The 57,671-nt window shown below is 66.3% G+C and carries 47 protein-coding genes and 1 riboswitch (2 of these 48 cut by a window edge); of the genes, 21 read left to right on the forward strand and 26 right to left on the reverse strand.

Going from position 1 to position 57,671, the window contains the following annotated elements:
- The 10 genes from AB4061_RS13850 to AB4061_RS13895 all read left to right on the forward strand — a co-directional run.
- On the forward strand, positions 1-1,811 hold the 3' end of the coding sequence (locus AB4061_RS13850; RefSeq protein ID WP_441634604.1) for a DUF4132 domain-containing protein. The gene continues 2,119 nt to the left of window position 1, outside the view; the window shows 1,811 of its 3,930 coding nt (coding positions 2,120-3,930); its start codon lies off the left edge, out of view; its stop codon occupies positions 1,809-1,811.
- A gap of 117 nt (positions 1,812-1,928) precedes the next feature.
- Complete coding sequence (locus tag AB4061_RS13855; RefSeq protein WP_183035408.1) at positions 1,929-3,038, forward strand: ATP-binding protein; 1,110 nt, start codon at positions 1,929-1,931, stop codon at positions 3,036-3,038.
- Positions 3,039-3,060: 22 nt separating this feature from the next.
- Positions 3,061-5,541, forward strand: a complete 2,481-nt coding sequence (locus AB4061_RS13860; protein ID WP_441634606.1) for a DUF5682 family protein — start codon at positions 3,061-3,063, stop codon at positions 5,539-5,541.
- The gene (locus tag AB4061_RS13865; RefSeq protein WP_441634608.1) at positions 5,538-6,698 is read left to right on the forward strand and encodes a VWA domain-containing protein; all 1,161 of its coding nucleotides are present in this window, start codon (positions 5,538-5,540) and stop codon (positions 6,696-6,698) included. The genes AB4061_RS13860 and AB4061_RS13865 overlap by 4 nt, the downstream gene beginning before the upstream one ends.
- Positions 6,695-8,899 (forward strand): SWIM zinc finger family protein, encoded by a 2,205-nt coding sequence (locus AB4061_RS13870; RefSeq protein WP_441634610.1) that lies wholly within the window; start codon positions 6,695-6,697, stop codon positions 8,897-8,899. The genes AB4061_RS13865 and AB4061_RS13870 overlap by 4 nt, the downstream gene beginning before the upstream one ends.
- Positions 8,900-9,088: 189 nt before the next feature.
- A complete protein-coding gene (locus tag AB4061_RS13875) occupies positions 9,089-9,553 on the forward strand; it encodes a cobalt-zinc-cadmium resistance protein (protein ID WP_441634612.1) in 465 nt (154 codons plus the stop codon).
- 193 nt (positions 9,554-9,746) lie between these two features.
- Complete coding sequence (locus AB4061_RS13880; protein ID WP_441634781.1) at positions 9,747-11,045, forward strand: TolC family protein; 1,299 nt, start codon at positions 9,747-9,749, stop codon at positions 11,043-11,045.
- A gap of 2 nt (positions 11,046-11,047) precedes the next feature.
- Positions 11,048-12,208 (forward strand): efflux RND transporter periplasmic adaptor subunit, encoded by a 1,161-nt coding sequence (locus tag AB4061_RS13885; protein WP_441634614.1) that lies wholly within the window; start codon positions 11,048-11,050, stop codon positions 12,206-12,208.
- A 6-nt stretch (positions 12,209-12,214) separates the two neighbouring features.
- Positions 12,215-15,334, forward strand: a complete 3,120-nt coding sequence (locus tag AB4061_RS13890) for an efflux RND transporter permease subunit (RefSeq protein ID WP_441634616.1) — start codon at positions 12,215-12,217, stop codon at positions 15,332-15,334.
- Between the two features lie 252 nt (positions 15,335-15,586).
- On the forward strand, positions 15,587-16,693 hold the full coding sequence (locus AB4061_RS13895) for a helix-turn-helix domain-containing protein (RefSeq protein WP_441634618.1): 1,107 nt from the start codon (positions 15,587-15,589) through the stop codon (positions 16,691-16,693).
- A 147-nt stretch (positions 16,694-16,840) separates the two neighbouring features.
- On the opposite strand, the gene AB4061_RS13900 is transcribed toward AB4061_RS13895, so the two are convergent.
- Both AB4061_RS13900 and AB4061_RS13905 read right to left on the reverse strand, forming a co-directional pair.
- On the reverse strand, positions 16,841-17,329 hold the full coding sequence (locus AB4061_RS13900) for a hypothetical protein (RefSeq protein WP_441634620.1): 489 nt from the start codon (positions 17,327-17,329) through the stop codon (positions 16,841-16,843).
- Between the two features lie 19 nt (positions 17,330-17,348).
- Positions 17,349-19,136, reverse strand: a complete 1,788-nt coding sequence (locus AB4061_RS13905; RefSeq protein ID WP_441634622.1) for a S8 family peptidase — start codon at positions 19,134-19,136, stop codon at positions 17,349-17,351.
- 526 nt (positions 19,137-19,662) lie between these two features.
- Between AB4061_RS13905 and AB4061_RS13910 the strand changes: the two genes are divergently transcribed.
- Positions 19,663-20,355 carry an alpha/beta fold hydrolase gene (locus AB4061_RS13910; RefSeq protein WP_441634624.1) on the forward strand — a complete coding sequence of 231 codons (693 nt, stop codon included), beginning with the start codon at positions 19,663-19,665 and terminating at the stop codon, positions 20,353-20,355.
- A gap of 60 nt (positions 20,356-20,415) precedes the next feature.
- On the opposite strand, the gene AB4061_RS13915 is transcribed toward AB4061_RS13910, so the two are convergent.
- The 4 genes from AB4061_RS13915 to AB4061_RS13930 form a co-directional block, all read right to left on the reverse strand.
- Positions 20,416-22,137, reverse strand: coding sequence for a dipeptidase (locus tag AB4061_RS13915; RefSeq protein WP_441634626.1), 1,722 nt, complete (start codon positions 22,135-22,137; stop codon positions 20,416-20,418).
- A 215-nt stretch (positions 22,138-22,352) separates the two neighbouring features.
- A complete protein-coding gene (locus tag AB4061_RS13920) occupies positions 22,353-23,087 on the reverse strand; it encodes an XpsR family transcriptional regulator (protein ID WP_441634628.1) in 735 nt (244 codons plus the stop codon).
- 876 nt (positions 23,088-23,963) lie between these two features.
- Positions 23,964-24,959, reverse strand: coding sequence for a Bug family tripartite tricarboxylate transporter substrate binding protein (locus tag AB4061_RS13925; RefSeq protein WP_441634630.1), 996 nt, complete (start codon positions 24,957-24,959; stop codon positions 23,964-23,966).
- Between the two features lie 41 nt (positions 24,960-25,000).
- On the reverse strand, positions 25,001-27,376 hold the full coding sequence (locus tag AB4061_RS13930; RefSeq protein WP_441634632.1) for an acyl-CoA dehydrogenase family protein: 2,376 nt from the start codon (positions 27,374-27,376) through the stop codon (positions 25,001-25,003).
- Between the two features lie 696 nt (positions 27,377-28,072).
- On the opposite strand from AB4061_RS13930, the gene AB4061_RS13935 reads away from it, so the two are divergent.
- Positions 28,073-29,149 carry an MBL fold metallo-hydrolase gene (locus tag AB4061_RS13935; RefSeq protein WP_441634634.1) on the forward strand — a complete coding sequence of 359 codons (1,077 nt, stop codon included), beginning with the start codon at positions 28,073-28,075 and terminating at the stop codon, positions 29,147-29,149.
- A gap of 40 nt (positions 29,150-29,189) precedes the next feature.
- Here AB4061_RS13935 and AB4061_RS13940 read toward each other — a convergent pair whose 3' ends face one another.
- The 4 genes from AB4061_RS13940 to AB4061_RS13955 all read right to left on the reverse strand — a co-directional run bounded on the left by AB4061_RS13940 (position 29,190) and on the right by AB4061_RS13955 (position 31,955).
- On the reverse strand, positions 29,190-29,594 hold the full coding sequence (locus AB4061_RS13940) for a cupin domain-containing protein (RefSeq protein ID WP_441634636.1): 405 nt from the start codon (positions 29,592-29,594) through the stop codon (positions 29,190-29,192).
- A 93-nt stretch (positions 29,595-29,687) separates the two neighbouring features.
- Positions 29,688-30,503 (reverse strand): AraC family transcriptional regulator, encoded by an 816-nt coding sequence (locus AB4061_RS13945; RefSeq protein WP_441634638.1) that lies wholly within the window; start codon positions 30,501-30,503, stop codon positions 29,688-29,690.
- 2 nt (positions 30,504-30,505) lie between these two features.
- Entirely contained in the window at positions 30,506-31,132 is a 627-nt protein-coding gene (locus AB4061_RS13950) for a trimeric intracellular cation channel family protein (protein ID WP_441634640.1), read from the reverse strand.
- Between the two features lie 238 nt (positions 31,133-31,370).
- Positions 31,371-31,955 (reverse strand): TMEM165/GDT1 family protein, encoded by a 585-nt coding sequence (locus AB4061_RS13955; RefSeq protein ID WP_174426415.1) that lies wholly within the window; start codon positions 31,953-31,955, stop codon positions 31,371-31,373.
- A 9-nt stretch (positions 31,956-31,964) separates the two neighbouring features.
- A riboswitch (yybP-ykoY riboswitch) is annotated at positions 31,965-32,153 on the reverse strand.
- A 174-nt stretch (positions 32,154-32,327) separates the two neighbouring features.
- Between AB4061_RS13955 and AB4061_RS13960 the strand changes: the two genes are divergently transcribed.
- A complete protein-coding gene (locus tag AB4061_RS13960) occupies positions 32,328-32,900 on the forward strand; it encodes an NADAR family protein (RefSeq protein ID WP_441634643.1) in 573 nt (190 codons plus the stop codon).
- A 53-nt stretch (positions 32,901-32,953) separates the two neighbouring features.
- Here the strand turns inward: AB4061_RS13960 and AB4061_RS13965 are convergent, their stop codons facing one another.
- A complete protein-coding gene (locus AB4061_RS13965; protein ID WP_441634645.1) occupies positions 32,954-33,958 on the reverse strand; it encodes a Bug family tripartite tricarboxylate transporter substrate binding protein in 1,005 nt (334 codons plus the stop codon).
- A 63-nt stretch (positions 33,959-34,021) separates the two neighbouring features.
- The gene (locus AB4061_RS13970) at positions 34,022-35,446 is read right to left on the reverse strand and encodes an amidase (RefSeq protein ID WP_441634647.1); all 1,425 of its coding nucleotides are present in this window, start codon (positions 35,444-35,446) and stop codon (positions 34,022-34,024) included.
- Between the two features lie 237 nt (positions 35,447-35,683).
- Here AB4061_RS13970 and AB4061_RS13975 point away from each other — a divergent pair, with 237 nt between their 5' ends.
- Positions 35,684-36,379: a GntR family transcriptional regulator gene (locus AB4061_RS13975; RefSeq protein ID WP_441634649.1), complete on the forward strand. Its 696-nt coding sequence runs from the start codon at positions 35,684-35,686 to the stop codon at positions 36,377-36,379.
- Positions 36,380-36,407: 28 nt separating this feature from the next.
- Here AB4061_RS13975 and AB4061_RS13980 read toward each other — a convergent pair whose 3' ends face one another.
- From AB4061_RS13980 to araD, 7 genes are all read right to left on the reverse strand, one after another.
- The gene (locus AB4061_RS13980; RefSeq protein WP_441634651.1) at positions 36,408-36,545 is read right to left on the reverse strand and encodes a hypothetical protein; all 138 of its coding nucleotides are present in this window, start codon (positions 36,543-36,545) and stop codon (positions 36,408-36,410) included.
- 176 nt (positions 36,546-36,721) lie between these two features.
- Positions 36,722-37,660 carry a 2-hydroxyacid dehydrogenase gene (locus tag AB4061_RS13985; protein WP_441634653.1) on the reverse strand — a complete coding sequence of 313 codons (939 nt, stop codon included), beginning with the start codon at positions 37,658-37,660 and terminating at the stop codon, positions 36,722-36,724.
- A 69-nt stretch (positions 37,661-37,729) separates the two neighbouring features.
- Positions 37,730-38,734 carry a Bug family tripartite tricarboxylate transporter substrate binding protein gene (locus AB4061_RS13990; RefSeq protein ID WP_441634655.1) on the reverse strand — a complete coding sequence of 335 codons (1,005 nt, stop codon included), beginning with the start codon at positions 38,732-38,734 and terminating at the stop codon, positions 37,730-37,732.
- An 80-nt stretch (positions 38,735-38,814) separates the two neighbouring features.
- Entirely contained in the window at positions 38,815-39,804 is a 990-nt protein-coding gene (locus AB4061_RS13995; protein ID WP_441634657.1) for a tripartite tricarboxylate transporter substrate binding protein, read from the reverse strand.
- 175 nt (positions 39,805-39,979) lie between these two features.
- Complete coding sequence (locus AB4061_RS14000; protein WP_441634658.1) at positions 39,980-40,984, reverse strand: Bug family tripartite tricarboxylate transporter substrate binding protein; 1,005 nt, start codon at positions 40,982-40,984, stop codon at positions 39,980-39,982.
- Between the two features lie 124 nt (positions 40,985-41,108).
- Positions 41,109-41,846: a ribonuclease activity regulator RraA gene (locus tag AB4061_RS14005; protein WP_441634660.1), complete on the reverse strand. Its 738-nt coding sequence runs from the start codon at positions 41,844-41,846 to the stop codon at positions 41,109-41,111.
- Between the two features lie 46 nt (positions 41,847-41,892).
- Positions 41,893-43,632, reverse strand: a complete 1,740-nt coding sequence (araD, locus tag AB4061_RS14010; RefSeq protein ID WP_441634662.1) for an L-arabinonate dehydratase — start codon at positions 43,630-43,632, stop codon at positions 41,893-41,895.
- Between the two features lie 213 nt (positions 43,633-43,845).
- On the opposite strand from araD, the gene AB4061_RS14015 reads away from it, so the two are divergent.
- Together AB4061_RS14015 and AB4061_RS14020 are read left to right on the forward strand one after the other, a co-directional pair.
- On the forward strand, positions 43,846-44,556 hold the full coding sequence (locus tag AB4061_RS14015; RefSeq protein ID WP_441634664.1) for a GntR family transcriptional regulator: 711 nt from the start codon (positions 43,846-43,848) through the stop codon (positions 44,554-44,556).
- Positions 44,557-44,807: 251 nt separating this feature from the next.
- On the forward strand, positions 44,808-45,527 hold the full coding sequence (locus AB4061_RS14020; RefSeq protein WP_441634666.1) for a CoA transferase: 720 nt from the start codon (positions 44,808-44,810) through the stop codon (positions 45,525-45,527).
- Positions 45,528-45,634: 107 nt separating this feature from the next.
- Here AB4061_RS14020 and AB4061_RS14025 read toward each other — a convergent pair whose 3' ends face one another.
- Together AB4061_RS14025 and AB4061_RS14030 are read right to left on the reverse strand one after the other, a co-directional pair.
- Positions 45,635-46,096 carry a GNAT family N-acetyltransferase gene (locus AB4061_RS14025; protein ID WP_441634668.1) on the reverse strand — a complete coding sequence of 154 codons (462 nt, stop codon included), beginning with the start codon at positions 46,094-46,096 and terminating at the stop codon, positions 45,635-45,637.
- 72 nt (positions 46,097-46,168) lie between these two features.
- Complete coding sequence (locus tag AB4061_RS14030) at positions 46,169-48,145, reverse strand: diguanylate cyclase domain-containing protein (RefSeq protein ID WP_441634670.1); 1,977 nt, start codon at positions 48,143-48,145, stop codon at positions 46,169-46,171.
- Positions 48,146-48,454: 309 nt separating this feature from the next.
- On the opposite strand from AB4061_RS14030, the gene AB4061_RS14035 reads away from it, so the two are divergent.
- Positions 48,455-48,916, forward strand: a complete 462-nt coding sequence (locus AB4061_RS14035; RefSeq protein WP_441634672.1) for a CopD family protein — start codon at positions 48,455-48,457, stop codon at positions 48,914-48,916.
- Between the two features lie 46 nt (positions 48,917-48,962).
- Here the strand turns inward: AB4061_RS14035 and AB4061_RS14040 are convergent, their stop codons facing one another.
- From AB4061_RS14040 to AB4061_RS14050, 3 genes are all read right to left on the reverse strand, one after another.
- Positions 48,963-50,123 (reverse strand): diguanylate cyclase, encoded by a 1,161-nt coding sequence (locus AB4061_RS14040; protein ID WP_441634674.1) that lies wholly within the window; start codon positions 50,121-50,123, stop codon positions 48,963-48,965.
- Positions 50,124-50,324: 201 nt separating this feature from the next.
- The gene (locus AB4061_RS14045; RefSeq protein WP_441634676.1) at positions 50,325-50,816 is read right to left on the reverse strand and encodes a DUF2269 family protein; all 492 of its coding nucleotides are present in this window, start codon (positions 50,814-50,816) and stop codon (positions 50,325-50,327) included.
- Positions 50,813-52,135 (reverse strand): SDR family oxidoreductase, encoded by a 1,323-nt coding sequence (locus AB4061_RS14050; RefSeq protein ID WP_441634678.1) that lies wholly within the window; start codon positions 52,133-52,135, stop codon positions 50,813-50,815. The genes AB4061_RS14045 and AB4061_RS14050 overlap by 4 nt, the downstream gene beginning before the upstream one ends.
- A gap of 470 nt (positions 52,136-52,605) precedes the next feature.
- Between AB4061_RS14050 and AB4061_RS14055 the strand changes: the two genes are divergently transcribed.
- Complete coding sequence (locus tag AB4061_RS14055) at positions 52,606-52,896, forward strand: hypothetical protein (RefSeq protein WP_441634680.1); 291 nt, start codon at positions 52,606-52,608, stop codon at positions 52,894-52,896.
- Between the two features lie 65 nt (positions 52,897-52,961).
- Here the strand turns inward: AB4061_RS14055 and AB4061_RS14060 are convergent, their stop codons facing one another.
- Together AB4061_RS14060 and AB4061_RS14065 are read right to left on the reverse strand one after the other, a co-directional pair.
- Positions 52,962-53,447: a hypothetical protein gene (locus AB4061_RS14060; RefSeq protein WP_441634682.1), complete on the reverse strand. Its 486-nt coding sequence runs from the start codon at positions 53,445-53,447 to the stop codon at positions 52,962-52,964.
- A gap of 388 nt (positions 53,448-53,835) precedes the next feature.
- Positions 53,836-54,177 (reverse strand): hypothetical protein, encoded by a 342-nt coding sequence (locus tag AB4061_RS14065; RefSeq protein WP_441634684.1) that lies wholly within the window; start codon positions 54,175-54,177, stop codon positions 53,836-53,838.
- 1,282 nt (positions 54,178-55,459) lie between these two features.
- On the opposite strand from AB4061_RS14065, the gene AB4061_RS14070 reads away from it, so the two are divergent.
- The 3 genes in view from AB4061_RS14070 to AB4061_RS14080 are tightly spaced (at most 19 nt apart) and all read left to right on the forward strand, a layout consistent with a single transcriptional unit that may run on beyond the window.
- Positions 55,460-56,599, forward strand: coding sequence for a polysaccharide biosynthesis/export family protein (locus tag AB4061_RS14070; protein WP_441634783.1), 1,140 nt, complete (start codon positions 55,460-55,462; stop codon positions 56,597-56,599).
- Positions 56,596-57,033 (forward strand): low molecular weight protein-tyrosine-phosphatase, encoded by a 438-nt coding sequence (locus AB4061_RS14075; RefSeq protein WP_441634686.1) that lies wholly within the window; start codon positions 56,596-56,598, stop codon positions 57,031-57,033. Before AB4061_RS14070 ends, AB4061_RS14075 begins: the two co-directional genes overlap by 4 nt.
- A gap of 19 nt (positions 57,034-57,052) precedes the next feature.
- Positions 57,053-57,671 carry the start of a polysaccharide biosynthesis tyrosine autokinase gene (locus AB4061_RS14080; RefSeq protein ID WP_441634688.1) on the forward strand. The gene runs 1,637 nt beyond the window's last position, so only the first 619 of its 2,256 coding nucleotides appear in the window; the start codon lies at positions 57,053-57,055; its stop codon lies beyond the right edge, outside the window.

Raw genomic sequence — 57,671 nt, forward strand, 5'->3', positions numbered from 1 at the left:
CGCTGGCGATGCCGTTTGGCGCGGTCGAGCTGGCGGCGCCGGCGGCGCGCGCGCTGGCCAGGCTCAAGTCGCTGCGCGAAGTGGGCCGGGCCTGGCTGCTGCGCCATCCGGAGCATGCTGTAGCCGGCCTGATCCCGGCCGCGGTGGGCCGCATTGGCGAGGCGCGCGACAACGCCGCCACGGCGCTGCGCATGCTGGCCGGCGAGGGGCACGAGGCGCTGGTGATGGAAGTGGCGCAGCGCTTCGCCCAGCGCGACGCCGCCCCCGCCATCGTGGCCGCCGTACGCGGGGTGCTGGATGAAGATCCGCTGCAGCGCTTCCCGGCCAAGCTGCCCAAGCTGCCCGAGTTCTACCAGCCCGGCAGTTTCCGCCGCCCCGTGCTTGCCACCGGCAAGGGGGCCGGCAAACCGCTGCCGGATTCCGCCTTGCAGCACCTGGGCACCATGCTGGCGTTTCCCTCGGCGCAAGGGCGCTATCCCGGCCTGGACATGGTCAAGGCGGCCTGCACGCCCGAGTCGCTGGCGGACTTTGCCTGGGACAATTTCGCGGCGTGGCTGCTGGTCAATGCGCCTGCCAAGGAGAGCTGGGCGCTGAGCGCGCTGGGCGTGCTCGGCAACGACGACACCGCGCGCCGGCTCACGCCGTATGTCCGCGCCTGGCCCGGCGAGGCCGCGCACGCGCGCGCCGTGGCCGGGCTGGATGTGCTCGCCATGATCGGTAGCGACGTGGCGCTGATGCACCTCAACGGCATTGCGCAGAAGGTCAAGTTCAAGGGCTTGCAGGACCGTGCCCGCGAGAAGATCGACGAAGTGGCCGAGGCGCGCGGGCTCTCGCTCGAAGAGCTCGAAGACCGCCTCGCGCCCGACCTCGGGCTGGACGCGCACGGCACCTTGCTGCTGGATTTCGGGCCGCGCCAGTTCCGCGTGGGCTTCGACGAGGCCCTCAAGCCCTTCGTGCGCGACACCGACGGCGCACGCCTGGCCGACCTGCCCAAGCCCAAGAAAACCGACGACGCCGCGCTGTCCAAGGAAGCCGTGGAGCGTTTCAAGGCGCTCAAGAAAGAYGCCCGCACCATTGCCAGCCAACAGGTGCTGCGCCTGGAGCTGGCCATGTGCGCGCGCCGGCGCTGGAGCGCCGCGGTGTTCGAGCCCTTCCTGGCGCAGCATCCGCTGGTGCGCCACCTGGTGCAGCGGCTGGCGTGGGGCGTGTACCGCGTGGCGCACGGCAGCGACAGCGGCGGCGAGCTGCTGGCGTGCTTTCGCGTGGCCGAGGACGGCAGCTACACCACGGCCGACGACGATGCCTACGCGCTGCCGCAAGGCGAGGATATCCGCGTGGGCATTCCCCACGCGCTGGAATTGCCGGCCGAAGATGCAGCCGCCTTCGGCCAGCTGTTCGCCGACTACGAGCTGCTGCAGCCCTTCGCGCAGATCGGCCGCGACACCTACGCGCTGACCGAGGCCGAGCGGCAGGCCATCGACCTGGATCGCTGGAAGGGCGTGGTCATCCCCACCGGCAAGCTGTTCGGCCTGGCCAACCGCGGCTGGCGGCGCGGCGCGGCGCAGGACGGCGGCGGCATCTGGTACTACACCAAGCAGGTCGAGGGCGGACGGGCGATCGAACTGACGTTCGATCCCGGCATGATCGTGGGCATGCCCGACGAATATCCGGAGCAGACCTTGCAAAGCCTGCAGTTCGGCGTGGATGCGCACGGCTGGGGCATCGCCCGCAACGGCGGCAAGAAGTTCGCCGGGCTCGACCCGATCGCCGCCAGCGAACTGATCCGCGACATGGAGAGCCTGCGCGCATGAACGCCCGCGTCGATGCATCCCTTATTCCGCTGCCCCTCATTCCGCGGCCCCCTATCGCGCGGCTCCTTATCCAGCGGCCCCAGATGGCGCCGCTGACCGCACCAATGGAAAGCCACCATGGTTGACAAGACAAGCCCCACGCTCCAGCGCCCGCCCGCCGAGCTGCTCTACGCGGACGAACTGGCGCGCCTGGCCGCTACCGACGATGCGCCACGCCCGCCAGGCTGGGCGCTGTCGCTGACTGCCGCGCGCCGCTTTATCCTGGGCGATGCCGGCAGCGATATCGCCGCCAAGCTGGTGGCCCCGGCGGCCATGATCGAGCGGGCGCTGGTCACGCTGGCCACCGGGCGGGGGCTCATGCTGGTGGGCGAGCCCGGCACCGCCAAGTCGCTGCTCTCGGAGTTGCTGGCGGCGGCCGTCAGCGGCACCTCCACGCTGACCATCCAGGGCGGGGCCTCGGTCACCGAGGACCAGATCAAGTACGGCTGGAACTACGCGCTGCTGATCAACGAGGGCCCGAGCCAGCGCGCGCTGGTGCCCGCGCCGCTGTACCTCGGCATGCAGCAGGGCCGCATCGTGCGTTTCGAGGAAATCACCCGCACGCCGCTGGAGGTGCAGGACTGCCTGCTGGCCATGCTGTCGGACCGCGTGATGGCGGTGCCGGAGCTCGAAGGCGCCGCCGGCATGCTGTACGCGCGAGAAGGCTTCAACATCATCGCCACCGCCAACACGCGCGACCGCGGCGTCAACGAGATGAGCGCGGCGCTCAAGCGCCGCTTCGATTTCGAGACGGTGTTCCCGATCCTGGATTTCCAGCGCGAGCTGGAACTGGTGGAGCAGGCCTCGGCACGCTTGCTGGCGCGCAGCGGCATTCCCCGGCGCGTGCCGGAGCCGGTGCTGGAGTTGCTGGTCACCACCTTCCGCGACTTGCGCGGGCAGGGCACGCAGCCGCGCCGCAACGCGGACGAAGGCGGCGCCGAGCGCATGAGCGCGGTCATGTCCACCGCCGAGGCCGTGAACGTGGCGCATGCGGTGGGCGTGCGCGCCTGGTTCCTCGAGCAACGCGATGGCAGCCCCGCTGACCTGGTCGACTGCATCGGCGGCACCGTGGTCAAGGACAACGCCGACGACCGCGCCAAGCTGCGCCGTTACTTCGAACAAAAGGTCTCGCGCCGCGCCGGCTCGCACTGGCAGGCCTATTTCGCCGCGCGCGACCGCCTGCCTTGATGCGCCACGCAGCCCCAGGCCGATGACAGCGCCGACCCCCGTGCCGCACGCGGAGCCGTATGTGATCGGCGTGCGCCACCACAGCCCCGCCTGCGCGCGCCTGGTGGCCGAGCGCATCGACACGCTGCGCCCGTGCTTCGTCCTGATCGAAGGGCCGGCGGATTTCAACGCACGGCTGGCGGAGCTGCACTTGCCGCACCGTTTGCCGGTGGCGATTTTCAGCTACCTGTCGGGCCCCGGCGCGCAGCGCGGCTCGTGGACGCCGTTTTGCGAATACTCGCCGGAATGGGTGGCGTTGCAGGGCGCCGGGCGCATCGGCGCGCAGGCCCGCTTTATCGACCTGCCGGCCTGGCACGATGCATTGTCCGGGCGCACCAACCGCTACGCCGACGCTGACGATGATCATCATGCCGAGCGCGCCGCCGGCTACGAGGCGGCGCTGTGCGCCGCGCTGTGCATCGACGGCCGCGACGCGCTGTGGGAGCACTTGTTCGAGAGCGAGATGCCGCTGCCGGCGCTGGCCGCAGCGCTGGATACGCACTTTGGCCAGTTGCGCGGCGACGATCCCGGCTCCCCCGCCAATGCCGAGCGCGAGGCCATGATGGCGCGCTGGATCGCATGGGCCATGGGCCAGGCGCAGGGCGCACCGGTATTGGTCGTTTGCGGCGGCTATCACGCGCCCGCACTGCGCGCGCTATGGCGCGGGCATGCCGAGGCGGCCGGCAGCGAGCCCCCTGCCGTGCCGCAGCCAGAGGTCGCCGCCGGCGTTGAAGACGGCGCAGCGCCCGTGCGCAGCGGCAGCTACCTCGTGCCCTACACCAGCAAGCGGCTCGACGCCTTCGCCGGCTATGCCTCCGGCATGCCGTCGCCGATGTACCAAATCTGGGTGTGGCAGCACGGCAGCGCCGAAGCCGGCAAGCTGGCCCTCGCCCGGACCGTGCACCGCCTGCGCGAGAAGAAGCTCCCCGCATCCACCGCCGATCTCAAGGCCTTGCACGCGCATGCCCACGGCCTGGCGATGCTGCGCGGCCATGCCCAGCCCTTGCGCTGCGACTGGCTCGACGCCAGCGCCGCCACCCTGATCAAGGACGCCCTCGACGCGCCGCTGCCGTGGACCTATCGCGGCCCGCTGCTGCGCGGCACCGATCCCGTGCTGGTCGAACTGATGGACGTGCTGGCCGGCGACCAGGTTGGCGTGCTGGCGGCCGGCACGCCGCAGCCGCCGCTGGTCGATGCCGTCGACGCCGAGCTGGCCGCGCACGGTATCGTGCTGCAGCCGGGCCGTGCGCTGCAGCTCAAGCTGGACTTGCTGCAGACCGCCGACCGCGAGCGCAGCCGCAGCCTGCACCGGCTGCGCATCCTGGCGTTGCCGGGGATCCAGCGCGAGCGGGGCCCGTCGCTGGCGCTGTCCGCCGAGCGCGAGGAGCACTGGCGGCTGCTTGGATCGCTGGAGCAGCGCGCCGCGCTGATCGAGGCCGGCGCCTATGGCGCCACGCTGCACGACGCCGCGCGCGCCCGGCTGGAAGAAGCGCTGCGCGGCGCGGCGGGCAAGCTGGCGGCGCTGGCTGCGCTGCTTAACGATGCCGCGTTCGCCGGGCTGCCGGAAGCCGGCGCCGCCTCGCTCGCCGAACTGGGCCGGGCGGTTGGCGCAGCCTCTCGCTTCGAGGCGCTGGGCGAGGCGCTGGGGCTGCTCCATGCCTTGCTGCGCCACGGCCAGGTACTCGGCATGGCCGGCGCGCCGGTGTTGCACACGGTGGTGGCGGCCGCGGTCGAGCGCGCCCTGTGGCTGCTCGACCTGCCGGGCCAGGTGGCCAGCGCCGAGCAGCAGGCACACCTGCTGACTTTCCGTGCGGTGCGCGATGTGGTGCGCGACGTGCGCAACGGCGCGTTCGGCGATGGCCAGCCGCTGCCCGCGCTCGATCCGCAGCGTGCCCTGGCCGTGTGGCGCCGCAAGGCGCGCGACCCGCAGGCGGCGGCTGCCAGCCGTGGCGCGGCGCTGGGCGCGCTGGCGAGCCTGGACGAACCGGCTGCGCCACAAGACGGCGACGGCGGCGGCGGCGACGACGACGACGACAGCATCGCGGGCGCACTGCGCCTGCTGGCGGGCTTGCCGCCGGCCACCATCGGCGATGCGCTGGCCGGCCTGCTGGCGCTGGCACGCGATGTCTTGACCGATGCCCGCGGGTTTGCCGGCGGGCTCGACGGCCTGTTGCAGCAGCTCGACGACGAGGCCTTCGTGCAGGCGCTGCCCGCCATGCGCATGGCCTTTGCCTGGCTGCCGCCGGCGGAGCGCGGCGCGCTGGCGCGCCAGGTGCTGGCTCTGCGTGGCGGCGAAGCCTATGGCGAGCGCTCGCTCACCGCGCCGCTGGGCGCGCATGACCCCGTGGACATTGCCGCCGCGCGCTTGCTGGAAGCCGCCGTGACGGTGCGCCTGCGCTACTGGGGCGTGCCCGTCGGCGCGGCCCCCGATCCCAACCCGAACTCGAAGCCCACCGCGCCATGAGCCTGCACCTGCCTGATCCCTTGCAACGCTGGCGCCTGCTGTTGGGCGAAGCCGCGCAACCCGCGCTGGGCGAGCTCGATGCCGATGCCGCCGCGGCCGACGCCGCCCTCGACTGGCTCTATGGCCGCGACCCCGAGCGCGCGCGGCGCGGCGAGCGTACCGGCAGCGGCGGCGCCTCGCAACTGACCACGCCGGACTGGATCAACGAGATCCACCGCCTCTTCCCGCGCGAAGTGATCGAGCGGCTGGAGCAGGACGCCGTGGAGCGCTACGGCATCGACGAAGTGGTCACCAACCTCGAAGTGCTGGAGCGCATCGAGCCGTCCGAAGCGCTGCTGCGCGCGGTGCTCCACACCAAGCACCTGATGAACCCCGAGGTGCTGGCCGCCGCGCGCAAGCTGGTGGCCGAGGTGGTCCGGCGCATCATGGAAAAGCTCGCCACCGAAGTGCGCCAGGCTTTCGCCGGCACGCGCGACCGGCGGCGGCGCTCGCGCGTGCGCATCGCCCGCAACTTCGATTTTCGCCGCACCTTGCGCGAGAACCTGCATCGCTGGGACCCGCAGCGCGGCAAGCTGTTCGTGCAGGCGCCGGCATTTTTCAGCCGCGTGCGCAGCCATGCGCAATCGTGGGACATCATCCTGCTGGTGGACCAGAGCGGCTCGATGGTGGACTCGGTGATCCATGCCGCGGTGATGGCCGCCTGCCTGTGGCAATTGCCGGGCATGCGCACGCGGCTGGTGGCGTTCGATACCGCGGTGGTGGACCTCACCGCCGACGTGGCCGATCCGGTCGAGTTGCTGATGCGCGTGCAACTTGGCGGAGGCACCGATATCGCGCGGGCCGTGGCCTATGCCCAGGCGCAGATCGGCACGCCGACACGCAGCATCGTGGTGCTCGTCAGCGATTTCTACGAAGGCGGCAGCGACTATGAACTGGTCCGCCGCGTCAAGACGCTGGTCGGCGCCGGCGTGACCGTGCTCGGCCTGGCCGCGCTGGATGCGCGCGCCGAGCCGGTCTATCACCGCGAACTGGCAGCCCGCCTGGTGCGCGAAGGCGCCCACGTGGCCGCAATGACGCCCGGCGAGCTGGCCGCCTGGCTGGCCGAGAAAGTCTCCGGCAAGGCCGGCGGGCAAGTGCCCGGAGGGCTGGTCGCATGAGGGCAGACCGTGCCGATCTCCTGGAGCTGACGCCCGAAGCGCTGGTGGCGCTGGCCAACGCCGGCTTCGTCAAGCGTGCGCAGAAGGAAATGGCCGAGGGCAAGGCGCCCGAGCTTGCGCAAGATGCCGATGGCACCTTGCATGCCGCGTACGCCGACGGCACCCGCACCAGCCTTGCCGCAGGCCGCGCGCTGCGCGATGCGGTCTGTAGCTGCATTGCTTCTGGCCTCTGCCGTCACCGCATCCTGCTGGTGCTGGCTTACCAGCAGGCCTGCCGGGATGTGGCCAGCGCGGACCAGCCGTCGGGCGAGGGCACGCAGGCCAGCGTGGAAGAGGGTAGTGCCCATATGCCCGTCACCCCGCCCGTCACCCCGCCCGTCACCCCGCCCGTCACCACGCCCGTCACCACGCCCGAAGGGCTAGCCGGCGGCCCATGGTCCCCGGCGGATTTCGACGACGCCGCGTTGCACGCCGCGTTGCGCCCGGCCACGCTGCGCCAGGCCGCCGAGCTGGCACGCGCGCGGCCGGTGGCGCGGCTGGCCGGCTGGCGCGTGGAAGCGCCGGTGCCCACCGCGCACCTGCCGATGTGCACGGTGCGGTTTTTCTCGCGCCACAGCCTTGGCCACGCGCGTTGCGATTGCCAGGAGGGCAGCAGTTGCGCCCACGTGGCGCTGGCGGCCTGGGCCTTTCGCGCTGCGGCCGGTCGCCATCGCGGCCAGGTCGATGCCACGGTGGAGATCGCGCCGCCGGAGCCGGATGACGCCGATGCCGATGCCGATGCCCGTCAGGCTGATGTCGACATGCTGCGCGCCCTTGCCGCCGCGGCCGATGCGCTGGCGCGGCAACTGTGGGCGGAAGGCACGGCCCAGGCGCCGCTGGCGCTGGCCCCGCGCCTGGGCCTGATGCGCAGCCTGGCCGCCGATTTCGGCGCGGCCTGGGTCAGCGCCGACGTCGACGCGCTGGCGGCGCAGCTCGATGACCAGCACAACCGCAGTGCCCGCTATGACCCGCGCCGCCTGCTGGATGCGCTGGCGTGCCTGCAAGGCCGGCTGGCCGCCGCGCTATCGGCCAGCATCGCCAGCACCGCCGGGCAGCCCGGGGCGCTGTTGCCGGCGCGCCAGATCCTCGGCCTTGGCGTCAAGGGCGAAGTCGCGCTCGACCACCTCAAGCTGGTTTCGCTGGGCGCCGTCATGTGGGACGACGGCGACCACCCCGATGCGGCCTGCGGGGTCTCCATCGCCTTCGCGGACCCCGACACCATGGGCGTTGTCGCGCTCGAGCGCAGCTGGCCCCGGTCGGAGGGCGCCGCGCCGCCGGTGCCGCTGGTGCAGCGGCGCGTGGCGGGCAATCCGATGGGCCGCCTGGCCGCCAGCCAGGTGGTCACGCGCGCGGCGCGCCGCCGCGCCAACGGCTTGCTGGAGATTGGCAGCGCCGCGCGCCAGACCAATGTGCTGCCGCTCTCCGCCCAAGCCTGGAACGACCTGCGGCCGCCGCTGGCCTTCGCCACGGTGGCGGCATTGCGCCAGCACCTCACGCAAGCCGCGCCCGCCTGCCTGCTGCCGCGCCAGGCCATCGGGCACCTGCACGTGCTGGACGTGATGGCCGTGGCGCAGTGGGGCTGGGACGCCGCCGCGCAGACCTTGCTCGCCAGCCTGCTCGACACCGATGGCCAGCGCTGCCTGCTGCGCTACCGCCACGGCAGCGGCGCGCCCGGCGCCGTTGACGCGCTGGCAAGCGTGTTGCGCATCGCCGAGGCGGGAGGCGACGCCATCCAGCGCGTGGCGGGCACGGTGCGCGTGATTGGCGGCGCCCTGGAAATGGAGCCGCTGGCCCTGATGACCCAGGCCCGCGCCGTGGTGCTGGCGACCGAGCCCGCCAGCCCCGGCCCCATGCCGGCCTGCGTCGCGCCGGCACCGGTGCCGCATGCCGCCCTGGCCGGCGCCGCGCTGGCGCTGCTGGCGCAGTGGCTGCGCCAGGGCTTGCGCAACCAGCGTCCGGCCGCGCTTGAGCGAGCTCGCGAACTAGCCACGGCGTTGTCGCGCGCCGGGCTGGYGGAGACGGCGCTGCGCCTCGAGGCGGCGCTGGAGGGCTTTGGCGGCGGGCCGGATGAGAACACCGCCTCGCGCTGGTGGGAACTGGTCCTGTGGCTGGCGGAGATCGAGCGCGCGGCGCTGCGGCCCCCGGTGGCAGCGCCCGCATAGCGGGGCCGCCGGCCCGGCCCAGCCCGGCCTGCACGCAAGCAACTTTTGTCACGCTTGACCGGAACGCCCCGGCCCTTTGCCGGTCTATGACTTACATCCGCGTTACAATGCTGTGGTGCACCATCGGCGCCGGATGGCTGATTTATCACCATCCGCGCCGGTTTGGCCCTAGTCGTTCTACCCCGATTCATGCGATCCCTGCTGCTCCTGATCACCGTTCTGTGCTTGTCTGCGCTGTCCTTCGGGGCCGCGGCGAACACGCACGCCGGTATGCCGGGGCCTGCATTTGATCCTGTTCGCGCCGAATTCCTGATTGCCGAACCGGCGTTCTCCCGCACCCTCGACGAACTGGACGCTAGTGCCGGCCTGGAGCGCGTCGTGGCGCCGGGCGACGATGGCCTGGCGGGCGAAGCGATGGCGGCAGCGGTGGTGGCGGCGGTGGTGGAGGCCGATCCTCCCGGCTACTGCGAGATCTGGTCCGCCGACTTGCTCGACCCCCTCGACATGCTCGACGAGATCGAAGAATCCAGCGCGCTCTTCGCGCTGCACACCGTGCGTGTTTCGTTGCCCCCCAACGAGATAGCGCAAGAGCTGCCCGCACGCCCGGATCCTTTGCCCGCGGCGTTCTTCAAGCCCCCCATCTCCCTGATCTGACAGCCCTGGCAACCCCGGCGCGCACCTTGCGCGCCCGGGCTGCGTTCCTATTGCCTGGGCGCCTTGGCCCGATCGCGTCCGCGATCGCTGGCTGACCGTTGGCGCGCGCTTTTTGCGCGCGCCGGCGGCGGGCGCGCAGCCGTTTCGCCTGCCCCCATTTGTCATGCAGATCAAACAGATCACTATGTTTTCCATGGTGGCGTTGCTGTCGCTCGGAGCCTTGCCGGCTCTCGCGGCGGAAACGTTCACCTTGCCGCAACTGCTGTCCCTTTCGCAGTCCACCAACAAAGGCGTGGAGGCGGCGCAGGCCGGCGTGGATGCCGCCAGCGCCGCTGTGACCAGCGCGCGTGCCTATCCCAATCCGCAGGTTGAGGTGATGTACGGGCGCCTGTCGCCGCGCACTGCCGGTGTGGCCGGTGGCGCCGCGCCGACCATGGCCATCACCCAGAAGCTGGATTATCCGCAGCAGCGCAAGCTGCGCGCCGAAATCGCCGGACGCAGCCTGGAGGCCACCGAAGCCGGCCGCCAGGCGTTCCGCGCGGACCTGGCGGCGCGGGTCAAGACGTCGTACTTCGATGTGCTGCGGCGCGAGATGGAGCTGGCCGCGGCCAAGGAAGACCTGGCCATGATGCGGCAGATCCAGGACCGCGCCCGGCTGCGGGTGGAGGTGGGCGAAGCGCCGCGCTATGAGCTGATCAAGGCCGAGACCGAGCTGCTGAGCGCGCAGAAGACGCTGCAGAGCGCGCAGCTGCGCGTCAACCAGGCCAAGGCGGCGCTGCGCCAGCAAGTGGGCGGCGCCATGCCGGCGGCCTATTCGCTGTCCGGCAGCCTGAGCCAGCCCGCCGCGCTGCCGGCCCTGCCGATGCTGCGCGACACCTTGACCGGCGCCAACGCCGAGCTGACCCAGCGCCGCCTGGAAGCGGACCGCGCCAGCCTGGCCGTGGACTACCAGCGCTCGCTGCGCCTGCCCGAACTGGCGGTGCGCGCCAGCGCCGAGCGCCAGCCGGACAACACGGTCTCGCAGGTTGGCCTGGTCCTCACCATCCCGCTGTGGGACCGCCGCAGCGGGCCGGTGGGCGAGGCGACCGCGCAGGCGATCCAGGCCCGCACCGCGCTGGAAGCCCGCGAGTTCGAGCTCACGCAGGAGCTGGAATCGGCTTACCGCCAATACGAGATCACGCAGTCGCAGGTGAGCGCGCTGGAAGGCGGCATCGTGCGCCAGGCCGAATCCGCGCTGGCGGTGGCCGAGTCGGCGTATCGCTTCGGCGAGCGCGGCATCCTGGACTACCTCGATGCGCAGCGCGTGCTGCGCGGCGCGCGCAGCGACCTGATTGCCGCCCAGTTCGAGCAGCAGGCAGCCACCATCCAGATCGAGAAGCTGCTGTCGAGCGTGCCCGGGCAGACCGCCGCACCCACGGCCCCCACGGCCCCGTCCGCACCTTCAGCACCTTCCGCACCCGCGGCTCTCCCGGCATCTACGGAAACCAAATAAGCATGCGCCCCCATTTTCTACTTTCCCTGACGGCAACCGCAGCCCTGCTGTTTTCCCTGACTGGCTGCTCCGACGAACCAGCTCCCGCCGCCGAGCCGCCTAAGCAGCCGCCCGGCGTGGTCAAGCCGGAAGAGACGCTGCAGAAAACCCTGAAGGTGGCCGCGGTGGCTGCCAGCCCGTTCAGCGAAGTGCTGCGCGTGTCCGGACGCATTGATTTCGATGAGCAGCGCATGGCGCGCATCGGCGCCAGCGTGACCGGCCGCGTGACGGATCTCTTCGGCATCCTGGGCCAGGAGGTCAAGGCGGGCCAGGTGCTCGCCCGCCTGCATAGCAGCGAGCTGGGCGCGGCCCAGATGGCCTTCCTCAAGGCCGAGGCGCAGACCGAGCTGCAGGCCCGCAACGCCGAGCGTGCGCGCCAGCTGTTCGCCGCCGACGTGATCGGCCGTGGCGAGCTGCAACGCCGCGAGAGCGAGCTGGCCATTTCCTCGGCCGAGATGCGCGCCTATCGCGACCAGCTGCGCGTGCTGGGCATGTCGGCCGCCGCGGTGGCGCAACTGGCCAAGAGCGGCAGCATCGATTCCTACTCGCCGGTGTTTTCCAGCATCAGCGGCACCGTGGTGGAGCGCAACGTCGCGCAAGGCCAGGTGGTGCAGCCGGCCGATGCGCTCTACACCGTGGCCGACCTGTCGCGCGTGTGGGTGGTGGCGGAAGTGCCCGAGCAGCAGGCCGCGCTGGTGGCCGAGGGCCAGAGCGTGGACATCGAGGTGCCGTCCCTTGGCAACGGCGCGGGCCAGAAGCAGATCACCGGCAAGCTCATCTACGTGGGCCGCACCGTGAATCCGCAAACGCGTACCGTGCTGGTCCGCACCGAGCTGGATAACCGCGAAGGGCGCCTGAAGCCGGCCATGCTGGCCAGCATGCTGATTGCCAGCGTGCCGTCCGAGCAACTGGTGATTCCGGAATCCGCCATCGTGCGCGACGGCAACGACGAACTGGTCTACGTGGAGCAGGCCGGCGGCCTGTACCGCCAGGTCAAGGTCAAGCTGGGTGCCGAGAGCGACGGCATGCGCGTGGTGCAAAGCGGGGTGAAGGCGGGCGACCGCATCGTGGTGGATGGTGCCTTCCACCTCGACAACGAGCGCAAGCGCCTGGAACAGGGTTAATCGATCATGCTGAAATCCCTTGTGGAAGCCGCCATCAAACAGCGGCTGGTGGTTTGCGTGCTGGCGGTGGTGCTGTTCTTCTTCGGCCTGCGCGCGGCAACCAAACTGTCGGTGGATGCCTTCCCCGACGTCACCAACGTGCAGGTGCAGATCGCCACCGAAGCCACCGGCCGCTCGCCGGAGGAAGTGGAGCGCTTTGTCACGGTGCCGGTGGAAATGGCCATGACCGGGCTGCCCGGCTTGGAAGAAATGCGTTCGCTCAACAAGGCGGGCCTGTCGCTGATCACGCTGGTGTTTACCGATGCGACGGACGTCTACTTTGCGCGGCAACTGGTGATGGAGCGCCTGATCGAGGTGGCCGGGCGCATGCCCGAGGGCGTGACGCCGGTGCTCGGCCCGGTCTCCACCGGCCTGGGCGAGGTCTACCAGTACACGCTGGACCGCGTCGATGACGGCAACCGCGCGCTCACGACCGAGGAACTCTCCGAGCGCCGCATCGCGCAGGACTGGGTGGTGCGCCCGCTGTTGCGCTCGATCCCGGGTGTGGCGGAAATCAACTCGCAGGGCGGCTTTGTCCGGCAATACCAGGTGCTGGTCAACCCGGACCGCATGCGGCATTACCAGGTCACGCTGCAGCAGGTCTACCAGTCGCTCGCGCGCAACAACGCCAACTCCGGCGGCGGCGTGCTGCCGCACTATGCCGAGCAGTACCTGATCCGCGGCGTGGGCCTGGCCCGTGGCGTGGAGGATATCGGCAGCATTGTGCTCAAGGAGGTCTCGGGCACGCCGGTCTATGTGCGGGATGTCGCCAACGTGACCATCGGCCATGAAGTACGGCAGGGCGCGCTGGTCAAGAACGGCGAGACCGAGTCGGTCGGCGGCATCGTGATGATGATGCGCGGCGGCAACGCCAAGGAAGTGGTGAGCCGCGTCAAGGCCCGCGTGGCCGAGATCAACGAGCGCGGCATGCTGCCGGGCAAGCTGCAGATCGTGCCGTACTACGACCGCAGCGAGCTGGTGGACTCCGCGCTGTGGACGGTCACCAAGGTGTTGCTCGAAGGCGTGGTGCTGGTGGTGATCGTGCTGTTCCTGTTCCTGGGGGATGTGCGCTCGTCCGTCATCGTGCTGGCCACGCTGGTGCTGACGCCGCTGATGACCTTCATGGTGATGAACCAGGTGGGCTTGTCGGCCAACCTGATGTCGCTCGGGGGGCTGGCCATCGCCATCGGCTTGATGGTGGATGGCTCGGTGGTGGTGGTGGAGAACGCGTTCGAGCGGCTCGGCCACCGCGACAAGAGCGGCATGAGCAAGACCGAGATCCTGGTCAAGGCGGTGCAGGAAGTGGCCACGCCCGTGATCGTCGGCGTGGGCATCATCATCCTGGTGTTCCTGCCGCTGATGACGCTGACCGGCATGGAAGGCAAGATGTTCGCGCCGCTGGCGTTCACCATCTCGATTGCGCTGGCGATCTCGTTGTTCCTGTCGCTGACGCTCTCGCCGGTGTTGTCGTCCTACCTGCTCAAGGGCGGCGCGGAGCACGATACCTGGCTGATCGCGTTCATGAAGCGCCACTACCTGCGCATGCTGCATTGGGCACTGAACAACAGCCGCAAGACCGTGATTGGCGCGGTGGTGGCATTCATGGCCACCGTGGCCATCGTGCCGCTGCTGGGCACCTCCTTTATCCCCGAGATGAAGGAGGGCTCGATCGTGCCGGCGCTGGACCGCGTGCCTAACATCTCGCTGGAGGAATCGGTCAAGCTGGAGATGGAAGCCAACAAGCTGGTGCTGTCGGTGCCCGGCGTGAAGTCGGTGGTGTCCGGCGTGGGCCGCGGCGAAAGCCCGGCCGACCCGCAGGGCCAGAATGAATCGACACCGATTGCCAGCCTGAAGGACCGCGACGAGTGGCCCGACGGCTGGACCCAGGACGATATCGCCAACGCCATCCGCGAGAAGCTCAAGGCCATCCCCGGCGTGCAGATCGTGATGGCGCAGCCGATTTCCGACCGCGTCGACGAGATGGTCAGCGGCGTGCGCTCGGACGTGGCGGTGAAGGTGTTCGGCGACGACCTCGACAAGCTGCGCGACCTGGCCGGCGAGATCGCGCGGGTTGCCGGCGGCATCCAGGGCTCGCAGGACATCCGCATCGAGCGGATCTCCGGGCAGCAATACCTGTCGATCGAGATCGACCGCCAGGCCATTGCGCGATATGGGCTCAATGCCTCCGACATCCACGACATCATCGAGATCGCCATCGGCGGCAAGCGCGCCACGGACATCTTCGAGGGCGAGCGCCGCTTTGCCGCGGCGGTGCGCCTGCCCGAAGCATTCCGCGACAACGTGCAGGCCATCCGCCAGCTGCTGGTGGCCACGCCCAACGGCGCCCAGGTGCCGCTGCAAAGCGTGGCCAGGATCGAGGTCACCGACGGCCCCGCGCAGATCAGCCGCGAAATGGCCAAGCGCCGCGTGGTGGTGATGATCAACGTGAAGGACCGCGACCTCGGCGGATTCGTCGCCGAGCTGCAGCAGGCCGCGGGCGCCAAGGTCAAGCTGCCGGAAGGCTACTACCTGGAGTGGGGCGGCCAGTTCCAGAACATGGAGCGCGCCATGGGCCACCTGAAGATCATCGTGCCGGTGACCATCGCCGCGATCTTCTTCCTGCTGTTCCTGCTGTTCAACTCCGTGCGTTTTGCCACGCTGATCATCACCGTGCTGCCGTTTGCCTCCATCGGCGGCATCATCGGCTTGTTCGTCACCGGCGAGTACCTGTCGGTGCCGGCCTCGGTGGGCTTTATCGCCCTGTGGGGCATGGCGGTGCTCAACGGCGTGGTGCTGGTGTCGTACATCCGCACGCTGCGTGACTCCGGCTTGTCGCTGGACCAGGCGGTGATCCAGGGCGCGACCCAGCGATTCCGCCCGGTGATGATGACGGCCACCATCGCCATGCTGGGGCTGGTGCCTTTCCTGTTCTCCACCGGCCCGGGCTCCGAAGTGCAGCGCCCGCTCGCGGTGGTGGTGATCGGCGGGCTGATCACCTCGACCCTGCTGACGCTGGTGATGGTGCCTACGTTGTATCGCTGGTTCGATAACCGGAAACCGGACCCGATGAAGGACGTGCCGGTGTAACGCAGAGACATCGCACAGTCAGGCAACGCCCCACTCGGTCCCGGTGGGGCGTTTTTCTTTGGGGCAAGCCGCCGCGCTAACGCATGACCGCATCCATTCGATATCATGTGCCCTGCAGCGGGCCGGCGCGCATGCTACGGCATGGCGGCGCACCGGGGTGACGGGGTGACGGGGTCGCGATGCGGAGTGCGCCGAAGCCTTTTACCGGCCCCAAAAAAAAGGAATCGCGTGGCAGGCCCAGCATCAGCACAGATGGCGGCAGAACCCGAAACCGGTGCGCAGGCAGACGGCGCGGCGGCGGCGACGCCGCCGCAAGTGCATGTCCGGCTCGATGGGCGGGCACTTCCCGACGCCTGCCAACTCTGGCGCGCAGCGCTATCGCCGCTCTTTGACGTGGAGATTGGCGCCGCGCCCGACGCGTTCTCGGCCGAGCTGATGGGCGTCCATCTAGGCGATAGCCTGATCGCCCGTGTCGGGGGCTCCGTGGCGCATCGCTTCAAGCGGGGCAGCGTTGAGATCCGGCGCAGCAATATCGACCACATCCTGATCCAGCTTTACGTCACGGGCGGCGTTCAGGGCGAGTATGGCAACCGGCCGTTCCATGCGAGCGAGGGATCGATCAGCCTGCTCGACCTGGGGCGGACGTTGGATAGCCGGACGCCGGCGTTTTCGAACATCACCCTCACCGTGCCGCGCGACCGCCTTCCCGCCTCGCTGAGGAGCTGCAACCTGCACGGCACCGTGCTGGATGCCGGCCAGGGTTCCACACGCTTGCTGGCGTCTCACCTGTCGCAACTCATGCTGGCCGGCGCCAGCCTGACAGCGCAGGAGATGGCCGCATCGGTCACCGCGGCGCTGATCATGCTGGAGGGCAGCGGAGCCAGGCTGCGCGATAGCGAGCCCGAAGTGCAAACGGCGGCACGCCGCAGCATGCGCAAGCTGGTACGGCGCTATATCGAACAACATCTGGCCACGGAAGGGCTCTCGCCGGAGCAAGTTGCCAGCGTCTTCCGCCTGTCGCGAGCCAGCCTCTACCGGCTGTTCGAGAGCGACGGCGGCGTGAACGCCTACATCCAGGGCAGGCGGCTGGATCGCTGTTTCGATGAACTGGCCCGATCCAAGGGCAGCGGGCTCAGTATCGCCGAGCTGGCATATCGTTACGGCTATTCCAACGAGAGCACGTTCAGCCGCGCCTTTCGCCGCCGCTTCAGCCTGAGTCCGCGGGAGGTGCGCGCGCTCGCGGAGCGTCCCCGCAACAGCTGGTCTGCGGCGTCTGCCAGCGGCAGTGAAGCTGCCACCATCAACGAATGGCTGGAGAGCCTGCGGAGCGAATTCACCGCCATCGGCACCGGCGCCTGACTGCAAGGCCTCAGCCCTCGATGTCGATCGCCTGCCCGCCGCACTGCGTGTAGCACGCCAGGCAAGCACCGCCGCATTGGCAAGGCCCCGGGCGGCCGGGGTCTTCAAGCGCGGCAGGAAGGCGTGACTTCGGCCGCGAAAGCCGGCTCAGCGCACCTTGGGCTTGCCATACCGGATCGGGACATCGACCGCCGCCCCCGGCGCAAGCAGTGTCTTGAGCTGCTCCCTGGCGTTGACCGCATCCTGGAACGAAGCAAACGTCAACTGGCTGATGCTCATGTGATCGAAGTACTGGACCCCGATAGCGGCGTGGCTTAGCTTGCCGATCGTCTGCTGGACTTCCTGGGTCGATACTTGCGAAACGACCACCTCGTTGCGGCTTTCGCCCACAACGCCCCGATCGTTGACGACCAGCGTCACCGCACTGCCCGCGGCGCCCGCGTTCTTCGCCGAGGCCGGCAGCGTCTGGAACGACTGGCTGCCAAGGCGAACGACCGTCGTGCCCGCAAGGCTCTTCCATTGCGCGGGCGACAGCTGTTGCCCAGCCACAAAGGTCGACGCGCCCGCGTAGCACAGCGTGGTGGCAAGCGCCGCGACGCCGGACAGCAAGACCCTGAAGGACAAATTCACTTTCATCATCATTCTCCTCGCCCCGTTATTTCGCGGCAATCACACGGTATTCAACAGCCAAGGGTTTGCTGAGCTTGACGCTGACGCCATCGGCTTCCGGCTGGAAACTGCTGCACGTGCCGGGCGCCGCGGTGGCCGGCATCACGCTGACCGCATACACCTCCCAATTCCCGGCGGCGTTCTCGCCATGGAATGCATAGCTGCCTAGCCCGTAGCTTTTCACTTCCGGAACGCCCGTGCTGTAGTAGCTGTTGTATGGAACAGCGAGCGCGGATAGGGTTCCGGAAGGCGATTTGACAAAGACACCAACGCTGCCGACGCAGATCGAGCCGCTTAGTCTTAGCTGCAGGGCATCCACCTTGTCGTTGCCGCCGGCCGTGAATTGCCCCAGCTTCTGGACCGAGCCGTACTTGAGCTGGGCGCTATCGGCGAAGGCCTTGGTGAAACCGCCAATGGCCAGGGCTGCCGGCTTGTAGGCACTGTATGCCTTCGCCAGCCTGACAGCGGCCGCGGCATCCGCCAGGCCGAAGCCGTACCAGTTCGAGTAGTAGTTGCCTGCGGCATTCTTTTGCCAGCCCAGGTCCAGCCGCGCCGTTTGGCTGCCATCGACGAGGCTGGCATCCGTGCTGGCGGTGAATGTCCCCTGCTTCAGGTCAAGCCGGAGATTCCGGTTGTTGCGCGCGCCATAGTCCGGATCGATTCTCCTGGCGGTGACGCGAAGAATCTCGCGCACGTCTCGCCACGTCAGGTTTGGATTTGCCGCCAGCATCAGTGAAACGACCCCTGAAATGGTCGGGGTAGCGGCCGAGGTGCCGTTCATGCTGGCATAGTCGCAGTTTGCGTTATCTTTCTTGTTGGTTGCGCTGCCGCCAATGCTGAATGCGTTGGTGAGTTCCAGGAAGTTGCGGCTATAGCCTTTCGCGCAAGAAGTCAGGTCGGTCGAGAAGATCATCGGACCGGAGCCAAGCTCTCCGTATTGCCCCGCTTCCCCGAATTCACCGCCAAGCCCGGTGATCCAGTTGACCGCCCCGGCGTTGGAGTAGCTTGACTTGATGCCCTTGGCGTTGGCCGCGCCGACCAGGATGACGCCTGGCTCCAGCGCCTCGGTGTCGTTCGCGGGATTCTCGCAGCTGATGACGCCGTGTATCCCATCGATATCGGGGCAGAACCTGGGGTCGTCGCCGCCGGTGTTGTTGTACTCATTGCCCGAGGCCTTTACCATGACCAGGCCCTTGCCGCTTCTCAGGTTCGGAAAGGCCCTGATGACGGAGCTGCTCCCGGATTCGGTGTCGTACTCGTCCGGCACCACGGGATTGCCTCCGTATGATGCATTGACGATGTGGGCATTCCTGGACCAGTCGGCACCACCGTAGGCCTGCAAGATACTGGCATTCGCGGTGCCGATGAAACGCGCGCCGCCAAGGGTCGCGCGGGGCGCGATGCCAATCACGCCTTTCCCGTTCTGCGCCGCGCTGATGATGCCGGCGACATGGGTGCCATGGGCCTCCGCAATGTTATTGGGGATATCGGCGGGCGTGGGGTTGTTGGTGCCGTCGTCAAAGTTGTAAGTCATCGACCCGTTCACATTGGCGGCCAGGTCCTCATTGCCGATATCGACGCCGTCGTCGAGCACCAGGACATTGACACCCTGGCCTTTGATGCCCGCGGCATGCACGTCTTCCACGTTGAGATCGGTGATGCCATCCGCGATCCCGGAGAGAGACTTGAAGTAGCTGGTCGCCTGCTTGAGCGCCCATTGGTAGATGTAGAGCGGCTCCGTGGCCCCGGTCTGGCAGGCGAACTTCGCATCCACGCCGGTTTCGGCGCAGGTGGACGCCGGAGACCCTGGCGTGGGCGCGGCGGGCGTCTGAGCGTTCGCGGCCGCTTTGTCTTGGTTGTCGCCCCCGCATGCCGAGAGCGCGGCGGCGGCCAGGAGTGTCAGCGATATGAATGTCGTCCTACTTTTCAGCATGAGATGTCCCGCCTTCAATATTGTGTTTTCAGTACGCTATGGCTCGTGCCAGGCGCATCCCGCAGGGACTGCATGGTGTCGGCCAGCCGCGGCGCGCTGCGCCGGACACAAGCTGCGCTGCCGGGCTGCTATCGAGAATCCTTGGGATGGCCTGGTCGTGCGGCCCGGGGCCGCACTCTTGCTGGAGGGGTGGCGCGTACCACGAACCGGCGCCAATTCTTGCAGAGTTATCGTTTCGTCACTTGACGCTGCGTCTCACAAAAACCGACGTTCCGTCTCACATGRATGTTCCTGTCCCGGAGCGCGCATTGGCCGAGCGAGCGCCGTAGAATCGATCTCCTGATCGACGCCGTCTGAGCCAATCACGATGCTCCCACTGATCCTTTTGCCTGCCATGCCGTGTGACGCGCGCTTGTATCGCGCCCAGCTTGAAGGCTTGTCGGATATCGTCGACGCGGAAGTCAAAGTCCTCGCGGAGGAGAGTTTCGCCGCGAGCGCCGATCTTCTGCTATCCCAGGTCAAAGGCCGCTTTATCGTTGCCGGTACCGCATACGGCGGTTGTCTCGCCATGGAGGTACTTGCCAGAGCCCCGGAACGCGTGGCAGGGCTTTGGCTGATGAACTGCAACCCCGGCATGCATCCGGACCCTGCTGGCGTACGGGCGATCAGTGCACGAATCCGCAATGGTGAACATGCCGCGGTGACGCAGGAATTCGCCGAGAAGGCGATTCCACCGGCCGACACGCTCTCGCGAGCGATGTTCGTGCAGATGGCGCAGGATTGCGGGGCGGCGCTGTTTGCCCGCCAGTCGGATGCCACCCTGACACGACGGGATCATTGGGGCACGCTTGCGTCGGTGGAGGTTCCGGCGCTATTGATCTGGGGGGCGGCCGATACATTCGTGCCGATGGAAGTCGGCCGGCGAATCGCCGGTGTCTTGCCTGACGCCCGGTATGAAGTGCTTTCCGGTTGTGGTCATTTCCCATCCATGGAGCGTCCCGAGGCGACGACGGCGATCGCTCGGGAGTGGCTATTGGACAGGTTTCGCGACCGCGACTAACGCAAGGCAACGTAATGCGACGCAGCCGGCAAACATTGGCACATAGCAGCGGCCACTGCCTCACTGCATTGTCTTCAGATCCCCGATGCGGATCAGCATCTCGGTGAACATCTGCATGTCCAGGTCCAGGTCGGCAACTTCCTTGTACTCCTTGGCGTTGTGCGCGGTGTACTTCTTGCCGGGCATGGCGGGGCCGAAGTTGATGGCATTCGGCATCAGCTTGGCGGTGGTGCTGCCGGCGGTGGGCACGGGCTTGGCTTCCAGTCCCGTGGTGTCGCCGAAGATGTTGAGCAGCGTGGATAGCCACGCGCCTTTAGGGTCGCGCGCCATCCAGTCGCCCTGGTCGTGGCTGATGGTCACCGTTGCGTGGTTGGCGGCAGCCCAGGCGTTGATCTTGTCGGCCACGGCCTTGGACAGGGCTTGCGGCGTGTTGCCGCGCGGCATGCGCACGTTGGTGGTGACCTCCAACTGGCCATTTTTTTCCTGGACGAGGTTGGGCGACAGGGTGAGCGGGCCCATGAAGTCGTCCTTGTAGGCCACGCCCATTTTCTCGCCGAGGTAGCCGGTGCCATACAGGTCGTCGAGGTACTTCGCTGCACGGGCGTAGTGGTTGTCGGCCAGCACGATGCCGGATTCCCGCAGGAACAGCGTCAGGCGCGGCAGGGGATTCACGCCTTCCTCGGGCCGGGAGCCGTGGGCGGAACTGCCGGTGACCTTGACCTCCAGGCTGTCGGCGCGCTGGGTGATATCGATGGCGAACTTGCCCTGCGGCGCGTACTTTTCGATAAAGGCGGCGCGTGCTGCTTCAAGCTGGGTGCGGGCTGCGTTCAGGTCGCCGCCCTTGAGTTGCGCGCTCGCGGTTTGCGGCACGGCGTTGGCGGCGGCCGCGCCGCTCATGCCGACGATGGCGGTGGCGTTGCCGTCGGTGGCCTGCACGGGGAAGAACACCTTCAGGCTGCCAGAGCCTTTCTCGGCCACCACGGCGGGGTATTTGCTGTCGAGCACGATGTTGTACTCGGGCAGCTTGGTGTGCTGCCGGTAATACTTCATGCCGTCGCCGCCCGTTTCCTCGGTGGTCTCGATCATCAGCCGGATGGTGCGGTTGAGCTTCAGCCCGCTTTCCTTCACGGTCTTCATCGCGTACAGCACGGTGGCAATCGAGCCCTTGTCGTCGATGGTGCCGCGGCCGTACAGGAAATCACCCACGCGCGTGACCTTGAACGGATCGAGCTTGGTGCCGTCGTCCAGCACCCATTCGTCCGCCACGGCAGGGACTACGTCGGCGTGGGTGAGCAAGCCGAATTCTTCCTTGCCCGTGCCCGGCAAAGTGACTTCGAACACGCGGTTGTCCACATTGCGGAAGCTGAGGCCGAAGTCCTTGGCCATGCCTTCCACCAGGTTGCCGAAGGCGATGATGGCGGGGTTCTCGTGCTGCGGGATCTTGTCGTCGCGCACGGTGCGCAAGGCCACCATGCGCTCGATGGCGCTGATCACCGCCTGGTGGTGATGAATCCGGTTATAGAGGCCCAGCAAGCGCCCGATATTGGTCAGGTCGTCGCCGTGCAGCGGGGCGTGCTTTTGATAGGCGGCGACACTGCCCGCCAGCGAGGGATCGGCCTTGGCTGCGGCACGCAGGAATGCGTTGAAATCGGCGGGCGGGCTGGCCTGCGCGGCGGCGGCTAGTGCGTCGAGGCCAGGCTTCTTCAGCGTGTCCGCGAGCGCGGGCTGGCCCACGGCCAGCGTGAGCAGGGCAAGCGATGCGAGCAAGGTCGAGCGTTTCATGGGCAGGGCCCCCAAAAACGCAGGATGTTCGCATGAGTTGGCGGGCTGGTGCAAATCGCGCCGGCCCGCCGCAAGCTTGTTGCTTCTGGATGCATGGATCCAGTCACCTGGAAGGCACCTTGGCTCCCTACGCCCGGCGCCATTGATGCCATCAGGTGTGCCGGGCTTCCCCGGCGCATGGCTGCGGCCGGCAGGCCGAACCATGGCCCTGGCGGCTACATGGCCTGGGGCACGAAATCGGATCTGTGTTGTCGCGCGTCCCTCGGGTCAGGCAGGTGATGCCGTTGGGCAGGATATCCGCCGCTGGGCAGTCCGCCAGATGCACTTCCGGCCAACAGCGCATTCAGGCTCTCCGGTAATCTGCCCGGACCGCATGCCGCCGCGGGTGGGGGATCGAAGTCGCTCGGCGCCAGGCTGGCGCCGAGCAGCTTGCCGAACGCGTTGAGCTGCACGTCGGAGGTCAGCCCCGCGCTGCCCGCGAGTGCGGGGCAGATGATCCACGTGGTGCCATCCCTCTTGTAGATGTGCAGGAGCCTTACCTGGTCCGCCGGCTGCAATTGCTGCTCTTCACATGGGGCCTGTTCGAGCCCAAATGCGCGTACGAAGTCGTCAGCCTGGCGATAGCCGATGCAGACGACCACCTTGGGCCGCCAGTGCGCGCAGAGCGTGCGCAGGAAGCGGAATCGCCCGCCATGCCGGCACAGGTCCAGGTAGCGATCCTTGGGCACGAGCTCGGACTGACCGCGGAACACCTTGGACCAGGGTGTCAGGCCATCGAGCATGACGGGCAGCGGGAACAGGTTCAGCTTGAATTGCGCGCCGTCGGGTGCGTAGAGCTCATCCCGGTAGTACGCCTTCCAGTCGTTGTCGTCCAGCCGGATACCGAGCGCTTGCGCGCGCGCTGCGGCCATGATGCGGGCAATGCGCTGGTGGTTCAGCCATTTGCCCATGTCTTCCCGATGCTTCGCGCGAAACTCCGCATCCCATGCGTGCGGCTCCGTGCGCGGCCGTAATGGCCCCGCCAGGCGCTCGTACCAGGGATGCGGGCTTCTGTCGCAGATCCAGAGACTGGCCCTGGGGTTTCCGCCTTCCATCCCTACGTACGAGGCAAAGTAGTTGTCCAGTTCCTGACGCGTGAATACCCCTGTGTGCTGCACTTTTGCCCCCCTGCCTTTTGGTGGGACCCCGTTTTCACCGATTCCACAACGTGCCGCCCGGCGCTTGCAGCGCCGCGTGTGCCGCGTGGTTGTTTGATGTGTCCGGCGGGTCGGCTGCACGGTGCGGCGGTTTCCCCTCCCGCGCCGGCTGCGGCCTCGCTCGTTGTATTTGTCTTACACGGTGCTGGAAATCGAAAATAGCCAGTTCATGCCTGTCGGCCTGAGCTGTTCATATTCTGAGTTACTTCCCACAGTAAATCGATATGAAATAAATAAAATGCTAAATATTCAATTGCTGCGATGCACTATATCCGAGATCATTTGTGATACACATTGCAATATTTTAATGTCTGACATAAGAGCGATGGAATGCCAGGTATTACGCCGCATCTATTATTTTCATCCCCTCTGATGGGGGGATTGGTTTTGTGAAAACGCCCCCTGGATTAACGCGTCCTGGCCCTTCAAATGGAGAGCAGAAAGAGAAAAAAGGGGTGTAGGCCGGGGAGATCGCCTACACCCTCAAGGGATGGCAACAACAGGGTCGATCGAGTTGCCGCTGCTAAGTGTGCTGCAGTACAGCAATTTAAGTACCCTGCTGAAAGGGGGTGGATAGCCGGCAGAGTGGGGAGCGCGCGACTTGGCGCCCGGCGAGGCTCTCGAAATCAATCAATCCAGCGTCAGATGCGCTGTCCGGATGACTTCTCCCCACCGTTTTCGCTCGCTTGCCACGAATGCGGCGAACTTCTCCGGTGGCTGGCCTCCCGCAACGCCCCCCATTTCGCGGATCTGGGCCAACAGCGCCGGATCGCGCATGATCACGGCAAGCTGCTGCTCCAGCTGGGAGACGACCGCCGGCGGTGTCTTTGCAGCAACGAAGATGCCGATCCACGCAGTCGAGAGGAAACTATCAAAGCCGGCCTGCACCATCGTGGGCACCTCTGGCAGGCTCGGCATGCGCTGTGCCGAAGTCACGGCGAGCGCGCGCAGCTTTCCGGAGCGGATATGCGGCAGTGCCTGTGTCAGGTTGTCGAACTGGAATGTCGTTTCCCCTGCCAGCAATGCCGTGGTGGCAGGCGTGGAACCCTTGTATGGCACGTGAATGGCATCGGTGCCAGTGCGCATCTTGAAGAGTTCGCCCACAAGATGGCTGGTCTGGCCAATACCAGCCGAACCGAAGGAAAGTTTGCCGGGTTGTTGCCTGAGTTGTGCGATCAGGTCGGCCACGCTCCTGATGGGCGATTGGGCATTTACCACCAGGACATTGGGAAAGGCAATGATGTCGGTGACCGGGGTCAGATCCGACGGCGCATAGCTGAGGTGCGTGTAGGCGCTATAGTTGATCGCTTGCGGGCCGACATTGCCTGCCAGCAACGTGTAGCCGTCGGCCGGCGCACGCAGCGCCGCCTGCGTTCCGATGATGCCGCCGCTGCCCGGGCGATTGTCGACGACGACGGGCTGCCCAAGGCGCGCGCTGAGTTTCCTGGCCAGCAGCCGGATTGGAATATCGATGGTGCCACCTGCCGCGCCCGGCACAACGATCGTGACCGGCCGCTTCGGCCATGCCGTATCCGGCGGCGTGCCGGCAGTGGCTGACAGTGTCGTCGCGGTCAGGGCGCAGACGAGCGAAAGGGCGAGGCGCTTTTCCGGGGGCCATGCATGCATATGTCTTCTCCTCTCTGGGTTCCGTCGATATTCTTGCCGTACTACATCCGGGGAGTGTCCACGGTGGCGGCAAAGCGCCCGAGATGCGTGGCGGCATTGCCCAGAAGCAGTTCATTGCCGATCAGCCGCTTGCTGTAATGGCTGATGGCGGTCTCGTCCTGCAAGCCGATGGCGCCATGCAATTGCAAGACATCCAGTGCGATACCGCGGCCGGCGATACCGGTCATGTACTTGGCCGCGCAGACGCGGCGCTCGCGTTCCGCCGGTTGCACGGTATCCCAGTCGGCCAGTGCCTGCCGCACCAGATGGTGCGCGTTGTTCCATGCGCGGTAGTGTTCAGCCACGCGGTGCTGGAGGACCTGTTGTTCCGACAAGGGGCGACCGAATTGCCTGCGTGTGCGCAGGTATTCGACTGTGATGCCCAGCGCGCGCCGCATGGCGCCGACGCTCTCCGCGCAGAGCGCTACTGTGGCCAGTGCCAGGGCCTGTTGAATGGATGCGGGGGCATGCTCGGGGCCAGCGAGCAAAGCGGCGTGCGCTAGTACCACGCCGTCCAGGTGCAGGTCAGCCGCGCTGCGCCCGTCGTGGAGCTGATAAGCGCGTTTGCCAACGCCGCCGATGCTGGCCGGCACGTCAAACAGGCCGATGCCGCCCTCACTCAGACACGCCGCCACGATCAAGCGATGGGCCTGGGCGCCACCCATCACCATCGAATTCACACCATCCAGAAGCCAGCCTTCGCCGGTGCGCTGCGCTGTTATCTTCGGGCGCGGTATCCGGCCATCGCCGGCGCCCTCACCGCAAGCCAGCGCGCAGCGGGTCTGTCCGCTGGCCAGCGCCGCCAACAGTGCGTTGCGTACCGGGCCATGCGGCGTGGCGAGCAGCGCCTGCGTGGCGAGCACCGCGCTCCACGGCAGCGGTTCGAGAACCAGCGCTTCGCCAAGCGCTTCCATGATCGGCAGCAGGTCTGCCATGGTGTTGCCCAGGCCTCCGGCTGCCTCCGGAATGGCCAGGCCGGTCAGGCCAAGCTCGGCCAGGCCGGTCCACGCAGCTTCATCGAAGCCTCCATGCGTGCCGATGATCTTCTGCCTGCGCGCGAAGTTGTAATGCTTGTCCAGCCAGCGGCGCACGGTATCGACCATCATGGCCTGCTGTTCGCCCAGGTGATCGGCGCGCGCGCAGTCGATCTCGGTCTGTCCGGAAAAGATCGCCTTGGCGATGATCTGGCGCTGTATCTCGGAGGAGCCGCCGGCCAGTGAGCTGCCGCGGTAACGCCACATGTGCAGGGCCAGGTTCCCGGCATGCCCGGCATGTCCGGTCGGCCCCTCGCCTGGCCTGCCCTCGACGGCTTCCGGGTTGAACACCAGGGATGCGGTGCCATGGGCATCCATGCTGAACAGGTGCAGGTCCTGCAGCAACTCGATGCCTTCGAGTTTCAGCAGCGAAGCCTCCAGTTGGGGACTACCGCCCTGCGCCGCCTGCCGCACGGCAGGCCACCAGGCGGCTTCGAGCGCGCGCGTGCGAATGTCCAGGGCGGCGTGCCGGCGCTTGAGCAGGGCGTGCTCCATGCGCAGCGCCGGATCGCCGCCGCCGTGCTGCTGCGCGACCAGCCCTGCGGCGCGCGCGAGTTCTGCCTTGCATTCGGCCAGCCGTGCCACGAACAGGCGCTCGATGACCAGCAGCCCCTTGGCGATGGCCCAGCCGGCGTTCTCCGCTCCGACCAGGTTTGCGGCCGGAACCCGCACATCGTCAAAGAACATCTGGACGTGAAAGTGCGAGCCATTGATATAGCGAATGGGACGTACCGTCACGCCGGGCGAGCACAGATCGATCAGCAGCACCGAAATCCCGTCCTGCTTGCGTTCTGCGGTGGCGTCCGTGCGTGCCAGCACCAGAGCCCAGTTGGCCCAATGCCCGAGGCTTTGCCAGATCTTGGTGCCATTGATGACCCACATATCGCCATCGCGGCGAGCCACGGTGCGCAGCGATGCCAGGTCCGAGCCGGCGTCGGGCTCGGAGTACCCCTGCGCCCAGAAGTCGTCGAAGGTGAGCATGCCGGGCAAGAAGCGCCGGCATTGTTCAGGCGTGCCATGGCGGATCAGCGTAGGGCCGATCGTGTCGATACCCAGGTTCTCCACATAGGGCGCGTCGCTTGCAGCGAGTTCTTCCCGGAAAATGGCCTGTTCCACCAGCGACCAGCCCGGGCCGCCGTGCTCGCGTGGCCAACCGGGCGCAGCCCAGCCGCGCGCATGCAGGATGCGGTGCCAGATGGTGGCCTGCTCGCGCGTGACGAGGCAGTGCGCGCGCGTGGCGGCGCGGATGTCGGGCGGAACCGCCTCCTGCAGGAAGTCGCGGATCTGCTTGCGAAATGCCTTCAGGCAAGTGCCGGGCGTGCCGGTGTCCGGGGAGTCTGGCATGACCATTCCTTCTATGAAAACGTGATTTGACTGGTGTGCCGCACGGGATGATCCAGTGCCTGGTCCAGCCTGTGGATGGGGGAACGGGCGACGTTGGCAGCGCAGGGTATCGAGCCATTCGGCCACCGGCCGGGTCCGGACGTGCGCCGGGAGGAGACCGAGCGTTTCGGAAACACTCGCCACGCAGGCGGCGATCGTGGCGAAATCCGGCGCATCGGCCATCTCTTGCCGATCGGCCGCCAGACGGATGCGTCTTTGCTGCGTATCGTTGTCTATGCCGATCGGCGCGGGCCCGTCAGGGGCCTCGAACACCTCGTCGTAGCCGGGCTTTGCGCCAAGCAGGCCGGTGCGCCTGTCAGAAAAGTACAGCGGCTCAGTCCCATTGTGTCTCCGCGCGATAGCTTTGTCGGGATCCGCCGACTTTTGCGGCAGTGGCCCCACTATTGCCCTGGCCCCGCTAAATGTCCAAGATCGTTTTTTGATGCCGGATATAGAATCTGGATATACCCCGCCGTATTGGCCGGCGCCGTGCCGGCGTCTTGCCGGGCACGTGCTGCTGCGCGAAGGGCCGGACCTCGGTAGAATCGCTCACGGCGTCGCACGCAAGGTGCGCAGCCTTGCCCCATACCGGTGCAGTATCCGGAGCGCCACGCGGCGCAGCTGGCATGTCCGTACGGACCCAAGGAAAACAACAACATGAGCGACGAGAGCCTGACCCCCCCACCCGAGGCCGAGAGCAAGCCTGTTCTCGACTACCCCTGCGGAGAAGCGCCGGCGCCCGGCAGCGCGGTTGAGGTCGTGCCTGGCGTGCTGTGGATCCGCATGCCAATGCCGTTTGCGCTGAGCCATATCAACCTGTGGGCGGTGCGTGACGGCAAGGGTTGGGCAGGGGTTGACGCCGGTCTGCAAACCAGCGAAACCGCCGCCGCCTGGCGCGATCTTTTCGCGCAGGGTGGGGCGCTCGCGGACGGGCTCACCCGGCTCTTCGTGACCCACATGCATCCCGACCACATCGGCATGGCCGGCTGGCTGACCCGCAAGTTCGCCTGCCGCCTGTGGATGACCCGGCTGGAGTACCTGAACTGCCGCGTGCTCGCGGCGGACACCGGGCGCGAGGCGCCGGAAGACGGCGTGCGCTTTTATCGCCGCGCAGGCTGGGACGACAATGCCATCGAGGCCTACCGCGTGCGCTTTGGCGGTTTCGGCAAGTACGTCCATGCCTTGCCCGACAGCTACCGGCGCTTGCGCGACGGCGAGAACCTGACGATCGGCGAGCACCGGTGGCGGGTCGTGGTTGGCAACGGCCACTCGCCCGAACACGCCTGCCTCTATAGCGAGGCGTTGAAGATCCTGATCAGCGGCGACCAGATCCTGCCGCGCATCTCTTCCAATGTGTCGGTCTTCCCGACCGAGCCCGATGCCGATCCGATGGGCGACTGGCTGGCCTCGCTCGCCAAGCTGCGCCGGGAAGTCCCGGACGACGTACTGGTGCTGCCGGCGCACAACGAGCCCTTCCGTGGCCTGCACGCGCGCATCGATTATCTGGAGCGCAGCCAGCACCACGCGCTGGACCGCCTGCGCGCCGCGCTGGCCGAGCCCAGGCGGGCGGTGGATGTCTTCGGCGAGCTATTCTCCCGCCCCATCGGCGCCGAGCCCGGGCTGCTCGGCATGGCAACCGGCGAGAGCATTGCCCACCTGAACTATCTCGTGCATCGGGAAGAGGCCGTGATGGAGGTGGGCCCCGACGGCATCGCGCGCTACCGCAAGGCCTGAGCGCCGGGAGCATAGGGCGGGGTGGGGCGGGGGAGGGCGATCAGATCCAGACGTCGTTGACCGCCGTCCGCTCGCCACCCTCGCCGCCGGTATTCAGTACGCCCCGGGGCTCGATCAACAGCAGCTTCACTTCCGTCTCGGCAAAAGGCTTGTGCTCCACGCCCTTGGGCACCACGAACATCTCGCCCGCCGATAGCTGCACGTGCCCGTCGCGAAAATCGATGCGCAGCGCGCCCTCCAGCACGATGAACGCTTCATCGGTCTCGGCATGGTGGTGCCAGAGAAAATCGCCTTCGATCTTGACCAGCTTGAACTGGTAGTCGTTCATCTCGGCGATGACTTTGGGCGTCCAGCGCTCATGGATCAAGCCGAGCTTCTGCGCGAAGTTCAGGCTTTTGTATTTACCGGGCTCTTTGTGTGGGGCGCTTGCCAGATCGTGTTGCATGGCGTGTATCTCCTTGCTTTGTCATGAACGCATACGTTAGCAAGGCTCGCGGGTGAAATCTTGTACGATCGTGCAAGCTGTCAGCCGGCGCCCTCAGCGCAGTCTTTGCTGCATCTTTACCCAGCGTGCCGGCGACATGCCATAGGCCTTGCCGAAGTGACGCGTCATGTGGCTCTGATCGGTGAAGCCGGCGGCCAGCGCGGCATCGGCCAGCGACTGGCCCCGCATCAGCAGCGAGCGCACCAGGTCAAGCCGGCGCATGGTCAGGTAGCGGTAAGGGCTGGTGCCGAACAGCAAGCGGAAGTCGCGCGACAGGCTCCAGCGATCGCGCCCGCTGCACGCTTCCAGCTCACTCAAGGTGACCGTGCGCTGCAGCGCGCCGTGAATGAATCCCCGCGCCATCTCTGCGGCCCGGTAGTCATAGCCCTGGTGCCTGGCGCGAGCGCCAGCCGCGGCGCACAAGGCATGCGCGAGATCGAACAGCGCATCGTCCTCCTCCAGCGGATCGAGCGGGCTCTCCATGCTCTGCAGCAAGACGCCGGTCGCTTCACGCAGCCGCGCATCCGAGGACAGGCCGTTCTTGATAAAGGGCAGCGGCTTGCCGCCCAGCACCTGCTGGATCAACGCTGGCTCGATATACAACATCCGATACTGGAAGCCAGCTTCGGTGCCGGCCTCGCCGTCGTGGACTTCATCGGGATGCAGCACAATGGTCCCGCCAGGCAAGCTGTTGCACTCCGCGCCACGATATTTGAAGCGCTGCACGCCCGACAGCGTCCGCCCGATGGCATAGGTATCGTGGCGATGCGGATCGTAGCCATGCCCGGAAAAGAACGCTTCGATACGTTCCATGCGGCCCGCTTGCGGCGCGCGCAGGACCCAGTCCTTTGGCGTGTCTTTCAACGGCATGATCACCAGACCGGCACCTTCGGCAGGTGCCAGTCATGTTGCACGGCAAGCAGCCGCAGCGCAAAGCAGCTGGCGCCGCCGGCCAGCGCGGCGACGGTCGGCGGCAGGCGCAGGGCCCGGGCACTGACCAATACCGCGGATCCCAGCCAGGCTGCCGTGGCGTAGATGTCGGCGGTCAGCACGGTCGGCACCTGCGCCAGCAGCATGTCGCGCACCACGCCGCCGCCCACGCCGGTGAGTGTTCCCATCAGCGTGGCAACAAGCGGGCGCACGCCGTAGTTCGTCGCCTTTTGCACGCCCGCCACGGCAAACAGTGCCAGGCCCGCCGCATCCAGCGCGATGATCAGTGGGCCGGTAAACCCCTGCGCCGCCGAGTGGAATACGAACGCCGCGGTACCGGCAAGACAGGCAAGGGCGGGATAGCGCCAGTCCCGGATCGCATTGGGCGGGGCCGCGCCGATCAGCAGGTCGCGGATGATGCCGCCGCCCACCGCGGTGACCAGCGAGACCACCAGCACGCCGAGAAAGTCCAGCCCATGCCGCATGGCGACGATGGCGCCCTCCACGGCAAACACGGTGGTGCCGGCAAGATCGGCTGCCAGCACGACGACTTCGGCTCTTGTTCTCATTGGGCTGATGAATTGGGCTCGGGGCGGGGCAACTGTAAGAGGATACTGGCCTCCGGGCAGTGGCGCCATAGACACCTGCAGGTGGTACGCACCGCGCGTGCACCGACGGCGCATTGCCATCGCCCCGCTAGCGTCGATCGCGGCCAACCGCCTGCCACGCCAGCGCGCCAGCGCGCAAGCGCAAGCTGGCGAAGGCACGCGGGTTGGCCATGCGAGTTGACCATGCCATGCGGCTGGCTCAGGTCCCCAGGTTCAGGCCAAAGTTCACCTTGAACAGGATCAGGATGCCGAAGATGGCGAACAGCGCCGCGGCGACGAAGCGCATCTTGGAGAGCGGGATGATGCGGGTCAGGCGTTCACCCAGCAGGACCGCGGGCACGTTGGCCGCCATCATGCCGAGCGTGGTGCCGACCACGACCATGCTCAGGTTGGCATACTGCGCGCCTAGCGCAATGGTGGCGAACTGCGTCTTGTCGCCCATCTCGGCGAGGAAGAAGGCCACGACAGTGGTGGCGAAGGCGCCGGCGCGCTTGCCGTTGTTCCCTTCGTCGTCCAGCTTGTCGGGGATCAGCGCCCAGGCGGCAAAGGCCAGGAAGGCGATGCCCAGCACCCAGCGTGTCACATCCGGGCTGACGTGCGATGCAGCCCAGTCGCCCAAGGCGGCGGCAAAGAGGTGGTTGAAGATGGTTGCGACGAAAATGCCCGCAATGATGCTCCACTGCTTGCCGGGAAACCGGGAGGCCAGGAGAAAGGAAAGGAGCTGAGTCTTGTCGCCCATTTCAGCCAGGGCGACCATACCGAACGAAGCAATGAGTGCTTCCATGTGACATCCAAAGGGGGCCGGCAACAAACGAACCAATGACTTCGCTGCCCAGTGCCAGCCCCAGCTGGTGGACAGAAAAGTCAAAGGTCTCGCTGAGCCAATCAGGCTGCCGGCGCCATGGTTTTTTGTACCAAGTATGTTGACGCGGGCCCCTCCAGTGGGGACTGGAGGCTAGCTACTCCCCTAAGACGGCGCAGATGATACCACAGGCTTGCGCTGGCGAGGATCCGGTGCCCCGGCGCCCCGGCGCTCAAAACGCCTTGCTCACGAACACGCGCCTTGTGCCATTTGACGCACACCTTTGCCGCGAACAATACTAGAGCGCTTTGGGGGCGCCCAGGCTCCATCCATGCCAGACCATACCGACTTACGATGACCCAGCCCGATATCCATGACCACGCCTCCCTGATCAGTGCCTTCCGGCGCGGCCACCGTCCCGCCTACCTGTTTTTCTGGGGCCACAGCGCCAGGCCGGGAGCCGCGGTGGGCAAGGAGTGCCTGTCGCAGTGGTGGCCCGCGCGGTTCAGCGTGGATGGCCAGGTGTTCGCCAGCGCCGAGCATTTCATGATGGCTGGCAAGGCGCGCCTGTTCGGCGACGAGGCTGCCCTGGCGCGGATCCTGGCGGCGCCTTCGCCCGCCGCGGCCAAGCGGCTCGGCCGCGAGGTGCGCGGCTTTGACGAAGGGCGCTGGAATGCCGCGTGCCAGGCGCTGGTGACGCAGGGCAATATCGAAAAATTCCGCCAGAATCCGGACCTCGCTGGCTACCTGCTCGGCACCGGGCGGCGCGTGCTGGTGGAGGCCAGCCCGGTGGACCGCATATGGGGCATCGGCCTGGCCGCTGACGATCCGCGCGCGGCCAATCCCGATCAGTGGCGCGGGCCCAACCTGCTCGGATTTGCGCTGATGGCTGCGCGCGAGGCGCTCAGGGAAGGCGCGGCGCATTAGAACGGGAGGAAGGGGGAAGGGGCGGAGTCATCCGCCCCTTCCCCTGATCCTGATCAGTCCTCGGCGACGAAGCCGGTAGACTCCACAATCGGCTTCCAGGCGGCGCGCTCCAGCTGGATGCGGTGCCGCGCGTCCTGGCCAGGCCTGGCTGCCACTTCCAGCCCAAGGGCTTCCAGCTTGCCGGCGGTCGCGGCATTGCCGGAGGCGACGATGAACATCTTCTCGACCTTGGCAACGACATCCGGCTGGGTGCCAGCCGGCAGGAACGCGCCGTACCAGCTGGTAGCGTACTCATACTGGCTGAAGCCTTGCTCCTTCAGGGTCGGCACGTCCGGTAGCGCCTTGGCGCGCCGCGTGCCGCTCACGCCCAGGAACTGCAGCTTGCCGCCCTTGTACAGCGGCATCATGCTGGCCACGGCATCCCAGCCGATCGACACCGTGCCGCTGATCACGTCGACCAGCATCGGGGACGCGCCGCGATAAGCAGCCGGCGTGATGGCGATGCCGGCGGCCTTGCCCAGGGCTACCGTGCCGAGGTGGCCGGCGCTGCCGATGGTCGCCAGGCCCAGGCTGGCGCTATTGGGATTGCGCTTGGCCCACTCCACGTACTCCTTCATGTTCTTGTACGGCTGTTGCACGCCCGCCGCGATCACGGTTGGCACGTCGGTCAGCACGGCCGCGGGCACCAGGTCCTTGTCCGCGTCGTAGCCCAGCTTTTTGTAGGTCAGCGGGAAGATGGTGAACAGCGGCGACGGCCCGATGAAGATGGTCTTGCCATCCGGCTTGGCGCGCTTAACGTAGTCGAGCGCCAGGCGGGCCGATGCGCCGGGTTTGTTCTCCACGATGACGGCGCCATGCCCATCCTGGCGCAGTTGCTCGGCATAGATCCGCGCGAGGCTGTCGGCCGCGCCGCCGGGCGCGTAGCCGACGATGATGTGCATCGCGGCATCCGGGTTGTCCGCCGCGCTGGCCGGCCGGGGCAGGGCGAGAACAGCAACGGCGCAGGCCGACAGCGCCAGGGTGTGGATCACGAGGTTGCGGCGTAAAGCTTGGGTCATGGCGGATGCGGTGGCGAGGTCTATCGGTGAGAAGGGGGGGCGGTTGGGGGCGGTTGCAGCGGATTACGATTGCGGCCACTGACCAAGCAGCCCGTGCGACGCCTCGAACAGCGCCGACACACGCAGCAGTTCAGCGTCGCCGCGAAACTGGCCCACCAGCTGCAAGCCGATTGGCAGCCCGTCGCTGCCAAAGCCGCAGGGCAGGCTGATGGCGGGGTGGCCGGTCATGTTGAATGGCATGGTCCACGGGAACCAGTGCGCGCGCACGTTTTCGAAAGCCTCGCCGTCGATGTCGATGGTGCCGAACAGGTCCTGCCCGATGGGCAGCGCCGTGCGCGTCAGCGTAGGCATGGCGAGGAGGTCGCCGCGCTGCAGCAGCGCCTGCACGCGCTGGAACAGCTTCGTGCGGTCGAACATGGCTTGCTGGTACCCCACGCCGCTGACCTGCGCGGCGGAGGCCACCTGCCGCAGGAAGGTGGCGCTGAGCTGGTCGCCGTGCTCCTCGGCAATCGCGGCAAAGCGCGCGCGCCAGACCGTATGGTTGATGGCGCGCCAGATCGGCTCCACATCAAAGCCTTCGCCGGAGAAGGGTTCGAGCTCCGCGCCAAGCTCGGCCAGCTTGGACAGGCTCGCCTCGAATGCCCGGGCCACCTCCGCCGATGCCGGGCGTCCTGGCGGCGTCAGGCAGTAAAGGATGCGGCGCCCGCGCAGGTCGCCTTGCGGGCGCGCCGCGCTGGCATAGTCCGGCTTGGGCACGCCGATGGACCAGGGGTCGCAGGCATGCTCGCCGGCCATCGCCTGCAGCATCAGGCCGGTATCCGCGACCGTGCGCGTGGTCGGCGTGACATAGGTCTGGTTGCCGAACAGGTCCTGCGCCTGGCTGTGCGGAATCACGCCGTTGCTCTGCTTGATGCCGACCACGCCGTTGCAAGCGGCCGGAATCCGCGTGGAGCCACCGCCATCGGTTGCGACCGCCAGCGGCGCAATGCCGCTGGCCACGGCAACCGCCGCGCCGCCGCTCGATCCGCCGCTGGTGCGCTCGCGGCTCCAGGCATTGCGCGTGCGGCCAAACAGCGGCGAATCGGTCAGGCATTTGGAGCCGAATTCGGGCGTGGTGGTCTTGCCGATCAGGATGGCGCCTTGCTCGCGCAAGCGGGCAATGGCCACCGCATCGTGGTCGGGCACGTTGTCCCGGTACGGCGCCGCGCCAAATGTGGTGCGCACGCCCTTCGTATTGACGATGTCTTTCGCGGTGAAGGGAATGCCGTGCAGCAGCCCAAGTGGCTTGCCCGCCATCACGGCTTGCTCCGCCTCGCGGGCCGCGGCGATGGCTTCGTCGGCGCACAGCGTGATGAAGCAGTTCAGCTCGGGCTGCAGCCGGGCGGCGCGGTCGAGCACGGCCTGCGTGAGCTCGACGGGTGAGATTTCCTTGCGGGCGATGCGGCCTTGCAGTTCGGCGGCGGACAGGAAGCAAAGCGCATCGCTCATTGGCGGGCGTCTCCAGAAAGCGTCTCGGGGGGCTGGATGCCGCGCCTTGCGTGGCGTCTTGCTTTTGGTTTTTGGATCCAGAATCCAGTGTTTGCGGCTATAGTAGACCCGTGCGCAGCCCTTGTAAACTGCGTCACCCGGGCAGGATCACCCCGCGCCCAACTGGCGCCCAACTGGCACCAAGTTGCGTGACGCCGCGTGAAATTGCGTCAATAAAGTGCAGAGGGCAGACGGCAAATGGCAGAAACATTCGAATGGCAAGGCCGGGTGCGGCTGGTCGAGGAAGTCGCCCAGGTCCTGCGCCAACGCATCTATCGCGGCGTCTACCCGCCGGGCAAGCCGCTGCGGCAGGTGGAGATTTCCGATGACCTGAAGATCAGCCGCACGCCGCTGCGCGAAGCGCTGCGCATCCTGGAGCGCGAGGGCCTGGTCAGCGCCGAGACGGCGCGCGGCGTGACCGTGGTCAGCGCGGATTTCCGGCAGTTGATGGATGCCTACGAGTTACGGGAAGTGATCGACGGCCTGGCGGCCCGGCTGGCGGCGTCGCGCGCCAGCGCGCTGGCCGGGGCGCCGTTGCGCGCCATCATCGCGGTGCAGCGGGGGAGCCTCGAGCCATGGCAGCCCGAGGTCTATACAGCGGCCAATGTCGAGTTTCACACGGCCATCATCGGGCTGGCAGCGAACGAGTACCTGGCGCGGCAGGTGCCCATTGTGCATATGACATCGCAGGTGTTTGCGCCAAGGGTGCTGTTTGCCCGCGACCGGGCGCTGGCGGCCATCGAGGAGCACGAGCAGATCGTGGCGGCGATCGAAGGCGCGGATGCTGATGAGGCGGAGCATCTGGCCCGCCTGCATATCCGCAATTCGATGGCGCGGCTCAGGGCGCTGGCGCAGCGGGAAAGCGACGACGTCGCGGTGGCAGCCGAATCCTAGTGCTGGCGGGAGGCCGCCAGGACCACGGTCACGGCTGCTGCGGCTGCGCGGCAACCGGCAATTCCTGGCGCAGCGCCGGATGGTGCCGGTTCACGCTTCTCGCCCCGAAGACCAGCGCCAGCAGAAAAGCCAGCAGGTACCCCGCAAACGTCATGGTTGCTTCCATATCTGACCCCTCGATGCGCGCTCGCGCTATTTTTTTGCTAGCCGCGAGTATGCGCAAAAGCACACTTGGCCCGCTACCACACAACGGAGGGGGTGTGGCCCGAATCACAACGCTGTTGGTCGTCAAACGCCGCGCTGCCACTCGGGGCTTCCAGATCAATCTTCGGCCAAGTTGACCTACACAGCCGACGCTTTCACAGCCCCGCTGGCAAAGAAGCTCTGCAGGTTTTCAAACACCAGATCCGCCATCGCATTGCGCGTCTCGTGCGTGGCGCTGGCGATATGCGGCAGCAGCACGACGTTGTCCAGCGCGAACAGCGCCTGCGGCACCTGCGGCTCGTTCTCGAACACATCCAGCCCGGCGCCTGCAATGCGTCCCTGCACCAGCGCGTCCACCAGCGCGGTCTCGTCGACCACGGTGCCGCGCGCGATATTGATCAGGAAGCCTTTCGGGCCCAGCGCTTCGAGTACCTCGGCCGACACCAGGTGCCGGGTCTCGGGGCCGCCGGCGGTGGCGATGACCAGGAAGTCCGCCCACCTGGCCAGCTCGGTCAGCGAGGGCTCATGGCGGTAGGGCGCATCCTGCGCGGGGCGGCGGCTGTGGTAGCTCACTTCCATATCGAAGCCCGCGCCGCGCCGGGCAATGACACGTCCGATGCGGCCCATGCCGACGATGCCCATGCGCTTGCCGCTGACGCGGGTGGCGAGCGGAAACTGCGCCTTTGGCCATTCGCCGCGCCGCACGAAACGGTCGGCCGCGCTGAAGCCGCGCGCCACGTCCATCAGCAGGCCGAAGGCCGTATCGGCCACACAATCGTTGAGCACGTCGGGCGTATAGCCAACGGCGATGCCGCGCGCGCGCGCGGCGTCCAGATCGATCTTGTCGAGGCCTACGCCAAAGCTGGAGATGACCCTCAGCTTTGGCATGGCCGCGATCATCGCCGCGTCGACGCCGATCGCGGCGCGCGTGGTCAGTGCGGCGAACTCGCCGCCGTGGCTGGCGAGGAAGGCGGCGGGATCGGTCTCGGCCCACAGCGGGTGGACGTCGTAGTGTTCGGCCAGGCTGGCTTCAAGGGGGGCTGGCAAGCGTCCGTGCTGGGCAAGGCGTGGTTTCATGAGAAGAGATCCGTGTGGTGATGGCGGTATGGCGGCCATGGTGGCGATGGTGGCCGGACGGTGCCGGCCTCAGTCTGCGCTGAGCTTGTTGTCCTGGATGATCTTGGCGTAGCGCTTGCGATCCGTGGCAATCAGGTCGGCGAACTGCACGGGGGTGCTGCCCACGGGAATGGCGCCTTGCGCGATCAGTTGCTCCTTCACCGCGGGCATCGCCACCACTTCCTTCACGCCGGCGGCGATCTTGTCGACGATGTCCTTTGGCGTGCCGGCCGGCGCCAGCAGGCCGACCCACGATCCCGACTCGGCGCCGGCGATGCCCGCCTCTGCCAGCGTCGGCACGTCCGGCAGCGCGGGCGAGCGGACCTTGCTGGTCACGGCCAGCGCGCGCAGCTTGCCGGATTTCACATGGCCGGCGGTTTCCAGGATCGAGGCGAACAGCATGTCCACATTGCCTGCCATCAGGTCGGTCATGGCCGCGCCGCCGCCCTTGTAGGGCACATGCAGCAGGTCGGTGCCGGTAGCTGCCTTGAAGATCTCGGCCGACAAATGCGGCGAGCCGCCGCTGCCCGAGCTGGCATAGGTCAGCTTGCCGGGCTGGGCCTTGGCCAGCGCCACCAGTTCCTTGGGGTTCTTGGCCGGCAGTTTGGGCGTTACCACCAGGGCAAAGGGCAACTCCGCCATCAGGCTGACCGGCACGAAGGCGGCCGGATCATAGTTGAGCTTCTTGTAAAGCGAGGGATTGATCGATTGCGTGCCGACATTGCCGGCCACCAGCGTGTAGCCATCCGGCTTGGCGCGGGACACGATGTCCAGCCCGACATTGCCGGCCGCGCCGGGGCGGTTGTCCACCAGTACCGGCTGGCCCCAGAGTTGCGAGAGCCGCAGCGCCACCAGGCGGGTGCCCACGTCGGTGCCGCCACCGGGGGCGAACGGCAGGATGATGGTCACCGGCTTGGTCGGCCAGGCAACGCCGGGCTGGGCCTGCGCGGCGGGCAGCCAGGCGCCGATGGCCAGGGCAAACAGGGCGATCGGGGCCGCGCGGCGGCTAAATGTGGGGGTGTAGAGCGAGCGCATGTCTTGTCTCCGAAAGTACGGCTTGTTGGCCGGGCGCCATGGCGCCGGCACGTATCGGTTGGTGGCTGCCCGGTGGCAACTCACTCGGGCTGGATGCCCGCATCCTTGGCCACCTTGGCCCACTTGCCCATTTCCACCTGCAGGAAACTGGCGAATTGCGCGGGCGTGCTGCCTGCGGGTTCGATGCCGGCGTTCTGCAGGCGCTCGCGCACGTCGGGCGAAGCCAGCGCCTTGTTGATCTCGGCGTTGAGCTTGTCCACCACCGCCTTGGGGGTGCCGGCCGGGGCCAGCACGCCACCCCAGGTACTGGTCTCATAGCCGGGCAGGCCGGCCTGCGCCATGGTCGGCACCTGCGGCGCGGCCGATGAGCGCTTGGCGGTCGTCACCGCCAGCGGGCGCACCTTGCCGCCCTTGACCTGCGGCCCGATGGCGGCAACGGTGTCGAACATCAGCGACACGCGGCCGCTGGTCAGGTCCGGATGGGCCAGCGTGCTGCCCTTGTACGGGATGTGGACCATGTCGATGCCCGTCATGCTCTTGAACAGCTCGCCCGAGAAATGCGGCGCGCCGCCCGAACCGCTGGACGCGAACGACAGCTTGCCCGGGTTGGCCTTGCCGTAGGCGATCAGTTCCTTGACGGACGTCACCGGCAGGGAAGGGGACACCACCAGCATCAGCGGCACCACGTGGGTCAGCGCCACCGGCTCGAAGCTCTTGATGGTGTCGAAGGGCAGCTTCTTCACCATGCTGGGATTGATGGCGTGGCTRCTGGCCACCAGCGCCAGCATGTAGCCGTCCGGCGCGCTTTTGGCGACGAGGTCGGTGCCGATGATGCCGGTGGCGCCGGGGCGGTTGTCCACCACCACGGACTGGCCCCAGGCTTCGGTCATCTTCTGGCCCACCAGCCGCGCTACCAGGTCGATGGCGCCGCCGGGGGAGGCGGGGACGATGATGGTGATGGTCTTGGTGGGGTAGCCGGCTTCGGCGGCATGGGTGGCGGGGGCGGTCAAGGCGAGTGCGGCCGCGATGCCCGCTAGCGCTCGTGTGATGGGCTTGGTGTAGAAGTGCATGTTGTCTCCTGCGCGTTTTTGTTTCGGCTTAATGGCTTAACGGCCTAATGGCCTAGTGCTTTCGCTTTCCATCCAATGCGCAGCAATAGCGCTAACGCATCATTCGCAACTGCGCGGTTCCCCTCTCCCGCACGGCGGGAGAGGGGAGCAAACCGTGGCAACGCCGGACGCGCCATTAATTCGCCGTCGCCCCTGACTTCCTCACCAGCTCGGCCCAGCGCGGGATTTCCTTGCCCATGAACGCCGCGAGTTCGGCGGGGCTGCTGCCCACCACTTCCATGCCCAGTTGCTGCGTCATCCGCTGCTGCACGGCGGGTTGCTTCAGCGCGCGCACCACTTCGGCGTTCAGCCGCTGCACTACCTCCTTCGGCGTGCCGTGCGGCGCGTATAGGGCCTGCCACGACACCATCTCGAAGCCCGGCACGCCGGCCTCGGCCATGGTCGGCACGTTGGGCGCCAGCGCGGAGCGCTTGGGCGAGGTCACGGCCAGCGCGCGCAGCTTGCCAGCCTTGATCATGGCGTCGCCCGCGGTCAGCTGGTCGAACAGAAAAGGAACGAGGCCGGCGGCCACGTCCTGGATTGCCTGCGGGCTGCCCTTGTAGGGCACGTGGGTCATCGGCACCTTGATCATGTCGGCGAACAGCTCACCTGCCAGATGCGTCGACGTGCCCGCGCCCGACGACGCGAAGCTCAGGCCCGGATGGCTCTTCGCATAGGCGATCAGCTCCTTCACGTTGTAGATCGGCAGCTTGGCGTCGACCATCAGCACATTGGGCACGTAGGCGATCAGGCAGACCGGCTCGAAATCCTTGACCGGGTCGTATGAGAGATTCTTGTACAGGCTCGCGTTGATGGCATGCGTGCTGATAGTGCCGCCAAACAGCGTGTAGCCATCCGGCTTGGCGCGTGCCACGTAGCCCGCGCCCACCGCGCCGGCCGCGCCGGGCCGGTTCTCGACCACCACCGGCTGGCCCAGCGCCTTCGAGATCTCCTGCCCGATGGTGCGGGCGACGATATCGGTGGAGCCGCCCGCCGCGAAAGGCACGACCCAGGTGATCGGGCGCGACGGCCATTTGTCCTCGGCCCGCGCGCCGGCACTGAACATGAACAGGGCGCCGGCCGCAGCCAGCATGCCGAGGGCGGCAACGCGGCGCAGCGCGCCTCGCTTGTTGTGATTCATCTTGTCTCCATGCGTGGCCGCCTTGCCCCCTGCATCGGGGGCGGGCTGGCTCATGTGCTTGTCTGTGGCTTCTTTGTGGCTTCTTTGTGGCTTGTCCCGTCTGGCAGACGGCGATGCTCAGCGCTCAGCGGCCCCTGGCTTCGCGCCATGCGGCAAAGTCCAGCCGGCTTTGCTCCTGGGTTGGCGGATACAGGCCGATGATCGAGCGGCCCTTCATCACTTCCTCCGTGACGAAGTCTTCGAACGCGGTCATCTCCACCGCCTCCGCCGCGATTTCCTCGGCCAGGTGGCGCGGCACGATGATCACGCCTTCGGCATCGCCCACCACCACGTCGCCCGGGAACACCGCCACGTCGCCGCAGCCGATGGGGCCGTTGATCTCGATGGCCTGGTGCAGCGTCAGGTTGGTCGGCGCGGAGGGGCGGTGGTGATAGGCCGGCATGGCCAGCCGCGCAATCTCCGGCGAATCGCGAAAGCCGCCGTCGGTGACGACACCGGCCGCGCCGCGCTGCATCAGGCGCGTGATCAGGATCGAGCCGGCGGAGGCCGCGCGCGCGTCCTTGCGGCTGTCGATCACCAGCACCGCGCCGGATGGGCACTGCTCAACCGCCTGGCGTTGCGGATGGTTCGGATCCAGGAACACCGAGATCGGGTTCAGGTCTTCGCGCGCCGGGATGTAGCGCAGCGTGAAGGCCTCGCCAACCATGTTGCCGTGCTCGGGATTGAGCGGATGCACGTCCTGGATGAACTGGTTGCGCAGCCCGCGCTTGAACAGCGCCGTGCACAACGTGGCGGTGCTGACAGTCTTGAACTGGTCGATGGTCTGCTGGCTGAGCTTGCTGGCGTGGGTCGTATCGGTCATGGCGGGTCCGCTGTCTGGGTGTCTGAGTGTCTGGATATCTGGGTGGTCAGTAGATGCTGGGTTCGCCCGTGGGCGCGCCAAAATCGGTTTGCAGGAAGTCGAAGTCGCAGCCGTCGTTGGCTTGCCGGATGTGCTTGGCGAACATCCAGCCATAGCCACGCCCGAAGCGCGGCGGCGGCGGCGTCCACGCGGCCTTGCGGCGCGCCAGCTCTTCGTCGGACACCTCCAGGTGGATGCTGCGGCGGTCGATGTCGACCGAGATCATGTCGCCGGTGCGCACCAGCGCGAACGGGCCGCCGATATACGATTCGGGCGACACGTGCAGGATGCAGGCGCCGTAGCTGGTGCCGCTCATGCGCGCGTCCGACATGCGCAGCATGTCCCGCACGCCTTGCTGGACCAGCTTCTTGGGGATGGGCAGCATGCCCCATTCCGGCATGCCCGGGCCGCCTTGCGGTCCGGCGTTGCGCAGGATCAGGATGTGGTCGGCGGTGACGTCGAGATCGTCGCGCTCCACCGCTTCCTTCATCGACGGATAGTCGTCGAACACCAGCGCCGGGCCAGTGTGCTTGAAGAACCGTTTCTCGCAGGCGCTGGGTTTGATCACGCAGCCGTCCGGCGCGATATTGCCCTTGAGCACGGCCAGCGCGCCCTCCTGGTACAGCGCGTTTTCCTTGGTGCGGATCACGTCGTCGTTATAGACCTCCGCGCCCGCGATGTTCTCGCCCAGCGTGCGGCCGGTGACGGTCAGCGCATCCAGGTGCAGCTTGTCGCTGATGCGGTTCATCAGCGCGGGCAGGCCCCCGGCGTAGAAGAAATCCTCCATCAGGTATTTGTCGCCGCTGGGCCGGATATTGGCGATCACCGGCACAACGCGGCTGGTCTTGTCGAAATCCTCCAGCCCGATGTCATGCCCGGCGCGGCGCGCCATGGCGATCACGTGGATGATGGCGTTGGTGGAGCAACCCATCGCCATGGCCACCGCGATGGCGTTTTCAAACGACGCACGCGTCTGGATCTGTTGCGGGGTCAGGTCTTCCCACACCATGTCCACGATGCGCCGTCCGGCCTCGGAGCACATGCGGATATGGTTGGCATCGGCAGCGGGGATGGACGAGGCGCCCGGCAGCGTCATGCCGATGGCCTCGGCAATCGCAGTCATGGTGCTGGCCGTGCCCATCGTCATGCAGGTGCCGTGGCTGCGGGCGATGCCGCCCTCGATGCCGATCCATTCGGTCTTGCTGATATTGCCGGCGCGGCGCTCGTCCCAGAACTTCCAGGCGTCGGAGCCGGACCCCAGCACGTTGCCCCTCCAGTTGCCGCGCAGCATCGGGCCGGCCGGCACGTAGATGGCCGGCACGCCTGCGCTCGACGCGCCCATCAGCAAGCCGGGCGTGGTCTTGTCGCAGCCGCCCATCAGCACCGCGCCGTCGATGGGGTGGGAGCGGATCAGTTCCTCCGCTTCCATCGCCAGCATGTTCCGGTACAGCATGGTGGTTGGCTTGACCGCGCTTTCCGACAGCGAGATGGCGGGGAGCTCGATCGGGAAGCCGCCGGCCTGCAGGATGCCGCGCTTGACGTCGTCGACACGCTGCTTGAAGTGGGAGTGGCAGGGATTGATGTCGGACCACGTGTTGATGATCGCGATGATCGGGCGGTCCAGCCATTCGTCGGGCGAGTAGCCCATCTGCATGATGCGCGAGCGGTGCCCGGAGGAGCGCAGGTCGTCGGGGGCAAACCAGCGCGCGCTGCGCAGGGTCTCGGGCGTCTTCTTTCGTGACGTCATGCTGTCTCTTCCACGGATGTTGTCATTGGGCCGGACCTCCGGTGCCAGAATTGGGCTGCAGAGATACGACATCTGATATCGTCGGATGGATTAAAGCACTAATATATTAGTGTGTCAAACCGTAAAACTTTCCACTAAACTGCTGCCATGGGACGCAATGCAGCGTCCTTGTGCGTGATAAGCCACGCCCGTGCCGTGAAACCAGACCGCCCGATGGAAGCCACTGAAGCCACCTTGTCCGCCCCGCAGATTCAATTCCAGTTCGACCGCACCCGGCATGCCGCGCCGCAGGTGTTCGAGCATATGCGGGACATGATCATCTCCATGACGCTGCCCCCCGGCACGGTGCTGTCGCGCACGGATCTCGCCGCGCAATACGGCATCAGCCAGACGCCGGTGCGCGATGCCCTGATGCGCCTTGCCGAGGAAGGGCTGGTCGATATCTTCCCGCAGCACGCCACGGTGGTCAGCCCCATCAGCATCGCGCTGGCCCAGCAGGCGCATTTCCTGCGGCGCTCCGTGGAAGTGGAAATCGTGCGCACGCTGGCCGAGGCACCGGACCCCGCGCTGGTGGAGCGGCTGCGCCTGAGCGTGGCGCGGCAGCAGGCCATGCTGGCCGCCCAAGACTTCGCGGAGTTCTCCCTGTTCGACCAGGCCTTCCACCGCCAGATGTACGAAGCCGCCCGCGTGCCGGACCTGTGGATGCTGGTGCGCCGCCAGAGCGGCCACCTGGACCGCCTGCGCCGCCTGCACCTGCCGATCGCCGGCAAGGCCAACGCGGTAGTGGCGGATCACACCGCCATCGTCGATGCGATCGCCAGCGGCGACCCCGACGCCGCCCAGGCCAGCCTGCGCCGGCATCTTTCCGGCACGCTCGCCAATCTCGAAGAGATCCGCGCTCGCTACGGCAACTTCCTGCAGTAGCAGCAAGCGCAAAGCAAAGCAAAGCGAGGCGATCGAAGCTCGTGGCATCGACAACGGACTCCATCCCTGCCACGAATGTGCCACAAAATCTTCAAGTTGCTGAAACAATAGGCAGTCCGACCGGATTGGCGGCTGCAAGCCGGTTGGCGGGAAGCGAGGGGTCTGTTATCCACAGTATTTGTGGATAACACGACCCATAAATAAGGGTGTTGATTCACGAGCCGGCATAAATTGTCAAGCAGTTAGAGGGTTTGCTCTACAACGTCAGGCCGCAAGCCATGCAGCGCCTGGGGCTGGACTACGAAACGCTGTCCGCGCTGAACCCGCGCCTGGTCTATGTCGGCATGTTCGGCTTTTCGCAGCGCGGCCGCTACGCGCCGCAGGCCGCGTTCGACGACCTGATCCAGGCGGCCTGCGGCCTGCCCCAGGCGATGGCCAAGGGCAGCGGCGATATCCCGCGCTATCTCCCCATCACCATTGCCGACCGCTCGGTAGGGCTCTACGCCTTTGGCGTGATCTGCGCCGCGCTGTACGCGCAAGCACGTACCGGCAAGGGCCAGCGCGTGGACGTGCCGATGTTCGAAACCATGGTCCCCTACGTGCTGGGCGACCACCTTTACGGCGAGACCTTCGTGCCGCCGCGCGGCGGCTTTGGCTATCCGCGCCTGTTGTCGCCGGAGCGCCGGCCCTACCAGACGCGCGACGGCCATGTGTGTTGCCTGATCTATCACGATCATCACTGGCGTGCCTTCCTCAAGGCCATCGGCAAGGCCGGGTTGTTCGACACCGATCCCCGCTTCGCCAGCATCACCACGCGCACCGCCCACATCACGGCGCTTTACGCCATGGTCGGCGACGAGATGGCCAAGCGCACCACGCAGCGAGTGGTCGGGCACGCCGCCCACCAGCCGGCGCCATGCGCCCGCGCTGGGGGAACACAGCCGCGAGGTGCTGCGCGAGGTGGGCTATGACGACGCCGCCATCGACCGCATGATGGCCGCGGGCACCACGCGCGGATCGGCAATGGCATGACGCAGAGAATGCATCGATCTCCGCTGAGGTCCGATGCATCCAAGCGCTAAACCGGCTTGCGATACACCACGAACCCCGAATTCTCCGCGACCTTGTCGTAGAGCTTCATCGCCGTCGTGTTGGTCTCGTGCGTTTGCCAGTAGACCCGCTTTGCGCCAGCGGCTTCGGCGCGCTGGTAGACCGCCTCGATCAACGCGCGGCCCACGCCGGTGCCGCGTGCCGCTTCTGTAGTAAAGAGGTCCTGCAGGTAGCAGCTCGGGCCGATCTGGATGGTGCTGCGATGAAACAGGTAATGCACCAGGCCAAGCAATTCACCGGAGCGCTCCGCCACCAGTGCGTGCATGGGCTCGTAAGCGTCGAAGAAGCGCGACCATGTCATGCGCGTGATTTCAATCGGCAGCGCTGTCTCCGCCTTGCGTCCGTAGAAGGCGTTGTAGCCATCCCATAGCACTTTCCACGCTTCGAAATCTCTTGGCTCGGCGGGGCGGATCAGGATCGGGTCGGTCACGGGGTCATCCTCAGGGTGAGTGTGCTGCTGCGTTGTTGTGTTGTTGTGTTGTTGTATTGTCGCGTATTGATACTAGGTGTGGTTGCTCGAGGCAGGCGGTGGCGTGTAGCGCGCCTTGCCGCTGCGCTTGGCTTCGTAGAGTGCCATGTCGGCACGCATGAAGAGCTCGTTCGCGGTCTGGCCGTCGTCCGGGTAATGGATGGCCATGCCCACGCTGGCGGTTGCCACGATGGAATGGCCTTCGATGCAATGCCCTCGCCTGGCCGCGTACACGATGGCCTGGGCGATGCGCTCCAGCGTTGCCATGTTGAGCGCGTCGTCCAGCACGATGCCAAATTCGTCGCCGCCGATCCGGGCCACGGCGTCGCCAGTGCGCACGCAGGCCGAAAGGCGCTCGCTGAAGGAAGCCAGCAGCTGGTCGCCAACGGCGTGCCCAAACGTGTCGTTGATGGTCTTGAAATCGTCGACATCCACCAGCAACAGGGCAGCGCTGGCGCGGCTCGCGCTGGCCCGGGTCATGGCGTCGGCCATGCGCCGGTCGAACCCCTTGCGGTTAAGCAGGCCCGTGAGGTGGTCCGTGAGCGTCTGCGCTTCCAGGCTGCGCATCTTCTGGCGCTCGCTGGTCACGTTGCGCGCGAACATGTACAGTCCCTGGACCGTGTCCTTGCCGTCATTCCAGGCCGGCTGGTACGTAATTTCCATGCACTCGGCGTCATCCTTGCCTTCCAGGCTGAAGGTGACCGACGCACCCAGGTAGGCCTGTTCCAGGTACGGCTTCGATGCCACGTAGACGGAGGTGCCCCAAAGCTCGCGCATCGTCAGCCCGACAATCTGCTGCACCGGCAGGTTGAACCGCTGCGCGTAGGCCTCGTTGACAAAGACATAGCGCTCGCTCATGTCGATGAACGAGACAAAGTCCGGCACATGGTTGGCAATGGCCTCGATGCGCTTCTCGCTCTCGGCGGCGCAATCCTTGGCGGTGCTGAGCGCGGCTTCCCGCTCGGAGAGCTGCTGCATGACCGCGCCAAAGGTGGTGGCCAGCTCACCGATCTCGTCATTGCGCCCGGTTGGCAGCGCAGCCAGGGCGGCAGGATTCTTGGGCACCTCGCTGACCACGCGATGCAGCAGCTCCAGCGGCGCCAGCAGGCGGCGTATCACCAGCCACATCAGCAGCGCGGCCAGCAGCAGCGACATGCCCGCAACCATGATTGTCTTGCGGCGGGCATCGAACAGCGGCGCGTACGCTTCCTTGGCGGGGAGGACCGAAACCACCTCCCAGCCATTGGACGCGAGCAGGTAGCGCGCCACCACGGGCTGCGTCGGGTTGACGGGCTCCCACGCGGAGGGCGGCGCGCCAACGCCGCAGGCCTCGCCAAGCGCCTTCGCCGGCGTCATCACCTTCGACGGATCGGGGTGCATGGCGTAGCGCGGGTTTGTGCCGGAGGAAACCAGGCAATAGCTGCCGGTCAGGCCAACCCGGCTGTGCGCCAGCTGGCCAAGGAAGTTGCTCTCGGCGAAATTCAACGCGCCGCCAACCACCGCGAGCAGCTTGCCGTCCGGGCCGCGCAAGGGCACGGCAAGCACCACGCCGGGCGAATCGCTCATCCGGCCCCGCAGCAGGTCCGACACGGCAAACTCCGAACCGTTGACGACGTCGCGGAAGTAGTCGCGGTCCGCCAGGTGGATGCGTTTGCCGATGGGTACGGCGGTGCTGAACACCATGTCGCCGTCAGGCAAGGCCAGGAACACAGCATTGAAGATCTGCGGCATGGACATCGCCTGCGTGGCGAAGCGCCGCAAATCGGCGGGCGGCTGCCCGAGCATGGGCGCCAGCTGATGCGCCAGGCGGCGCAGGGCGATCGCCCGCGTCTCGAACTTCTCGTCGAGTTGTTCGGCAACCAGCTTGACCAGCGTTTCTTGCTGGGCCTGGCGCAGCGCTGTCAGGCTCTGGAACGCGTAGTACTGGGCAAACAGCGCGCGCGCCAGGATGATGAATGTCACCACGAGCGCCGTGGCTAAGGCGACCCGATACTTTAAGGAGTGCCGCATAAGTATCTTATTCTTGATTTTGCTGACCAGCCTGACCACCGGCCTTTTCGTCCCCGCTGCCCATCCCCTGTCGCGGCGACTGACCCGGCTGGTAGGTTAGCAGAAGCGGCGGAGCGCTCCGCTAACGCCGACGCCATTGCGCTGGCATGTGTGTCTTATCCGTGGCTTTTCCCGGCACAAGTGGCTTTCGGGGGCTAGAATGCAGCATTCCCCCAACAGTCCCCGCCGCGGTTCGCCGGCTGGAGCCTGCCCATCCCCGTCATCCGAAAAATCCGAAAAATCCGATAAACCCGAAGAATCCAAAAACCCATGACCCTCGATCCCGTCCTCCGCTTCCTGCACATCGCTGGCGTCACGCTCTGGGTGGGCGGCATGTTTTTCGCCTATGTCTGCCTGCGCCCGGCAGCGGCCACCCTGCTGGAGCCGCCGCAGCGGCTGCGCTTGTGGCGCGCCGTATTCGCGCGGTTCCTGGCCTGGGTCTGGGGCGCCGTCGCGCTGATCGCCATCAGCGGCGTGTCCATGCTCGGCGCGCTCGGGTTTGCCGCCGCGCCTGTGCACTGGCACATCATGTTCGGCCTTGGCCTGATCATGATCGGGATCTTTGCCTATGTGTTTTTCGGCCCCTACGGTGCGCTGCGGCGCGGCGTCGATGCGCAAGACTGGAAGGCCGCTGGCGCCGCGCTGGGCCGCATCCGGCAGGCCGTCGGCCTGAACCTGGCGCTTGGCGCGCTCACCATCGCGGTAGCCACGCTCGGCCGGCTGCTCGCCTGATGGCCGCTGCTTAGGTCGCTTAGGCCCCTTAGGCCCCTTAGGCCCCTCAGGCCGCTTGCATCACCGCCTCGACCCGGTTCCTGCCCGCGCTCTTGGCGCGGTACAGGGCAAGATCGGCGCGGCCGATGGCGTCGTCCAGGCGTGTTTCCGATGTCTCCACGCAGGCCACGCCGATACTGATGGTGAGATGCGTGACGCGCTCGCCAAAAAACCGGGAAGACGTTGCCCGCAGGCGCTCCGCCAGCGCCAGCGCGCCAGCCATGCCGGTATGCGGCAGCAACACCAGGAATTCCTCGCCCCCGAAGCGCCCCGGGCAGGCGCCGGGCGGCAGCTCGCGCTTGAGCATGGACGAGAACTCCTTCAGCACCCGGTCGCCCTCGGCATGCCCCATGCTGTCGTTGACGCGCTTGAAGTGATCAAGGTCGATCAACAGCAAGGCCATCTCGCTACCGTCCTCGGCCATGCGCTCCAGCGCCTCCTGCCCGGCCGCATTCAAGGCGCGCCGATTGAGCAGCAGCGTCAGCGGGTCGGTCCTGGAGAGCACGTCGAGTTCCACGTGCAGGCGCCGCGTGATCACCAGCATGAAGGCGACCGACAAGGCCAGGTCCATCAGGGTGTTGGAACTCAGGTAGATGATCTGGATGACGTCGCCGGGGGCAAAAAAGGATTGCGTGCCCATCCCGGCGAACAAGCTGGTGACGAAACGCAGCCCCACCACCAGCGCCTGGACGATCATCAAGGTGCCAAAGAAGTAGGTGCTGAAATGGCGCTCGCCGTAGCGCACGATCAGCACGCATTGCACGATATAGAAGATCCCGGCGACGAAGGTCACGATGGCCACCCGGGCCACATAGTTCGGCTGCCCAAGCGCATACCAGGCCAGCAGCAGCGTGCCCAGCACGGTCAGCGCGGCGGCGGACCGCCATGTTTGCGGCCGGCCGTAGAACGCTTGCACGGCGAGCATCCACAGGGCCATGGCGGCCAGCACCAGGCAGTTGGCCACCACGATGGAGACCCAGTCCGGGGCGATATCGCGCAACCAGAACAGCAACGGCGCAACGATCAGCAGCAGCGAGCCGCTGACCCAGCGCCCAATCCCCTTGATCGACCGCGGGAAACTGTAATACGCCGACAACAGCACGACCGACATCAGGGCCGACATCACCGCTGACAGGAGCACTGTCGTTCTCAGGTCGATCTGGGGCATTGTCTGCGCGCATCTCAATCCATGGAGATTGGCCATCCTACCAAAGACGGATCGCCTAAGGTTGCCCGCCGGCTTGCGTGGCGGCTTGGAGGCTGTTTCAAAATGAAGCGAAGCGGTTCTGGCTAGGCGCGCGGCCGCAGACAGTACAAGTGGATCGGCCAAGGCCGCGCAACGACGCCAGGATCTTTTTGAAGCGGCCTCTTAGGCGGGCTTGCTCACCATCAGCCAGTACACCACCAGCAAGCCGCCGAACGCCGGAAACCCCAGCGCCACCCAGATGCGCTCATACAGCCAGTAGCGCGGCGCAAGCCCAGCGGCATCCGTCGCACCGCCCGATGCCTGCAATGCCTGCGCAGCCAGCCCGGCCATATCGCGCATCCGCCATTGCAGCCACAGCACCGGCAGCCAGCAAGCCCCCGCCAGCGCGTAGAGCGACAGCGAGATCCACAGCCAGGACGCCGAAGGCGGATACCCGGCCGCATGCATCATGTAAAGCCCGCTCAGCGGCTGAAAGACCACGGCCGGCGCGGTGATCCAGGTGTCGGCGCGCACCACCCAGCGGGTCACCACCGCCATGGCCTGCACGTTCTTGCTGCGGTTCACGAAGAACAGATAGAAGGCGGTGCCAAAGCCCGTGCCAAACATGAAGGTAGCGGACAAGATATGCAGCCACTTGACGGTCAGGTAGGTCATGCTCGCTCCTCGGTTGGTGCATTTGCGGTGGCTTGCCGGCCGGCATCGGTATCGGTATTGGTGTTGGTATTGGCATCGAGCTGCAGGAAGAGGGCGAACCACGCCAGCATCGGCAGGTTCTTCAGCACCGGCCCGAAGGGATGCGCCCACCACGCCGGCGCCAGCCAGGTAATCAGCGCGGTATAGCCAAGCACCAGCGCCATCTGCATGGCCCACACCGCGCGGGTGGGGCGCCACAGCACCAGCACGCCGAGCGCCAGGTCCAGCCCCGCACCCAGCCACACCAGCGGCGCGCGCCAGGCCGGCGGCAGCCCCGCCTCGCGCAGCAAGGCCGTGCCCGCGGCCGGGTCCGCGAAACAGACAAAGGCGGTGGCCAGCCAGACCGTGGCAATGGCCAGCCGGGCAGCCAGCAGGGTCCAGAACAGCAAGGCAGGCAGCCGCTCGGCAGCGGTGGCAAAGGCGTGCGGCGCGCGCAAGCGCCGCACGGCCAAGGTGGCCGCAGCGTGCGGGCTGGCGCTATTGTCGGTGCGCAGCATGGCCAGGCTGTCGCCATCGGCCAGGCTGCCAGGCAGTCTGGCCAGGCATTGCGCCCCAAGGCTGGCCATCCAGCCCGGCACACGCAGCACCCGCGCTGTGCGCAGCCCCATGCCGCCTCTAAGGGCGCCAAGCCAGTCGCCAAACCGCAGCCGGACCGGCCCAACCGCCGCCACCGTGCGCCGGCCCGCGCAGTCAGTGCGGACCACCCGCAGCAGCAGTGCCACCAGGTCGTCGATATGGATCGGCTGCACATGCCCGGCATCCGCCGGCACCGGCAGCACGGGCAACGCCGCCCAGCGCCGGAACAATGTTGCACTGCGGCCGGACGGCGCATACACCAGCGACGGCTGCACAATCACCCAGTCCAGCGCGCTAGCGCGCAAGGCATCGTCCGCCATGCCCTTGCTGCGCCAGTAAGCGGTAGCGCCATCCGCCGCCGCGCCCAGCGCGGATAGCTGGACCATGCGCCGCACGCCAGCCCGCTCGCAGGCCAGCATCAGGGCAAGCGGCATATCCACGTGCAATGCCCGGAAATGCTGCAGCCCGGTTTCCCGAAAGATGCCCACCGTGTTGACGACGGCATCGGCGCCGCGCAATGCCGCCAGCCAATGCGCCGGCGTGGTCCAGGTGGACAAGTCCCCCGCAACGCGGTGAAGCCGTGGATGACGGGGCAGATGATCGAGCCGGCGCGCCAGCGCCACCACGTGATGCCTCTCGGCCAGCAAGCGGGCCACCAGCGCCGATCCCACCAGCCCACTCGCTCCGGTCACCAAGATCTTCATCGCGTCACCTGTTTGTTCTGTAATTTCTGTGTAAACAGAAATTACAGAACGGGAGGCGGGAAGTCAAGTGCTGCCACTCAGGGATGTGGTGGCTCAGCGTGACGTTTCTCTCCGGGTTCGGGTCGGGGTATACTCTTCTAGTCGCTGCAACAACAGCGATCGGGAATAGCAGCCCGAAAACGTAAGCGGACGGCCGCCGCAAGGCGGGATTTTCACGTCCGGTGCCCTCGTGCGCCCTTATGGGTGGGCCTGGGCTGGGGAGCCTTCGGGCTCGCCGGTACTTACGTTCCGGTCTGCTACCCGGCCTTGCGCCCGCCCACCCCGAATAGCAGCGGGGAGCGGACTTCGATTCGCTAACGTAGGAGGCACTCCCATGCCCCAGTCTTCGCTCGCCCATTCCGGGCAACGCTTGACCCGCCTTAATCCACTTACCCACGCACTCCGGAACGCCACCGCGACGGAGGCTGCCCATGTTTAGGCACAGCCGCTACGGCGTCACTGCCGAACATTCCGGCGCGGACATGTTCGTGACCGCCCATACCCCATGCGAAAGCCCGCTGAGCCTCGCTGGCGAAAAAGCGGCACAACTCTACGCGCTACTCTTCATGACCCGCGACAGCGCCGCCGCCGGAACATTCGGAGATCTGGTCGCAGACATCCAGGGCCCTCTGCTCTCACTGGCGACCGGACTGGCGCAAGAAATACTGGTGCTGAGCGAACTCGCGGCGGAGCATGGGGAGGGCGGGCGCGGCGACGCATAGCGCCTGGTCGGTCGCCAGCCGATTGATGAGGGGCGGCCTGGCCGCCCCCGTCTGCGCGCTGTAGCTCAGCCCGCTTGCGATTCCTTGGCAGGCCGGCGAGCATCCCGGCGCTTGAGCGTATCGCTGGCCACGGATTCCGACAGGAACTGCCACAAGGTGCGCACCCGGATCACCCCATCCCCGGGGCCATCATGGGTCAGGCGCCACGCCACTTCCTCCAGCTTGCCAAACATCTCCTGGCGAAGCTCCCTGCGCAGCACCGCAACATGCTCGGCCGGCACCACCACCTCATCCCGGTTACCGAACCAGCGGCGCTCCCCAAGGAACAGCAGCGCGGCCACCACCGCCGCGCCAATTCCCACGTTCTCAAAACCATCGAGATGGAAGCTGCTCGCTGCGAAGCACAGCACGGCCACCGCAGCCATCGCGATAAAGGCAGTACGAAGCACAATAAATGCGCGAGGATGCGAGATGTTCCGTGCCAAATCCCGGACGGCAGCGATTTCGCCCTGCTCCAGGACGTTGAGGACATTGGTGGTCGAAACTTTCATGATCTTACTGTCTTGTCTCGTTGTTACGGCCGCGAAGGCAAGGCCACGCCGCAAAATCGCGCTCCTGGCACGGCACTCGCAGGACCCTGTCACCCGCGAAGAACCGGCAGCAGTGTATACGCATGCAGCCAGAGGCGCTTTCCGTGCTGTGTCCGGCTGGACAGGCCGTAGCCAAGGAGATCGAGCCAGATTAATTCGATGGTAGCGCCCGCGCATAGGCCGTCAATTCACCGTTTGCCCTAGCCCGTCATCCATTCGGGCTAGGCGATGGCGCTCAAGGTTGGGGTTATGGCCGGGCCGAAGGCCAGAGATGCCCGGCGCCGCCAGGCGCCGTGATCAGGCAGGGGGGGCAAAGCAACAAGACAATAAGACAACAAGACAAAGCCAGTCAGAACGTTACGCCGGGGACTCTCGGCACCTGACGCGTCTTGATATTGAAATGCGGCTCGCCGTAGGCCTCCAGCAAGCGAATGATCTCCCGGGCCGAATCCGCGCGTGTCGTGCGGATCTCGCTAAGCCGCCGGGGCGCGGCCGCGCCGCTCACTATATAGTGCCGCCGCACCGTCAGCACGGACTCGCCGGGCGCCGGAATCAAGACGGGGTGCGCATTCTCCTCCTTGTAGCTGCCATATACCCAGCCCGACGGCGTCAGATGCGCCTCGATCCACGCCTCGCCCGACGCAAACACCGCCGCATCGGCCGCCAGGTTTTTTTCGATTGAGTCCAGCATCTGCTTCTGCCCTTCAAGGTGACAACCAGTACAACAGCGCATCATTCTGGTTAGGCAAACGCAGTGTCGGTACCCTGCCTTGGTAGGACCCACCCCGGCGCAGGGTAAGAATGTCTGGACAAAGGCATGCCCCTCCCGGCCGCCAATGCCATATCGACGGCGGCAGCACATTCCTATCCCCACCTAAGCGTGGCACCTACCTTAGCGGGGTAACTGTAATAGACATGTGCACCAATAATCAGCACCAGCAAGCGTGACCCCTTGCTAATTCCCGATAGGGTGTAGGCACTCCCCGCGCCTACACCCTTTTTTTTAGGTTCATCTGATTTTTGTGTGGGTCGATGCATCGCAGGGCTAAACGCATCACTGCGGTAGCTCCCCTCTCCCGCACGGCGGGAGAGGAGTTGGGGGAGAGGGCGGGCCTGCGCAAGAGCGAGGCGCATCACCTTGAGCGAGCACCCGCCCTCGCCCCCGGCCCCTCACCCATTTCATGGGAGAGGGGAGCAAACCAGCACATTGCTTCCGGCAACTCGCAGCCGCATGCAATACCCACACAAAAGTCTGAGGCACTTTTCTCCGGCCATGGCCATCGGTAAGGCTCAATAGAGCGCAGCAATAATGCATCACAACATGATGTTTTAGATCTCGCTACTAAGCCTTATATCCATCTCCACGCAAGCACGAATTTGCATTGTCGGGGAAGTCCCTCCGAAGTTATTTGATCCCTCCCTTGGTGGGGAAATGAAAGCCCCGCAGGGTCCATGTATGGCCAACGCGTGGCCGACGCAATCCGGCGATGAAAGAGCGCGTTCCATCCGCAAGCCGCTCCCGTACGCGATAACGAAAAACCGCAAAAAACCCCGGCAAATCCACAAGAAACCGCGTAGCCCAATCGGGGGAAAACGTCCTAAAACAGGCAGGAATTTCCATCATGAACACAAACCAAATTCTTCTGCATTACCCCTTTTAGGGGCATCCCCACTTTTGTCGGGTCCACTCTTCAGTAGGGATAGAAAACACGGCAAAAACTGCCGCTTCGCCTTGAAGATGTACCCCCAAGAGCCATACACTTCGCCGGTCTTCGCGCAGTGATGCACTGCAAGAGCAAAGCGTGCAGGCATCAAGAAGCCACCGCCGCAACGTTCATCTCCGCCCTGCAGGTCATCGCAGCGGAAAGGCCCCGACGTGTGCCATGTTGAACAAGCGGATTCGTCGCAGCAATCCCAAGCCAGGAGACGGCCAGGAGCGCGGACCTTTCGGGTATCAAGGGAACTATCAAGACGTGTTCAAGCTTTCAAGCCTTCTGTCTTTCCGTAGAGCGTTGCTGTTGCTGGGGACGATTCCGGTGCTGGCATCCTGCGCGCTAGCGCCGGGCATGCGCTTTGATCCGCAGCGCCCGCTCGATCCGGAAGATCCTGAGTCCGTGCCCAAGGTTACGAAGATTACGCCGGCGTTGGTGCGGGCTATGAAGGCTAGCAGCAAGCCGGCGAACGACGATGTCCAAGCCCTGTTTGGCACGGCACAAGCCTATACGGTTGGCATAGGCGATATTCTCTCTATCGTCGTATGGGATCACCCCGAGTTGGTGTTCCCCACGCAGACCTACACCATTGGCACGGCCTACGATATCCCAGCACTTGGCGGTGCTGCCAATGTGCCTGGCTATGTAGTAAGCCCAGCCGGCACCATCCAGTTTCCCTACGCTGGCGTTGTCACCGTACTTGGCAAGACGCCCGACGAGATTCGCGGGGACTTGAGCAAGCAGCTCAAGAATGTCGTCAACATGCCGCAGGTCACAGTGCGCGTGCTCGCGTTTCGCAGCAAACGCGTCTACCTGGACGGCGAAGTGAAGGTGCCTGGTCCGCAGAATATTGACGACGTACCAATGACGCTCGTCGAAGCGCTGAATCGCGCCGGAGGGATCAACGTACTAACGGGCGACAACAGCCGTATCCGCATCGCGCGCGATGGCAAGAACTACGTAGTAGATCTACCCGCCCTCTTGCGCAAGGGCATCGACCCCGCACGCGTCATGCTGCGAAATGGTGACATCGTGCGAGTCGAACAGCGTGAAGACAGCAAGGTGTTCGTTACAGGTGAGGTCGTGCGTCCCTCCGTTGTTCTTCCGCGCAACGGTCGCCTGACGTTGAATGAGGCAATCGGTGAAGCTGGTGGTGTGAATCCTGTTTCAGCCGACGCTAAGGAGCTCTATGTCATCCGCAAGAGCGAGGATGGCGAAGCCGAGATCTTCCATCTCGACGGAAAGTCGCCGGTTTCCCTCGCTCTCGCGGAATCGTTCGAGCTCAAGCCGAAGGATGTTGTGTATGTCGATGCGGCAGGCGTCGTGCGCTGGAGCCGCGTGATCAACCAGTTGCTCCCGAGTGGGAACTTCTTCAACTCCACCGCGAATACGATCAAATGATCAAGACCGTACTCGTGGTGTGCATTGGCAATATTTGCCGGAGCCCAATGGCGGAAGGCTTGCTAAAGCGAGCATTGCCTGAGGTGAACGTCGTCTCAGCGGGCTTGGGTGCACTAGTAGGCCAGCCAGCCGATCCGCACGCGGTTGCGTTGATGAGCGGGCTTGGTCAGGACATCAGTGGCCATCACGCTCGGCAACTCAGCCGAGCCATCGCCACGCAGGCAGACCTGATCCTCGTGATGGACAACTCGCAGCGGCAAGAGATCCAGCGCTTGCATCCCGCAACAACGGGCCGGGTATTCCGGCTAGGCGAACTCGCCAAGTTCGACGTGCCGGATCCTTATCGCGAAGGACTCCCCGCCTTTGAGAACGCGCTGGAGCTGATTCAGCGCGGGGTAGAAGCCTGGGTGCCGCGCATCCAGGCACTCCGTTAACAGATTCGCAGTAGAGCCAATGAACCAGAACCCACCTGTAGTCGCCGTCCCCGGACCTCCGGAAGACGAGATCGATCTCGTTCACTACCTGGACGTGCTTTTGGCCAGCCGATGGCTGATTGCGTCTATCGCCGGCGTGGTACTCGCGCTTGGTGTTGCCTATGCGTTCCTGGCTCGTCCTGTTTATCAGGCTGACATCTTGGTGCAAGTCGAAGATAACCCCGCTAGCGCCAAGAGCCTGTTGGGTGACGTGTCTAGTCTGTTTGATGTCAAGGCAGAGGCGACTGCCGAGATAGAGATCATCAGGTCGCGCATGGTGGTAGGCAAAGCCGTGGATAACTTGCAACTCTACATCTCTGCCCGCCCAAACTACTTTCCCTTTGTTGGTGCATGGATCGCAAGCCGCGCGAAGGGGCTTTCTGAGCCAGGTTTGCTGGGCATTGGTGGCTATGCTTGGGCGAAGGAATCAATCAACGTTGATCTCTTCGACGTCCCAGAATCCCTGGAAGGTGAAAGGTTCAATCTGGTGGCTTTGGGCAACGGCCGATACCGTCTTGAACAAAGCAGCCTCGATAAGCCACTAGAAGGGCGCGTGGGCGAGCTCCTGCGGGAGCACCAAAATGTAGGTCACATATCCT

The organism is Cupriavidus sp. YAF13 (assembly GCF_052113425.1).
In the GTDB taxonomy this organism is placed as follows: domain Bacteria; phylum Pseudomonadota; class Gammaproteobacteria; order Burkholderiales; family Burkholderiaceae; genus Cupriavidus.

Coding starts and splice junctions, on each gene's coding strand:
- AB4061_RS13855 (WP_183035408.1), top strand. CDS start 1,929: ATGGTTGACAAGACAAGCCCCACGCTCCAGCGCCCGCCCGCCGAGCTG.
- AB4061_RS13860 (WP_441634606.1), top strand. CDS start 3,061: ATGACAGCGCCGACCCCCGTGCCGCACGCGGAGCCGTATGTGATCGGC.
- AB4061_RS13865 (WP_441634608.1), top strand. CDS start 5,538: ATGAGCCTGCACCTGCCTGATCCCTTGCAACGCTGGCGCCTGCTGTTG.
- AB4061_RS13875 (WP_441634612.1), top strand. CDS start 9,089: ATGCGATCCCTGCTGCTCCTGATCACCGTTCTGTGCTTGTCTGCGCTG.
- AB4061_RS13880 (WP_441634781.1), top strand. CDS start 9,747: ATGGTGGCGTTGCTGTCGCTCGGAGCCTTGCCGGCTCTCGCGGCGGAA.
- AB4061_RS13885 (WP_441634614.1), top strand. CDS start 11,048: ATGCGCCCCCATTTTCTACTTTCCCTGACGGCAACCGCAGCCCTGCTG.
- AB4061_RS13890 (WP_441634616.1), top strand. CDS start 12,215: ATGCTGAAATCCCTTGTGGAAGCCGCCATCAAACAGCGGCTGGTGGTT.
- AB4061_RS13895 (WP_441634618.1), top strand. CDS start 15,587: ATGGCGGCAGAACCCGAAACCGGTGCGCAGGCAGACGGCGCGGCGGCG.
- AB4061_RS13900 (WP_441634620.1), bottom strand. CDS start 17,329: ATGAAAGTGAATTTGTCCTTCAGGGTCTTGCTGTCCGGCGTCGCGGCG.
- AB4061_RS13910 (WP_441634624.1), top strand. CDS start 19,663: ATGCTCCCACTGATCCTTTTGCCTGCCATGCCGTGTGACGCGCGCTTG.
- AB4061_RS13915 (WP_441634626.1), bottom strand. CDS start 22,137: ATGAAACGCTCGACCTTGCTCGCATCGCTTGCCCTGCTCACGCTGGCC.
- AB4061_RS13920 (WP_441634628.1), bottom strand. CDS start 23,087: ATGGGCAAATGGCTGAACCACCAGCGCATTGCCCGCATCATGGCCGCA.
- AB4061_RS13925 (WP_441634630.1), bottom strand. CDS start 24,959: ATGCATGCATGGCCCCCGGAAAAGCGCCTCGCCCTTTCGCTCGTCTGC.
- AB4061_RS13930 (WP_441634632.1), bottom strand. CDS start 27,376: ATGCCAGACTCCCCGGACACCGGCACGCCCGGCACTTGCCTGAAGGCA.
- AB4061_RS13935 (WP_441634634.1), top strand. CDS start 28,073: ATGAGCGACGAGAGCCTGACCCCCCCACCCGAGGCCGAGAGCAAGCCT.
- AB4061_RS13940 (WP_441634636.1), bottom strand. CDS start 29,594: ATGCAACACGATCTGGCAAGCGCCCCACACAAAGAGCCCGGTAAATAC.
- AB4061_RS13945 (WP_441634638.1), bottom strand. CDS start 30,503: ATGCCGTTGAAAGACACGCCAAAGGACTGGGTCCTGCGCGCGCCGCAA.
- AB4061_RS13950 (WP_441634640.1), bottom strand. CDS start 31,132: ATGAGAACAAGAGCCGAAGTCGTCGTGCTGGCAGCCGATCTTGCCGGC.
- AB4061_RS13955 (WP_174426415.1), bottom strand. CDS start 31,955: ATGGAAGCACTCATTGCTTCGTTCGGTATGGTCGCCCTGGCTGAAATG.
- AB4061_RS13960 (WP_441634643.1), top strand. CDS start 32,328: ATGACCCAGCCCGATATCCATGACCACGCCTCCCTGATCAGTGCCTTC.
- AB4061_RS13965 (WP_441634645.1), bottom strand. CDS start 33,958: ATGACCCAAGCTTTACGCCGCAACCTCGTGATCCACACCCTGGCGCTG.
- AB4061_RS13970 (WP_441634647.1), bottom strand. CDS start 35,446: ATGAGCGATGCGCTTTGCTTCCTGTCCGCCGCCGAACTGCAAGGCCGC.
- AB4061_RS13975 (WP_441634649.1), top strand. CDS start 35,684: ATGGCAGAAACATTCGAATGGCAAGGCCGGGTGCGGCTGGTCGAGGAA.
- AB4061_RS13980 (WP_441634651.1), bottom strand. CDS start 36,545: ATGGAAGCAACCATGACGTTTGCGGGGTACCTGCTGGCTTTTCTGCTG.
- AB4061_RS13985 (WP_441634653.1), bottom strand. CDS start 37,660: ATGAAACCACGCCTTGCCCAGCACGGACGCTTGCCAGCCCCCCTTGAA.
- AB4061_RS13990 (WP_441634655.1), bottom strand. CDS start 38,734: ATGCGCTCGCTCTACACCCCCACATTTAGCCGCCGCGCGGCCCCGATC.
- AB4061_RS14000 (WP_441634658.1), bottom strand. CDS start 40,984: ATGAATCACAACAAGCGAGGCGCGCTGCGCCGCGTTGCCGCCCTCGGC.
- AB4061_RS14005 (WP_441634660.1), bottom strand. CDS start 41,846: ATGACCGATACGACCCACGCCAGCAAGCTCAGCCAGCAGACCATCGAC.
- araD (WP_441634662.1), bottom strand. CDS start 43,632: ATGACGTCACGAAAGAAGACGCCCGAGACCCTGCGCAGCGCGCGCTGG.
- AB4061_RS14015 (WP_441634664.1), top strand. CDS start 43,846: ATGGAAGCCACTGAAGCCACCTTGTCCGCCCCGCAGATTCAATTCCAG.
- AB4061_RS14030 (WP_441634670.1), bottom strand. CDS start 48,145: ATGCGGCACTCCTTAAAGTATCGGGTCGCCTTAGCCACGGCGCTCGTG.
- AB4061_RS14035 (WP_441634672.1), top strand. CDS start 48,455: ATGACCCTCGATCCCGTCCTCCGCTTCCTGCACATCGCTGGCGTCACG.
- AB4061_RS14040 (WP_441634674.1), bottom strand. CDS start 50,123: ATGCCCCAGATCGACCTGAGAACGACAGTGCTCCTGTCAGCGGTGATG.
- AB4061_RS14045 (WP_441634676.1), bottom strand. CDS start 50,816: ATGACCTACCTGACCGTCAAGTGGCTGCATATCTTGTCCGCTACCTTC.
- AB4061_RS14050 (WP_441634678.1), bottom strand. CDS start 52,135: ATGAAGATCTTGGTGACCGGAGCGAGTGGGCTGGTGGGATCGGCGCTG.
- AB4061_RS14055 (WP_441634680.1), top strand. CDS start 52,606: ATGTTTAGGCACAGCCGCTACGGCGTCACTGCCGAACATTCCGGCGCG.
- AB4061_RS14060 (WP_441634682.1), bottom strand. CDS start 53,447: ATGAAAGTTTCGACCACCAATGTCCTCAACGTCCTGGAGCAGGGCGAA.
- AB4061_RS14065 (WP_441634684.1), bottom strand. CDS start 54,177: ATGCTGGACTCAATCGAAAAAAACCTGGCGGCCGATGCGGCGGTGTTT.
- AB4061_RS14075 (WP_441634686.1), top strand. CDS start 56,596: ATGATCAAGACCGTACTCGTGGTGTGCATTGGCAATATTTGCCGGAGC.